53 protein-coding genes (1 of these 53 only partly in view) are annotated in these 54,935 nt (G+C 68.2%); 23 read left to right on the top strand and 30 right to left on the bottom strand.

Annotated elements, in window-relative coordinates:
* From AC3WOB_RS15260 to AC3WOB_RS15245, 4 genes are all read right to left on the bottom strand, one after another.
* Positions 1-3,146, bottom strand: partial view of a tetrathionate reductase subunit A gene (locus AC3WOB_RS15260; protein ID WP_492275483.1) — the 5' portion only. Its footprint begins 55 nt before the window's first position; only the first 3,146 of its 3,201 coding nucleotides appear in the window; its start codon is at positions 3,144-3,146; its stop codon lies beyond the left edge, outside the window.
* Between the two features lie 61 nt (positions 3,147-3,207).
* Positions 3,208-4,242, bottom strand: a complete 1,035-nt coding sequence (gene nrfD, locus AC3WOB_RS15255) for an NrfD/PsrC family molybdoenzyme membrane anchor subunit (RefSeq protein ID WP_492275482.1) — start codon at positions 4,240-4,242, stop codon at positions 3,208-3,210.
* Positions 4,243-4,261: 19 nt separating this feature from the next.
* Positions 4,262-5,032 carry a sulfate reduction electron transfer complex DsrMKJOP subunit DsrO gene (dsrO, locus tag AC3WOB_RS15250; RefSeq protein ID WP_492275481.1) on the bottom strand — a complete coding sequence of 257 codons (771 nt, stop codon included), beginning with the start codon at positions 5,030-5,032 and terminating at the stop codon, positions 4,262-4,264.
* Positions 5,033-5,158: 126 nt separating this feature from the next.
* Positions 5,159-5,698 carry a DNA-deoxyinosine glycosylase gene (locus tag AC3WOB_RS15245; RefSeq protein WP_492275480.1) on the bottom strand — a complete coding sequence of 180 codons (540 nt, stop codon included), beginning with the start codon at positions 5,696-5,698 and terminating at the stop codon, positions 5,159-5,161.
* Positions 5,699-5,854: 156 nt separating this feature from the next.
* Here AC3WOB_RS15245 and AC3WOB_RS15240 point away from each other — a divergent pair, with 156 nt between their 5' ends.
* Positions 5,855-6,718 carry a pirin family protein gene (locus AC3WOB_RS15240; protein ID WP_013393077.1) on the top strand — a complete coding sequence of 288 codons (864 nt, stop codon included), beginning with the start codon at positions 5,855-5,857 and terminating at the stop codon, positions 6,716-6,718.
* Between the two features lie 47 nt (positions 6,719-6,765).
* Here the strand turns inward: AC3WOB_RS15240 and AC3WOB_RS15235 are convergent, their stop codons facing one another.
* Both AC3WOB_RS15235 and AC3WOB_RS15230 read right to left on the bottom strand, forming a co-directional pair.
* Positions 6,766-7,224 (bottom strand): hypothetical protein, encoded by a 459-nt coding sequence (locus tag AC3WOB_RS15235; RefSeq protein WP_492275479.1) that lies wholly within the window; start codon positions 7,222-7,224, stop codon positions 6,766-6,768.
* Complete coding sequence (locus AC3WOB_RS15230; protein WP_013393075.1) at positions 7,214-7,681, bottom strand: MarR family winged helix-turn-helix transcriptional regulator; 468 nt, start codon at positions 7,679-7,681, stop codon at positions 7,214-7,216. Before AC3WOB_RS15230 ends, AC3WOB_RS15235 begins: the two co-directional genes overlap by 11 nt.
* Before the next feature lie 219 nt (positions 7,682-7,900).
* On the opposite strand from AC3WOB_RS15230, the gene AC3WOB_RS15225 reads away from it, so the two are divergent.
* Positions 7,901-8,929 (top strand): AraC family transcriptional regulator, encoded by a 1,029-nt coding sequence (locus AC3WOB_RS15225; RefSeq protein ID WP_492275478.1) that lies wholly within the window; start codon positions 7,901-7,903, stop codon positions 8,927-8,929.
* 12 nt (positions 8,930-8,941) lie between these two features.
* On the opposite strand, the gene AC3WOB_RS15220 is transcribed toward AC3WOB_RS15225, so the two are convergent.
* Complete coding sequence (locus tag AC3WOB_RS15220) at positions 8,942-9,457, bottom strand: hypothetical protein (RefSeq protein ID WP_492275477.1); 516 nt, start codon at positions 9,455-9,457, stop codon at positions 8,942-8,944.
* A 326-nt stretch (positions 9,458-9,783) separates the two neighbouring features.
* On the opposite strand from AC3WOB_RS15220, the gene AC3WOB_RS15215 reads away from it, so the two are divergent.
* The gene (locus tag AC3WOB_RS15215; RefSeq protein WP_492275476.1) at positions 9,784-10,413 is read left to right on the top strand and encodes a hypothetical protein; all 630 of its coding nucleotides are present in this window, start codon (positions 9,784-9,786) and stop codon (positions 10,411-10,413) included.
* A gap of 12 nt (positions 10,414-10,425) precedes the next feature.
* On the opposite strand, the gene AC3WOB_RS15210 is transcribed toward AC3WOB_RS15215, so the two are convergent.
* From AC3WOB_RS15210 to AC3WOB_RS15175, 8 genes are all read right to left on the bottom strand, one after another.
* Positions 10,426-10,743: a hypothetical protein gene (locus tag AC3WOB_RS15210; protein ID WP_492275475.1), complete on the bottom strand. Its 318-nt coding sequence runs from the start codon at positions 10,741-10,743 to the stop codon at positions 10,426-10,428.
* Positions 10,744-10,836: 93 nt separating this feature from the next.
* Entirely contained in the window at positions 10,837-11,733 is an 897-nt protein-coding gene (locus AC3WOB_RS15205; protein WP_207466932.1) for a SphA family protein, read from the bottom strand.
* Complete coding sequence (locus tag AC3WOB_RS15200) at positions 11,730-13,340, bottom strand: phytoene desaturase family protein (protein WP_492275474.1); 1,611 nt, start codon at positions 13,338-13,340, stop codon at positions 11,730-11,732. The genes AC3WOB_RS15205 and AC3WOB_RS15200 overlap by 4 nt, the downstream gene beginning before the upstream one ends.
* 26 nt (positions 13,341-13,366) lie before the next feature.
* Positions 13,367-13,894: a flavin reductase family protein gene (locus AC3WOB_RS15195; protein WP_207466935.1), complete on the bottom strand. Its 528-nt coding sequence runs from the start codon at positions 13,892-13,894 to the stop codon at positions 13,367-13,369.
* A complete protein-coding gene (locus AC3WOB_RS15190; RefSeq protein WP_492275473.1) occupies positions 13,891-15,132 on the bottom strand; it encodes a styrene monooxygenase/indole monooxygenase family protein in 1,242 nt (413 codons plus the stop codon). The genes AC3WOB_RS15195 and AC3WOB_RS15190 overlap by 4 nt, the downstream gene beginning before the upstream one ends.
* A 20-nt stretch (positions 15,133-15,152) precedes the next feature.
* Positions 15,153-15,941 (bottom strand): SDR family oxidoreductase, encoded by a 789-nt coding sequence (locus AC3WOB_RS15185; RefSeq protein WP_492275472.1) that lies wholly within the window; start codon positions 15,939-15,941, stop codon positions 15,153-15,155.
* A gap of 243 nt (positions 15,942-16,184) precedes the next feature.
* The gene (locus AC3WOB_RS15180; protein ID WP_492275471.1) at positions 16,185-16,835 is read right to left on the bottom strand and encodes an imm11 family protein; all 651 of its coding nucleotides are present in this window, start codon (positions 16,833-16,835) and stop codon (positions 16,185-16,187) included.
* A gap of 153 nt (positions 16,836-16,988) precedes the next feature.
* Positions 16,989-17,897: a LysR family transcriptional regulator gene (locus AC3WOB_RS15175; protein ID WP_492275470.1), complete on the bottom strand. Its 909-nt coding sequence runs from the start codon at positions 17,895-17,897 to the stop codon at positions 16,989-16,991.
* A 125-nt stretch (positions 17,898-18,022) separates the two neighbouring features.
* On the opposite strand from AC3WOB_RS15175, the gene AC3WOB_RS15170 reads away from it, so the two are divergent.
* The 3 genes from AC3WOB_RS15170 to AC3WOB_RS15160 are packed head-to-tail and all read left to right on the top strand — an operon-like array spanning position 18,023 to position 20,556.
* Positions 18,023-18,931 (top strand): NAD(P)-dependent oxidoreductase, encoded by a 909-nt coding sequence (locus tag AC3WOB_RS15170; RefSeq protein WP_492275469.1) that lies wholly within the window; start codon positions 18,023-18,025, stop codon positions 18,929-18,931.
* A 43-nt stretch (positions 18,932-18,974) separates the two neighbouring features.
* A complete protein-coding gene (locus tag AC3WOB_RS15165; protein WP_013393062.1) occupies positions 18,975-19,940 on the top strand; it encodes a Bug family tripartite tricarboxylate transporter substrate binding protein in 966 nt (321 codons plus the stop codon).
* 34 nt (positions 19,941-19,974) lie between these two features.
* On the top strand, positions 19,975-20,556 hold the full coding sequence (locus tag AC3WOB_RS15160; protein WP_207466947.1) for an amino acid synthesis family protein: 582 nt from the start codon (positions 19,975-19,977) through the stop codon (positions 20,554-20,556).
* 69 nt (positions 20,557-20,625) lie between these two features.
* Here AC3WOB_RS15160 and AC3WOB_RS15155 read toward each other — a convergent pair whose 3' ends face one another.
* Entirely contained in the window at positions 20,626-21,315 is a 690-nt protein-coding gene (locus AC3WOB_RS15155) for a FadR/GntR family transcriptional regulator (protein ID WP_492275468.1), read from the bottom strand.
* Positions 21,316-21,489: 174 nt separating this feature from the next.
* On the opposite strand from AC3WOB_RS15155, the gene AC3WOB_RS15150 reads away from it, so the two are divergent.
* The 7 genes from AC3WOB_RS15150 (at position 21,490) to AC3WOB_RS15120 (ending at position 28,437) form a co-directional block, all read left to right on the top strand.
* On the top strand, positions 21,490-23,058 hold the full coding sequence (locus AC3WOB_RS15150) for an amidase (RefSeq protein ID WP_492275467.1): 1,569 nt from the start codon (positions 21,490-21,492) through the stop codon (positions 23,056-23,058).
* Between the two features lie 188 nt (positions 23,059-23,246).
* Complete coding sequence (locus AC3WOB_RS15145) at positions 23,247-24,455, top strand: ABC transporter substrate-binding protein (protein WP_013393058.1); 1,209 nt, start codon at positions 23,247-23,249, stop codon at positions 24,453-24,455.
* A gap of 147 nt (positions 24,456-24,602) precedes the next feature.
* On the top strand, positions 24,603-25,493 hold the full coding sequence (locus AC3WOB_RS15140) for a branched-chain amino acid ABC transporter permease (RefSeq protein ID WP_013393057.1): 891 nt from the start codon (positions 24,603-24,605) through the stop codon (positions 25,491-25,493).
* A gap of 2 nt (positions 25,494-25,495) precedes the next feature.
* On the top strand, positions 25,496-26,476 hold the full coding sequence (locus tag AC3WOB_RS15135) for a branched-chain amino acid ABC transporter permease (protein WP_492275466.1): 981 nt from the start codon (positions 25,496-25,498) through the stop codon (positions 26,474-26,476).
* On the top strand, positions 26,476-27,213 hold the full coding sequence (locus AC3WOB_RS15130) for an ABC transporter ATP-binding protein (protein WP_492275465.1): 738 nt from the start codon (positions 26,476-26,478) through the stop codon (positions 27,211-27,213). The genes AC3WOB_RS15135 and AC3WOB_RS15130 overlap by 1 nt, the downstream gene beginning before the upstream one ends.
* A complete protein-coding gene (locus tag AC3WOB_RS15125) occupies positions 27,206-27,940 on the top strand; it encodes an ABC transporter ATP-binding protein (RefSeq protein WP_013393054.1) in 735 nt (244 codons plus the stop codon). Before AC3WOB_RS15130 ends, AC3WOB_RS15125 begins: the two co-directional genes overlap by 8 nt.
* Positions 27,940-28,437, top strand: coding sequence for an ureidoglycolate lyase (locus AC3WOB_RS15120; RefSeq protein WP_492275464.1), 498 nt, complete (start codon positions 27,940-27,942; stop codon positions 28,435-28,437). The genes AC3WOB_RS15125 and AC3WOB_RS15120 overlap by 1 nt, the downstream gene beginning before the upstream one ends.
* A 47-nt stretch (positions 28,438-28,484) precedes the next feature.
* Here the strand turns inward: AC3WOB_RS15120 and AC3WOB_RS15115 are convergent, their stop codons facing one another.
* The 3 genes from AC3WOB_RS15115 to AC3WOB_RS15105 form a co-directional block, all read right to left on the bottom strand.
* Entirely contained in the window at positions 28,485-29,114 is a 630-nt protein-coding gene (locus AC3WOB_RS15115) for a class I SAM-dependent methyltransferase (protein ID WP_492275463.1), read from the bottom strand.
* A 151-nt stretch (positions 29,115-29,265) separates the two neighbouring features.
* Positions 29,266-31,122, bottom strand: a complete 1,857-nt coding sequence (locus AC3WOB_RS15110; protein WP_013393051.1) for a phosphoenolpyruvate carboxykinase (GTP) — start codon at positions 31,120-31,122, stop codon at positions 29,266-29,268.
* A 145-nt stretch (positions 31,123-31,267) separates the two neighbouring features.
* Positions 31,268-32,884: an acyl-CoA synthetase gene (locus tag AC3WOB_RS15105; protein ID WP_492275462.1), complete on the bottom strand. Its 1,617-nt coding sequence runs from the start codon at positions 32,882-32,884 to the stop codon at positions 31,268-31,270.
* A gap of 123 nt (positions 32,885-33,007) precedes the next feature.
* Between AC3WOB_RS15105 and AC3WOB_RS15100 the strand changes: the two genes are divergently transcribed.
* The gene (locus AC3WOB_RS15100; protein ID WP_013393049.1) at positions 33,008-33,733 is read left to right on the top strand and encodes a TetR/AcrR family transcriptional regulator; all 726 of its coding nucleotides are present in this window, start codon (positions 33,008-33,010) and stop codon (positions 33,731-33,733) included.
* Here AC3WOB_RS15100 and AC3WOB_RS15095 read toward each other — a convergent pair.
* Positions 33,697-34,608: an SDR family oxidoreductase gene (locus AC3WOB_RS15095; RefSeq protein ID WP_492275461.1), complete on the bottom strand. Its 912-nt coding sequence runs from the start codon at positions 34,606-34,608 to the stop codon at positions 33,697-33,699. The two genes, AC3WOB_RS15100 and AC3WOB_RS15095, sit on opposite strands and share 37 nt — an antisense overlap.
* Positions 34,609-34,744: 136 nt before the next feature.
* Between AC3WOB_RS15095 and AC3WOB_RS15090 the strand changes: the two genes are divergently transcribed.
* Complete coding sequence (locus AC3WOB_RS15090; RefSeq protein ID WP_492275460.1) at positions 34,745-35,539, top strand: enoyl-CoA hydratase/isomerase family protein; 795 nt, start codon at positions 34,745-34,747, stop codon at positions 35,537-35,539.
* Here AC3WOB_RS15090 and AC3WOB_RS15085 read toward each other — a convergent pair.
* Positions 35,536-36,414, bottom strand: coding sequence for a LysR family transcriptional regulator (locus AC3WOB_RS15085; protein WP_492275459.1), 879 nt, complete (start codon positions 36,412-36,414; stop codon positions 35,536-35,538). The genes AC3WOB_RS15090 and AC3WOB_RS15085 overlap by 4 nt on opposite strands.
* A gap of 119 nt (positions 36,415-36,533) precedes the next feature.
* Here AC3WOB_RS15085 and AC3WOB_RS15080 point away from each other — a divergent pair, with 119 nt between their 5' ends.
* The 4 genes from AC3WOB_RS15080 to AC3WOB_RS15065 all read left to right on the top strand — a co-directional run bounded on the left by AC3WOB_RS15080 (position 36,534) and on the right by AC3WOB_RS15065 (position 40,705).
* Entirely contained in the window at positions 36,534-38,033 is a 1,500-nt protein-coding gene (locus AC3WOB_RS15080) for an MFS transporter (RefSeq protein WP_492275458.1), read from the top strand.
* Between the two features lie 26 nt (positions 38,034-38,059).
* Entirely contained in the window at positions 38,060-39,325 is a 1,266-nt protein-coding gene (gene ertE, locus AC3WOB_RS15075) for an N-carbamyl-l-glutamate amidohydrolase ErtE (RefSeq protein WP_492275457.1), read from the top strand.
* Positions 39,326-39,434: 109 nt separating this feature from the next.
* Positions 39,435-39,770, top strand: coding sequence for a thioredoxin family protein (locus tag AC3WOB_RS15070; protein ID WP_013393043.1), 336 nt, complete (start codon positions 39,435-39,437; stop codon positions 39,768-39,770).
* Between the two features lie 50 nt (positions 39,771-39,820).
* A complete protein-coding gene (locus AC3WOB_RS15065) occupies positions 39,821-40,705 on the top strand; it encodes a DMT family transporter (protein WP_049797916.1) in 885 nt (294 codons plus the stop codon).
* A gap of 11 nt (positions 40,706-40,716) precedes the next feature.
* Here the strand turns inward: AC3WOB_RS15065 and AC3WOB_RS15060 are convergent, their stop codons facing one another.
* Positions 40,717-41,616 carry a DMT family transporter gene (locus tag AC3WOB_RS15060; RefSeq protein WP_013393041.1) on the bottom strand — a complete coding sequence of 300 codons (900 nt, stop codon included), beginning with the start codon at positions 41,614-41,616 and terminating at the stop codon, positions 40,717-40,719.
* Positions 41,607-42,335, bottom strand: a complete 729-nt coding sequence (locus tag AC3WOB_RS15055; protein ID WP_492275456.1) for a GNAT family N-acetyltransferase — start codon at positions 42,333-42,335, stop codon at positions 41,607-41,609. The genes AC3WOB_RS15060 and AC3WOB_RS15055 overlap by 10 nt, the downstream gene beginning before the upstream one ends.
* A gap of 121 nt (positions 42,336-42,456) precedes the next feature.
* Here AC3WOB_RS15055 and pdxR point away from each other — a divergent pair, with 121 nt between their 5' ends.
* Positions 42,457-43,929 carry a MocR-like pyridoxine biosynthesis transcription factor PdxR gene (gene pdxR / locus AC3WOB_RS15050; protein WP_492275455.1) on the top strand — a complete coding sequence of 491 codons (1,473 nt, stop codon included), beginning with the start codon at positions 42,457-42,459 and terminating at the stop codon, positions 43,927-43,929.
* Between the two features lie 595 nt (positions 43,930-44,524).
* Here pdxR and AC3WOB_RS15045 read toward each other — a convergent pair.
* On the bottom strand, positions 44,525-44,821 hold the full coding sequence (locus tag AC3WOB_RS15045; protein ID WP_207471845.1) for a hypothetical protein: 297 nt from the start codon (positions 44,819-44,821) through the stop codon (positions 44,525-44,527).
* A complete protein-coding gene (locus AC3WOB_RS15040; protein ID WP_013393037.1) occupies positions 44,821-45,453 on the bottom strand; it encodes a LysE family translocator in 633 nt (210 codons plus the stop codon). The genes AC3WOB_RS15045 and AC3WOB_RS15040 overlap by 1 nt, the downstream gene beginning before the upstream one ends.
* Before the next feature lie 152 nt (positions 45,454-45,605).
* On the opposite strand from AC3WOB_RS15040, the gene AC3WOB_RS15035 reads away from it, so the two are divergent.
* Positions 45,606-46,421, top strand: a complete 816-nt coding sequence (locus AC3WOB_RS15035) for a DUF72 domain-containing protein (RefSeq protein WP_492275454.1) — start codon at positions 45,606-45,608, stop codon at positions 46,419-46,421.
* Positions 46,422-46,432: 11 nt separating this feature from the next.
* Here AC3WOB_RS15035 and gorA read toward each other — a convergent pair whose 3' ends face one another.
* Entirely contained in the window at positions 46,433-47,791 is a 1,359-nt protein-coding gene (gene gorA, locus AC3WOB_RS15030; protein ID WP_492275453.1) for a glutathione-disulfide reductase, read from the bottom strand.
* A 171-nt stretch (positions 47,792-47,962) separates the two neighbouring features.
* On the opposite strand from gorA, the gene AC3WOB_RS15025 reads away from it, so the two are divergent.
* Positions 47,963-48,586 (top strand): LysE family translocator, encoded by a 624-nt coding sequence (locus tag AC3WOB_RS15025; protein WP_492275452.1) that lies wholly within the window; start codon positions 47,963-47,965, stop codon positions 48,584-48,586.
* A 5-nt stretch (positions 48,587-48,591) separates the two neighbouring features.
* On the opposite strand, the gene aceE is transcribed toward AC3WOB_RS15025, so the two are convergent.
* The 3 genes from aceE to nirK all read right to left on the bottom strand — a co-directional run bounded on the left by aceE (position 48,592) and on the right by nirK (position 52,910).
* Entirely contained in the window at positions 48,592-51,255 is a 2,664-nt protein-coding gene (gene aceE / locus AC3WOB_RS15020; RefSeq protein WP_492275451.1) for a pyruvate dehydrogenase (acetyl-transferring), homodimeric type, read from the bottom strand.
* A 158-nt stretch (positions 51,256-51,413) separates the two neighbouring features.
* A complete protein-coding gene (locus AC3WOB_RS15015; protein ID WP_492275450.1) occupies positions 51,414-51,740 on the bottom strand; it encodes a c-type cytochrome in 327 nt (108 codons plus the stop codon).
* A gap of 87 nt (positions 51,741-51,827) precedes the next feature.
* The gene (gene nirK, locus AC3WOB_RS15010) at positions 51,828-52,910 is read right to left on the bottom strand and encodes a copper-containing nitrite reductase (protein ID WP_013393031.1); all 1,083 of its coding nucleotides are present in this window, start codon (positions 52,908-52,910) and stop codon (positions 51,828-51,830) included.
* Positions 52,911-53,066: 156 nt separating this feature from the next.
* On the opposite strand from nirK, the gene AC3WOB_RS15005 reads away from it, so the two are divergent.
* Positions 53,067-53,903 (top strand): Crp/Fnr family transcriptional regulator, encoded by an 837-nt coding sequence (locus AC3WOB_RS15005; protein WP_492275449.1) that lies wholly within the window; start codon positions 53,067-53,069, stop codon positions 53,901-53,903.
* 22 nt (positions 53,904-53,925) lie between these two features.
* Here the strand turns inward: AC3WOB_RS15005 and AC3WOB_RS15000 are convergent, their stop codons facing one another.
* On the bottom strand, positions 53,926-54,810 hold the full coding sequence (locus tag AC3WOB_RS15000; protein WP_492275448.1) for a formylglycine-generating enzyme family protein: 885 nt from the start codon (positions 54,808-54,810) through the stop codon (positions 53,926-53,928).
* Positions 54,811-54,935 lie beyond the last annotated feature (125 nt).

The raw sequence follows: 54,935 nt of genomic DNA, 5'->3' as shown, positions 1-54,935 counted from the left end.
CAATCGATCCAGACGTTGGCATGCTCGCCCCGCGTGGCGTCGCCAAACCCCAGGTCGTTCAAGTTCACGCCCGCCGCCAGCGCCGGATCGTGCGGCATGGACTTGCCGTCGATGACGTGAGCGCGTGCGCCCAACTCGGTATGGCCGTAGCCGTGCTCGATGCCCACCGCGCCCGGCTGGATGCCGTCGCGCAGCAGCGCCAGTCCGGTCACCGCGCCGCCCGGCGTCACGATGCGCACCGCGTCGCCGTTGCGGATGCCGAGCCGTTCGCCGTCCTGCCGGTTGATCGACACCGGGTTGTGCGGATGCACCTGGCGCAAACGATTCACGCCGATGGACATGGAGCTCATCAGGTTGGACTTGAAGGAGCTGAGCAGGAAGGGCCAGTCCTGCTGCGCGTATTGCGCCCGCATGTCGCGGCCGTCCGCCAGGCGCGTCGGATACCAGGTGGGACAGCCGCTATAGCGCTCGCCCGTCATGGAATGGCGAAAGCCCGCCAGTTCCTCGCTCCAGACCTGCAAGGGCTTGGCGTAGGCGGCGCGCGTCTGCCGCGCTCCGCCTGCTTCCACCCAGGCGTCCTGCATCTTGTCGAAACGCCCGCCGCGGCTCATCAGCATGGCGACCTGGCGCCATTCGCCCGGCTTGAGCTTCTGCTGCAGCAACGCGCCATAGCGGTCCACTCCGGTGAGCGCCATGTCGTCGTCGCTGGCCTCGGACACGGGCTTGCCGGCCGCGAAAGCGATGTTGGCCATGCCGCGCAGGAAGAAGTCCTCGGGCGTGTCCAGCGCGTACTTGGCGCCGTCCTTGTCCGAGATGGCGCCGGCGCCGAAGCCCGGCATGTCCAGCCGCTTGGCGCAGGCGATCAGGAAGGTTTCCAGGCAGACCGGCTCGTCCGTGGCCGTGCGCGCCACCCGCGGCTGCACGGCGGGCCAGCGCACGGTGGAAGCCTTGGCGACCACGTCGGCCCAGGGCGCCGAGACGCCCCAGCTTTCGTACGTGACCGTGTCCGGCACGATGTAGTCGGCCAGCGCGTTGGTCTCGTTGATGAAGGGGTTGATCGACACCGACAGCGGTAGCAGGCCCGGATCCTTCATCTTGTCGATGATGACGCTCTTCAAGCCGGCAATGCCGTAGATCGGGTTGCTCATGTGGTTGAACCAGACCTTGGCGCGGTACGGATAGCCCGCCAGCGCCGACGCCAGCATCTCCGAGCTGAGGCCACCCGTGGCCGGATACCAGGGCGCCGCGGCCGGATAGGCCGGCTGGCCCGCCGCCTTCTTGCGCTTGAACTCGCTGGACTTCTCGTACGGAAAGCGGTTGCGCGACAGGCCCACACCCTTGGGCGTGGCGCGGTTGGCGAAGCCGGCGATGTTGTAGCGCGGTCCCTGCCCATAGGGCGGGAACGGGCCGGCGTCCAGCACCAGGCCGCCTTCGACGTTGAGGTTGCCCACCAGCGTGTTCAGCATGGCAATGGCATAGGCGGTATAGAAGCCCGAGCCGCTCATCGTGCCACCGTGTGCATCGGCCACGGCCCGCTTGCCATAGCTGGTGAAGCGTTCGGCCAACTCTGCGATCTTGGCGGCGGGCACGCCGCTCAGCGCCGCGTATTCGTCCAGCGTCTTGCGGCGCGCTTCCTCGCGCAGCAGCGACAGCGAACTGCGCACGCGCAGGGCTTCGGGCGCCCCGTCCATGCCGGGCGCGGCCACCGTGTCCTCCACGAACAGCGTGGCCGGCGCGGCCGTGGTGTGCGGCGCCAGCGTGCCGTCTTCCAGGCGCACCACATACACGTCTTCCCACTTCTCGCCGGCATCGGCCGGACGCGGCCAACCCAGATCGGCGCCGCGCAGGAAGCTACCCAGGCGCGGATGGCCGGGCTCGGCCACCACCAGATGGGTGGCGTTGGTCCAGGCCGCCTCGCCCGCGGCCTTCATGGCCTCGGGACCGGGTTGGGCCAGCGCGCGGGCGTCGTAGCGTTCCTTATCCAGGATCCAACGGATCAGGCCCATGGCCAGGCCCAGGTCGCCGGCCGGATTGACGGCGACCCACTCATTGCCCGATCCGGCCGAGAGGCTGGACGAAGCCGGCAGCATGGGCGACACGACCACATAAGTGAAACTGGCTTCTTCCGGCCGCACGCGGGCCTCGGCCAATTGGCGGGCCTGGCGCTGGAACGGGTTGCCGGCCTGCGCCGGGGCCGCGCCGATGAACAGGCCGAAGCGGGCATTGTCCCAATCCGGCTTGCCGTGCGGCATGCCCTTCAAGTCGCCCAGCGCGGCGCCCGCGCCCACGCGGAAACTCTGGCCGCAATAGGAACCATGGTTGCTGAAGTTGACCGTGCCGAAGGATTGCCCGGCAAAGCGCTGGATCAGCGGGGTGCGGCCTTCATTGGACGCGTCGGTAAAGAGGAACTGGTTGACCTTGGCGCCGTACTCGGGGTTCTGCGGGTCCAGCGGCGTCTCGCGGTCGAAGATGGCGCGCAGGCCGTCCACCTGGCCTTCGCCGAACAGGTCGCCGCCTTCGCAGACTTCCTGCACCAGCTGTTCGAACGAGATGGTCTGCCACTTGCCCTCGCCGCGCTTGCCCACGCGCTTGAGCGGCTGCAGCACGCGGAAGGGGCTGTTCATCTGTTCCAGCATGGCCGAGCCGCGGGCGCAGGAGGTGGCGCGCCCTTCCAGGCCGTTGTCGCCGCCCAATTGCGCATAGACCTCGCGCACCGGCGCTTCCATGGCGGCCGGCCGGGTCGTGGCCAGCGGATGGTAGGGATTGCCGGCCACGCGCAGGATGCGGTTTTCCTTCGTGTCCACGCGCAGGCGCACGCCGCACTGGGTCCAGCAGCCCAGGCAGCTGGAGGGGCTGACCGTCTGGCCCGGCTGGGCGCTGAGCACGCCGGTCAAGGGATCGATGCGGAATTCCGGCGTCAGCGAATTGCCGCGCACGGCATGCGCCGTGGGCACGCCGGCCGTGCCTTGCGCCAGGCCCTTCACGGCGCGGACCACGGTTTCGCCATAGCCCGCCGCAAAAGCCGCCATGCCGCCGGCGACCACGCCGCCGCGCACCATCAGCTTGCGCCGCGCCTCGTCGCGCGGTTGATCGGCGGCCTCGTCCGGCGGGGCGCCGCGCTTGTCGTCTTCGTATTGCTTGTCCATTGCTTTCATTCCATGTTCTTTCGTCTAGGGCCTGCGCACACACAGGCCCAGGCGGCGGCGCTCAGGCCGCCAGGCCCCGCGTGCGCGCCGGAAACAGTTCCAGGGCATAGGTCACGGCGGCGATCAGCGCCACGCACAGGCCCAGCACGCCCACCATGCCCAGCAGCCCATCGCTGCCCCAGGGCATGTCGTACAGATAGAGACCGGCGCCGTACTTCGGCACGCCCTGCACGCTCATGAAGACCACCCAGCGGAAGATCCACGCCGCGGCCAGCATCGTCAGTGCCAGCGCCGCTGAAGGCAGCGGCGCGGCCAGCGTGCGCGCCGGGCGCTGCAACAGCGCAATCATGCAGAAGCCGGTCGCCACCGCGCCTGCCAGGCTGACGCGCCAGATCGGGAACTCCGCGAACAGGCGCAGCGCGACGTCGAACGAAGGGTCCATGCCCAAGAGGCCCAGCAGCGCCCAGGCGCCGGCACCCAGCGCCATCATCACCACCGCCGTCACGCTCAGGCTGCGCAACAGTTCCACCGGCATGGCCTGCGTGCCGCCGCGCAGCCAGCGGCCCACCAGGAACATGGCCCCGAGCGCGCCCAGCCAGGCGGTCAGCGCGAAGTTCACCGGCAGGAACACCGTGTGCCACAAGGGCCGCGAACGCAGCACCATGACCTCGGCGCCGGTGTAGACCAGGATGGACAGCGCCGACACCGCCAGCGCCATGCCCAGCGCGCGCACCCAGCCGATGCGGCCCCACCACCAGGCAGCGCAGAACAGCAGCGCCAGCGTCACGAACACCGGCAGCAGCAAGGCGCCCAGCCACATCCACGACCAAGGCGTAACATGCGCGTAGAAATGCCAGAAGCGGCCCGGCTGGTGCAGGTCCGCCAGCAAGGACACGGGCGCGGCGATGGCGCTGACCAGCAGCACCGTCACCGCCGCGGGCAGCAACCGCCGCGCCGGCGAGCCAGCGCTGCCGAAGGCCGCAAAGGCGGCGGTCAGCGCGGTGGTGGCGCTGATGCCGATGAGGAAAAAGTACTGCACGGCCCACGGCAGCCAGGCGGCGTCGTAGACCGGCGTCAACAATTCAGAGATCTGCATGCTCATCCCCTTCGATGGCTCAATGGCCGCCAGCCAGCCGCACGCCGGCCTGGCCGTCGACCTGATGGACGAACGCATCGGGCAGGCCGATGTAATAGACGTGGGGATCGGTCTTCATCTCGGGCTTGAGCACCTTGATGTCGGCCTTGTGCTCGACCAGCAGCTGGGAAATGGCGCTGTCGGGATCGTTCAGGTCGCCGATGACGCGCGCGCCGCCCACACAGCTTTCCACGCAGGCCGGCAGCAGCCCCGCTTCCAGGCGGTGCTCGCAGAAGGTGCATTTGTCGGCGGTCTGCGTTTCATGGTTGATGAAGCGGGCGTCGTAGGGACAGGCCTGCACGCAATAGGCGCAGCCCACGCAGCGTTCGTTGTCGACCAGCACGATGCCGTCTTCGCGCTGGAAGGTGGCCTGCACCGGACAGACCGGCACGCAAGGCGGGTTGTCGCAGTGGTTGCACAGGCGCGGCAGCATCACCATGGAGGCCGGGCCGCCAGAGTCGGGCAGGACTTCGTATTGCAGGACGGTGGTGCGGAACTGCCCTATCGGCGGCAGGTTCTCCATCGAACAGCTGACCGTACAGGACTGGCAGCCGATGCACTTGCGCATGTCCACGACCATGCCGTAGCGCTTGCCGGCGATGCCAGGGCGGCGCGGCGGCTGGCCGTTGATGGCGGCGGCCTCGGCGCGGATGGGAATGACGGTGGCCGCGGCCCCCAACCCCAGTAAGCCCTTTAGAAAGCCTCGTTTACCCGGGAGTGGCGGTTCCGGGGGGCTGGCGGGGGTACTCATGGTGCTTCTCCAAGCGTTAATTCCGTTACAGGAATTAACTTATCACCTGGAGTTATATAGAGGCTTGATAAGTATCAAACTGGGGACGGATAAGTACGAAACCGGGCCGGTCTACGGCCCAGTCCGTCAATCCTCGATCTTGAGCGCCCGGCGCCAAGCGGCCAGCTTGTGCTCGAACGAAGCCGCCGCGTGCGCCGGGCTGGTCGACGGCAGGTCCATGTACTCCAGCGGGACGGCCAGCCCGGGCAGCACGTGGCGACGGTACAGCGCCGCGGCCTTGGCGCCATTGAAACAGACCCGGACGATGGCCGGGTGCCGTTCCAGGAATGCGGCGAAATCGTTGGCGACCAGAGTGTCGCCGCGGATGTCGGCGTCCAGGCTGCCGGGTCGTTCGCAGGCTTGCAGCACGTCCCACAGGGCGACGCCTGCGGCTTGCAGGGCATGCAGGCGCTGCGCGTAATCCAGGCCGGGATCGAAGCCGAAGACGCCGGCCGCGATGGGCCAGAAGGCGTTGCGCGGGTGGGCGTAATAGCGGCCCTGCCTGAGCGACGCCACGCCCGGCATGGAACCCAGCACCAGCACGCGCGCGCCGGCCTGCGCCACCGGGGCAAAGCCCTGGACCTGATTCTCTTGGCCCGTCAGGGCTGCGCTCTCTGTATCCACCATTCCCGAAGGATACGCGAGCCCTCGGTTCCCGCCCCAGTGTCCGATGCATGGAACAGTGCTTATCAGCGCGGGGGACTACCGCGCGTGGGCTTGCGCCCTTATCTTCTTAACTATGACGAACGGCCCCGCTGGGGCCGCGCAACAGGAAATACGACCATGAAGAAGATTCTCGGATTGCATGCCAGCCCCCGTCCCCACTGGGTGGGCGACGGCTTCCCGGTGCGCTCCATGTTCTCCTACAACGACAAAGGCAAGAACACCAGCCCGTTCCTGCTGCTGGATTATGCCGGCCCGGCGCAGTTCGAACCGGCCGAGCATCCGCGCGGCGTCGGGCAGCATCCGCACCGCGGCTTTGAAACCGTGACCATCGTCTACAGCGGCGAAGTCGAGCACCGCGATTCCACCGGCAACGGCGGCGTCATCGGTCCCGGCGACGTGCAATGGATGACGGCGGCCTCGGGCATCCTGCACGAGGAATTCCATTCCCACGACTTCACCCGCAATGGCGGAGAACTGGAAATGGTGCAGCTTTGGGTCAACCTGCCCGCCAAGGACAAGATGGCGCCGGCCGGCTACCAGGGCATCCTCAACGCGGACATCCCGACGGTGGAATTGCCGGACGGCGCGGGCACGCTGCGCGTGATCGCAGGCAACTACGCGGGCCACGCGGGGCCGGCGCGCACCTTCACGCCGATGGACGTGTGGGACGTGAAGCTGGCCGCCGGCAAGTCGGCGACCTTCCCCGTCGCCGCGGGCCGCAACAGCATGCTGGTGGTGCTGCGCGGCACGGTGCTGGTCAACGGCGAAACCGTGGCGCGCGACGCGCAGCTGGCGCTGTTCTCGCTGGAAGGCGAGGACATCACCGTCGAAGCCAACAACGACGCGATGTTCCTGGTGTTGAGCGGCGAGCCCATCGACGAGCCGGTGGTCGGCTACGGCCCCTTCGTGATGAACACGCAGGCGGAAATCGTCGAGGCCATCCAGGACTTCAACGCCGGACGCTACGGCAAGATGCACTGAGGCCAAAGGGCCGGCGGGTATCCCGCCTCGCACCGCGAGGCGGGATACTAAGCCAGGACCTGCCCCTGCGGGCGCCGCCGCAAGCGCCCAAGCCTGATGCCGTCGCGGATGTTCAAACCGATCAGCGCCAGGTTGGCGGCGCCCGCCGCCAACTCCAGCGCCTGCACACCGTAAAACACCCCGTCGAACAGCCCTGCCTGCGCCCGCAGCGCCAGGAACAGCGCCGCGGGCACCAGAATCAACAATCCATTGGCCGCGATAAAGGGCATGCGCCTGCGCTTGGCCAGCAGCAACGGATGCCTGCCCTTGCCGCCCATCATGAAGCCGCTGGCGGCGGTAAGCATCATGACCGGCACGAAGCCCAGCAAGGCATAGGCAATGGCCAGCTTGACCTGCGCCACCGCGGAGGTCGCCAGGAACAGTTCGGACACCGCCGTCGATATCCAGAATGCGGCCAGAAACAGCAGCGTCAGCACGGCTGCCGTCGCGTGGATTCTATGTTTCATGATCTTGCTCCGATGGCGCGGGAACGTGCGCGGCCAGCAAGCCGGTCAGCACCCTCCCCGCCGTTTCCAGTTCGGCCGCGCTGAAGCCGCCGGCCAGTTGCCGCGCGCGCTCCTTCCAGCGCGCGTCGATGGCGCCATACACGCGCCGGCCCTCATCGGTCAGCCGGTACAAGGGCGAACGCTTGTGCTGCGGATTGGCGCGGACCTCCACCAAGCGCGCTTCGGACAGCAGATTGAGCTGCTTCTGCGCGCCCTGGCGGGTCACGCCCATGGCGGCCGCAAGCTGCGGCGCGCTCAGGGGCTGGCCCGCCAGCGCCAGGGCGCCCAGCATCTGCCAGCGCGCGCTGGTCAGCGCCTCGGGCGCGACGAAGGCATCGCCCCAGTCGAGCAGCGCGCCGTTCAACTGGAACAAGGTCAGGATCACCCCGGTGAGCCGTTCTTCCTTGGTCGGATTCATGCGTGGTCTCCTTGGCGGTCCGTTATATTGACAACCAGTTTCCATTAATGAAAACCGGTTGTCAACATGAATTTGCCTGGGTTTTCTGCGCTCCGTGGACACCCGCCGCAAAAAGCGGATAGAACTCCCCGTCCCTGGACGGGTTTTCCACCAGTCCGCCCGGTCCGGCGCAGCTTTACTATCAAAGCCTTCAAGACCCCGGCAGTGGAGTCCCCCGCCATGCTCGACACGACGCAGTCCGCCACCAGCACATCTTGGCCGCCGGCCGGGCCGCGGATCGAGTCGGTCCTGGGCCTGCCAGCGCAGCAGCTGTTCGCCTCCGGCGATCTGGACGAGGCCCGCTCCATGGTCGGCCGCGTGATGCGTCCGCACCACCTGGGCGTGGTCGGCGCGCTGCAACGCCTGGACGCGCGCATGCACCACCAGCCGCTGGGCGAAGTCTCGCTGAACCGCCTGCGCTACGGCGCCAACGTCGAGATCCGGCCCGGGCCGCTGGAAGACTTTTTCCTGGTGCAAATGCCGCTATCGGGCTGTGCCCGCATCAGCAGCGGCCCGCAACAAGTGGATTCGACGCCCGATGTCGCCTCGGTCGTCAGCCCGGACGACGACCTGGCCATGCGCTGGGCCGAGGACAACGACCAGTTCATGCTGCGCGTGGGCCGCTCGCTGCTGGAACGCACCCTGGTGGGACATCTGGGCTGTGCGCTGGACCGGCCGCTGCGCTTCCAGTTGGGATTCCGCTGGCGCGAATGCCCCGCCTGGCGCTGCCTGATGAGCTATCTGCTGGACTGCTCCACGCAGCACGCGAACCTGGCCCAGCACAAACTCATCGTGCATCAGATGGAACAGCTGGTCGCCGCCACCCTGCTATCTGCCCAGCCTCACAACTACACCGGCGCGCTGCCGGGCCGCCGCGGCGCGGTGCTGCCGCGCCACGTGCGCAGCGTCCAGGACTATCTGCAGGCGCACGCGCACGAATCCGTCAGCGCCGAACAGCTGGCGCGCATCGCCGGTGTCAGCGTGCGCAGCCTGTACGCGGGATTCAAGGAATTCCTGGGCGTGAGTCCCATGCACTACCTGCGCGACCTGCGCATGGAACGCGCGCACGCCGAGCTGGTCTCGGGTGAAAGCCGCAACATTGCCGGCGTGGCGCTGCGCTGGGGCTTCGCGCACATGGGACGCTTCAGCGCCGGCTACAAGGAACGCTACGGCGTAAGCCCCAGCCAGAGCCTGCGGCGGCGCGGCTGAGGCGGCACCGCTTCAGGGCCTGGCTGGCGCAGCCGGCTTTGCCTTGGCAGAGGAATCCTGCGCCATCACCCCACGCGCAAGCTGATTGATCTTGGGAGCCGCTTTCATGGCGCCGTCCTTGTGCTGCGTCAGGAACTGACGCGCGTAGTACCGCTCGAGTTCGCAGGGATTCGGATTCTTGCCCGTAAAGCCCACGGAAGCGTCTATCAACTTGCCGGCATGCGCCTGCTCGGCAAGAACGCGCTTGCGCATCGCCTGGATTTTCTCCGCCGCGTCCTTGCGCCCTTCCTGGGAGTTCAGGCGCTGGGCGAGCTTGGCGCGCAGCGCAGCCGGGTCTGTCGGCGCGCGGGCCAGGTCCATGCCCAGGCTCGCTTGCGCCAGGGCCATGGCCACCAGCCCTTGCACCTCCGGCCCGTCTGCCGGGTACAGCTTGCAGGCGGCGATGAAACCCATGTGGGCGACGGCCCTGTCACCCAGCCACTCCTGGTCGCTGTCGCTACCCATCGCAAAACCCAACGAATTGCGCATCGGTTCCTGCACTTCAAAGCTGCTGCTCGTGTTCTGCGCCGCGGCGAGTCCGCTGCACAAGAAAAGCGCCAGCGCCGAAATTGTTCTTTTCATCATGTTCCCCGTGAGCGCTCGCCGGCGCGGATATCTCCACGCCGGATGCTATTCCAGCATCAGCCAGAATGGTGAGCGAGGTCCCAAAACGCCCGCGAGAGCAGGCCTACAGTTGCATCCGAACAACGCCTGCTTTCCTCATCCGTTGGCCGCTATGGCATGGAAGGTGGATTTCCACGAAACTCGCGCAACAGGGGGCCGCAGGTCTGGCGCAGCCCAGGGAAGGACACTCGATGAAAACACTACAAAGCAGCCTTCTTCTTTGCGCGTCGTTGTCCATCGGGACGGCAGGCGCTTCGGACGATATCGACATGCAGGCGTTCGAGGCTTCGAGCCAGGCCTTGCGCTCGGCCGATGCGAAGGCCGAAGCCAGGCGCGCAGCCGTCGCCGCGCTTTCACCGCGTCTGCAGAAAATCCCGCTCGGCGAGCGGGCCGGCGCGCACATCGCCGCCGCCGGCGCTTGCGCCATCGACGTTCCCATCGACGACATCAATAAACTGTCATCGCTGGCCGTGGCGGAAGCGGTCCTTGGCAAGCCTCTTGCCCAAGTCCCCTATGAGTCCAAAGCAATTTTGAAAGCGACCACAGACGCAATCCGAACGCCGGAAGCGGTCGCAGCGGCAACCAAGCGCCAGCAGCGACTGCAAAAATTGGCTCAGGCCGAGCGCGACTGGGTTTCCCAAGTACGGGTCGCGGTAAAAAAGATCAATCCCAAAGGCGAACCCAGCGACTGCCGGCATCTGCGTGGACAGATCGACGATCTGCTGGACAATGCGGACCGCGACAACTCCCTCAACAAGGCCGAGCTGGTTCTGTTTGCCGTCCAGGAACTTCAAGGGCAACGCAAGCAGTCCGCCCGCTGAGGCGCCCCTCGCCTAAGGCTGCTCGATCCAAGGCGCCGCCGCCTCGTCCCGGCTCCAGTGCCGCCAGCCGTACCGGTAGGCGTGCTGCAAATAGGGCCCGCGCAGGATCCGAGGCTCGCTGTCGGTGGCCTGTTCCGTGCCGAGCAAGTGCAGAACCTGGGCCCAGTCCGCCAGCCCGCCCCGGGCGCCGCGCAATGCGGCATCCGCGAGCTGTCCGGCCTCTTCGACCGATGCGGCGCGCACCAGGAAGCAGGTATCCGCGCCATCCGGACCGCCGGTGTACGGGTCCTCGGATTCGTTGCCCCAGCGTATCGCTTCGTACAGATTCATGCCCCTGCCCCGTCCAATCGACAGCGGAACGATACCAGCAGACACGCCCCGGAAACTGGCGGCGGACAGGGCCTGCCCGAAGGAACGCCCGACCTAGAACGGAATCCCCAGCTTCACATACAGCTGCGCGCCTTCGGGCCGGTTCTTGACCTTGAAGTCCTGCTGCCACTTCGCCGTGAACAGCCAGCCTTTTTCATTCATGTAGCGTACCGAAGGGCCGAAGCCGAAAGCCCGGGCGCGGCCCGCGGCGCTGTTGGGACCGCTGTCGTCGGTGACCTGCTGGAAGGCGTAGCCGCCCACCCCCAGCACCCAGCCCTTGCCCACGCCCCAGCCCAGCGCGTAGTCGGCGTGCAGCGCCTGGCCCGAACGCGTATCGGTGGCGGAGTTGGTGAAGTTGAAGTCGTACATGACTTTCAGGTCGGCGTTGAAGCCGTCCGGACTGATGCGGCTCAGCGCGAACACCGGCTGCGCGGTCCAGTAGTTCTTGCCCAGGCTGGACGGGTCCTTGCGGTCGTACTCGCCGGTCGGCGCGTACATGTCCAGCCCGACCACGTAGTGCAGGCTTTCGGACGGGTGATAGCCCAGCGCCACGCCCAGCGTCATGTCGCCCAGCCCGGTGCTGCGGTTGCGCTGGCCGGCAGCCTTGGCGGTCACGTCCAGCAGCGGCGCAATGGCGTGGAAGGCCAGCTGTCCGCCCATGACCTGCTGCTGCGTGACCCAGATCAGGCGCGGCGCCAGCACGTTGACGTCGACCTTGAAGCCAGGCACCGGCACGCGCTCGCCGTCGTTGCCGCGCAGCGTGTCGTAGCGCGCCCCGCCGGCATAGACCAGCATGTGCACGCCGGGTGGCGGCAGCGCGCCCGACATGAAGTTCTCCAGGCCGTCCGGGTAGATGCCCAGGCCGCCGCCCTCGGTGGCCTGGGCCCCCGCGCTGGCCAGCGCCAATGCCGTGGCGCTGGCCAGCCGCCGGAGTTTCAGGTGTCCGCTCATGTTCCCCTCCTGCCTATTTGTTGTGCGACGAGATAGCCGGAGCCGCCGCCCAGCCCGGGACCCGGGTGAGTGGCGGCGCCGATATGAAAGAGATTGCGCAGCGGCGTGCGGTGGCCGCGCGCGCCATGGCCGCCAGCAAAGGGCCGCAGCCAGAAGAACTGGTCAGGCGAACACACCCCCGAATAGGGATCGCCCCCGACCAGGTTGCAATTCAGGCCTTCCAGGTCCGCCGGCGAGTAGGCGCGCCGGCCGACGATGCGTCGCGCCAGGCCCGGCATCACGCGCTCCATGCGCGCCTGCACTCGGTCGGCCATCGCCTCGCGCACGGCTTCGTTCCAGCGGCCGTCGGCCGGCGCCGCGATCTCGCCCGCGGCGTCGCCCTTGATCCGCGCCGGTAGTTCCTGCATCTGCACCCACAGGATCCAGCCGCCTGGCGGCGCGCGCGTGGCATCGACCGCGACGGGCTGGCCGATGGCCAGCGTGGGACGCGCCGGCAGCAAGCCATTGTTCGCCTCGGTGACCGAGGCGCAGACCTGCTCCATGCTCTCGGTCAGGTGCACCAGCGGCACATGGCGCAACTCCGGCGTGAGCCAGTCCGGCGGTGCGTCCAGCGCGAAATGGATCTGCATGCCGCCGCGGCCGTAGCGGTAATTGGCGGCGCGTTCGCGCACGGCGGGTGGCGCGTCGGGCAGCAACTGCCCGTACAGCTGACCCGGCGCCACGTTGCAGACCACCGCCTCGGTGGCGCGGTGCTCGCGTCCCGCCGCCACTACGCCCACGGCCCGGCGGCGCCTGCCCTCGCCGCGCGTGACGATGCGTTCGACGTGCGCGCCGGTCTGCAAATGGCCGCCGTGCCGTTCGATGACGGCGGCCAACGCGTCGACCACGCCGCTGCCGCCGCCCTTGACCACCGGCATGCCGCCGGCCACGACCGCGGCGAAGGTCAGCTTGCCGATCAGCGCGGAACAGGCATCGTCCGGACCCAGCCCGGTGTGCAGCACCCAGGGCGCAATCAGGGCGCGCGCGGCGTCCGACTGCAAGGCGCGCTCGGACCAGCGGCGAAAGCTCTCCATCGAATCGGCGGCGAAGGCGGCCAGACCGTCCATGCCGCGCTTGCGCCATTCGCCGAACAGCAGCTTGAGCATGCCGGCGCCGTAGGGGTTCTGGCCCAGCAGGCCGAAGGTCAGCGCGGCGTCCGCGCCGAACAGGCGCTGGGCCATGGCGGCGAAGGCCGCGCCGTCGCCGGGCGCCCAGGCGTCCAGCCGCCGCGCGCTGTCCGCCACGTCCTGCTTGAGCGCCAGGCCCGAACCGTCCGGCAACACCAGCCCGGTGGCGTACTCGCCCTGCATGAATTCCAGTCCGGCCTCGCGCAACGCCGGCTTGAGCGCCGCATAAGCGGGGCTGCCCATGAACAGTGGGTACCAGCAGGACAGCACGTCGTGGCGGTAGCCGGGGAACAGTTCCTCGGTGCGGATGCAGCCGCCCAGCCTGTCGTTGCGTTCCAGCACCAGCACCGACTTGCCGCGCTGCGCCAGCAAGGCCGCGCAGACCAGCGAGTTCATGCCGCTGCCGACGATGATGACCTGCGCCTCGGACTCCAAGGACATGATGCGCTCCGATGAGTAGTAGGCTGCTACGCGGCGGTCAGCGCGGTGAAGCGCCCGGCATGGAACACCAGCGGCGTGGCCGCCACGCTGGCCACCCGCAGCACCCGGCCGAACAGCAGCAGATGGTCGCCCGCGGGGCTTTGCTGGTCGTTGGCGCAGACCAGCGTGGCGACGGCCCCCGCGATGGCGGGCACGCCTTCCGGCACGTCGTGCACCGGCGCGCCCGCGAACTTGTCCGGAACCGAGGAGCTGGCGAAACGCATGGCCAGTTCTTCCTGGCCGCAGGCCAGCACGCTGATGGTGAAGTGGCTGCAATCGCGGAACGCCGCCAGGTTGGGCGAATGGTTCACCAGGCTCCACAGCACCAACGGCGGATCCAGCGACAGCGAGGCAAAGGAATTGATGGTGAGGCCCACCTGGCGGCCGTCCGGACAGCGTGTGGCGACGATGGCCACGCCGGTCGGATAGCTGCCCAGCACGCCGCGCAGGACCTTGGGATGCAGATCGGTGCAGCCCCAGTCCAGGGGCAGGCCCGCTGCGCAGCCTGTCGTCATGCCGCCGCCCGCGCCGGTTGCGCCGCAATGAAGGCTTCGCAGGCCGTGGCGTCGCCCCACCAGGGATACAGCGACGGCGGATGGTTGAAGCCGTTGGCGATGGCGCTGGCGATCGCAGGCGTGTGGTCCGCGGCCTGCAACAGCTTGAGCAGATGCGGCGCCGGCGGCAGCAGCATGGAGTTGGTCCATTCCACCACCGCGCCGCCATAGTCCCAGAAGCGCTCGAAGGTGCGCTGCATCCATTCGGCGGTAAAGGTCGCGTCGCCATGCGCCAGGATCGCGTCCAGGTAGACGGCGCAGGCCTTGGTGGCGTTGTTCGAGCCCTGCCCCGTGATCGGGTCGTTGGTCACCACCGCGTCGCCCAGGCCGAACACCAGCCGGCCCGACGGCAGGGTCAGCACCGGCTTGCGCACCGTGGGCGCGAAACTGCCGGCCAGGATGCCGTTGGCGTCGGTCAGTTCCACCGAGCCGCAACGATCGGCCTCCCAGGGCAGGTAGGTGTGCAGGATATGCAGGCTTTGCGCCAGGTGCTCTTGCGGCGATTTGATGTCGCGCCAGCAATCCATCGGACCGCCGGGCACGCCTTCGAACACCATGATCTCGCACGGGCCGCTGGTGGTCAGCGCCGGGAACACGAAGTACTCGCCCACGCCCGGAATCAGGTTGAAGGCGACCCGCGAATGATCCGGCGCCGGGCGCATGCCGTGCACGTAGGTCAGCGCCAGCGCGCGCTGCGGCCGGTCGAAGCGCGAGCGCAGCGCGTCGCGCTCGAACAGCTTGACCACTTCGCCCTTGCCCGCGGCCAGCAGCACCAGGTCATGCGAGGCCGCCAGCAGTTCCAGCTCGGCCACGCCGCCGTCCTGGATCAGCAGCCTGCCGCCGCGCGCGGCGAACAGTTCCATCCAGGCCGGCATCTTGATGCGCTGGTCCACCGCCTGCGCCGGCCGGTCCAGGCGCGCGACCCAATCGATCAGCTTGTGGCCGGGCCGTTCCGGATGCGGTAGCGCCAGGCCGATGCCGTCCACCGTAGGGCATTCGGCTTCCCACTGGTTCAGGCCCAGGTCGCGCTCGACTTGCAGCGAGGCATCGAACATGCACTGGCTGGACATCACTTTGCCCTGGCGGATATGGTCCGGCTCGCGGTTGGTGACCACGGTCACCTCATAGCCTTTGTCCAGCAGCCCCAGCGCCAGGGGCAAGCCCGCCTGTCCGCCACCCACGATTGCGATTCGACGCATGATTGCTCTCCTTTGTATGTCTAGGCGGCCAGGCGCGGAATCGCGGGCTTGGCCTGTTCGGGACCCATGGCCGAGTAGCCGCCGTCCACCGCGTAATCGGCGCCGGTGACGAAACTGGCATGGTCTGAAAGCAGGAAGGCGACCACCTCGGCCACTTCGGCCGGATCGCCGGCGCGTCCAAGCAGGTGGTAGTCCGCGGCCACGCGGTCGGTCTTGGCGCGGTCGCCCTGCGTCAGCTCATCCATCACGCGCGACCAGGTCCAGCCCGGCGACACGGAGTTGACGCGTATGCCGTCGGCGGCATAGTCCATCGCCATGTTGCGGGTCACTTGCAGCAGCGCCGCCTTGGAAACCGGATACAGCCAGCGCCCGGTCTGCGCCACGCGCGACGAGATACTGGTGAAATTGACGATGGCCCCGCCGCCGGCCGCGACCAGATGGGGATGGACCGCGCGCGCGGCCATCACGGCGCTGACCAGGTTGACGTCCAGCGCGCGCAGCCAGTCGGCACGGCCCGACGCGGCGCCGTCGTCCAGATAGGTGGCCGCCAGATTGACCAGGAAATCGATGCGGCCGAAATGCGCTGCCGCGTCGGCCACGCCGCGCTCCAGCTGCGCGTCGTCCGCAATATCCACCGGCCAGAAGCGCGTGCCGGCCGGATCGGCGGCGGCCACGTGTTCGCCGCCGGCGGCATCGATGTCGAACAGCGCCACGCGCACGCCCTTGGCCCGCAGCGCCGCAACCACGCCCGCGCCGATCAGCGTGGCGCCGCCCGTCACGATGGCCACCTTGTTGTCCAGACCCTTCATCGCATCACCTCACCGTTAGCTGATTGAGTGAGGCGAATACTGGCGCCGCGCGCCGGGGCGGCGATAGCCGGATCCGGCTATCGCTATCCGCTGACTGCGCTTATTCGGGGAAAGACTGATCCATGTCCAGGCGGCGTGGCCGGAAACTGCGGCGCCTGTCCGCTTCGTGCAAGCGCGCGGGCTGCGGGGCGCACAGACGGCCCGATGCCGCCGCGGCGCGGCGAGCCGCCAGACGCGCTGACACTAAATATCGGCTACATCGCGCAGCCGTACGCCGGAGAAGTTGGCCGCACTCAATGCATCAAACATCGCGCGGTCGCAGATGGGAGGTGCTCCCATGCGATCCTGGCGGAAGATATGGGCATCTCCCACGACATCCTGTTTGAACACCAAGCTGGCTCCGCCGACGAGGCTATAAAGCTTCTCGTCCTCGCCGGTCTGATAATTATGGTCGAGCTTGATCCTCACGCGAGAAGAGGCTTCATCCAGGGCATCGAGTCTGCGCAGCACATTGCCTAGGTAGTACTGCGGAGCGGGGCTGCCGTCAGCAAGGCTGAAGTCGCATGCCACAAATGCAAACGCCTCGGCGTCCAACTGCTCAAACAGTTGCTTCAACGGCTCCGACACAATCCATATGCCAGCGAGCTCTTCCAGATCGCGTGGCATTCCGCCCTTCTCCGGTACATGAACCAGGTGGGGACGCTCCGGATACTGATCTGGCATTCCATTAGGGCGCGAGACGACATTCATCCCCGGATCGATCAGCTTCTCTTCGTTGGCGATTTCGATGCCGGGAACCCTGCCGTTTCCCAAGAAGCTGGCGTCGATCAGGAAAAATTCGGCCTTATGAGATGCGGCTTCGGCTGAAACTTCAATGGTGGTCGGTTCGGTCACGGTGGCTTCCATCATGGATGCGGGGGCAGAACGGGAATGCAGTTGAGCCGATGCTAGCGGGGCTTTGGCGCAGCCACAAGTTCCGTCGAAGTGGTCTTCAGCATGCTGATGCTGGGAAATGCTGCCAACCTGCTCCAAAGTTCATGACACGCTCTAGGACCGGCCCGCCTTGCGCGAAGCGCGCGCATGTTCCTTGATCAGGCGCACGAAACGCTGCACCTGGCGGCTGGGGCGGTCGAAGCGCGAACGCACCAGACTCAGCGACAACGGTATCGACTCGCGCAGCGGCCGCGTCACCACGCCGGGCCAGCCCTGCTGCCCGACCGAGAACTCATCGACGATGGCCACGCCCGCGCCCACCCGCACCAGCGCGCAGGCCAGTTCGGCGCGCACGATTTCCACGGCCGGATTCCAGCTGACGCCGGCGCGCTGGAAGGCCGCGGCCACCAGTTGCCCGAACGGGATGTTGCGGTTGTAGAGGATCAGCTTGCACTCGGCCAGTTCGGCCAGGCTCACCGCCCGCCGCGAGGCCAGGGGATGGCCTTGCGGCAGGATGCAGACCATCTCGCCGGTGGCCAACGGCTCCACCACCAGATTGGGATGGTCGATGGGCAGCACGGACACCGCCAACTCCGCCTTGCGCCCCAGCAGTTCGTGCGCCATGTCGGACAGCAGCGTGGTGTGGAACTTGAGCCTGACCTTGGGGTAGAGCTCCAGGTACTGCGCAATCACGGGGGGCACGAAGTTCAGCGCCAGGCTGGGGCTGGAACACAGGGTCAATGCGCCCTCGGGCCGTTCGGCCAGGTCGCGCGCCAGTTCATCGATGCGCAGGGCTTCGTCGAACAACGCCCCCACCTCCTCGAACAGGCGCTGCGCTTCCGGGGTGGGCGTGAGCTTGCCCTTGTCGCGTTCGAAGAGCTGCAGGCCCAGGCTCTGCTCGGTGTGGGCGATGAGGCGGCTGATGGCTGGCTGCGACACGAACAGCAGCTTGGCCGCGCCATTCATGGAACCGGTCAGCATCACCGCCCGGAATACTTCCATCTGCCTGAGCTTGAAACGCATGGCTGATCCGATAATCGTTTGTTATAACCCCTGGCCAACTTAGCATAAGCGCTGCTATCACGCATTCATTAGCATTCCAGATGGCTCCTGGCACGTATCCCAGGGCGATTCGATAAAGGGAATGCATGACACTGACAGTAGGATTCGTGGGCCTGGGCATGATGGGCCTGCCCATGCTGGAAAACCTCGCCGACGGCGAAGAAGTCTTCAACATCCTGGCGTATGACCGCGACCCCGCGCGCCTGGAGCGCCTGGCCGGGCATCCCGCATGGAACCGGACGCTCAAGCCGGCCGCCAGCCTGCAAGCCCTGGCCGCTTGCGACGTGGTCATCACCATGCTGCCCGACAGCGCCATCACCAATGCGGTCATCGAAGGCGAGCACGGACTGGCGGGCGCGATGCGTCCCGGCTCCGTGCTGCTGGACATGGGCTCGTCCAATCCGGCCGAAACGCTGCGGCTGGCGCCGCGCCTGCGCGAGGCGGGCATCACGCTGATCGACGCGCCCGTATCGGGCGCTGTGGCCAAGGCCGCCGCCGGCACGCTGGCCATCATGGTGGGCGCCGACGCGGACGGACTGGAACGCGTGCGTCCGCTGCTCTCGCGCATGGGCGCTTCGCTCATCCACACCGGGGCGGTGGGCTCCGCGCACGCCATGAAGGCGCTGAACAATTATGTCTATGCGGCCGGTCTGCTGGCGGCCAGCGAGGCGCTGCTGATCGCGCAAGGCATGGGCCTGGACCTGGAGGTGTTCACCGACGTGCTCAACGCCTCCAGCGGCCGCAACGTCGCCACCGAAACCAAACTGCGCCAGTTCATCGTGCCCGGCACCTACAACGGCGGCTTCGCCCTGGCCTTGATGGCCAAGGACTTGCGCACCGCCGACGCGCTGCAGGCGCTGGCCGGCGTTCCCGCCACGCAACTGTCGCTGTGCACGGAACTGTGGCAGCGCGCGCTGGCGGACATGCCCGCTGGCGTGGACAACACCGAGATCCACCGCTACCTGGAACGCCTGCAAGCCCGCGCGCCGGCCTGATCCCGCGCCGCCCCAACAATAAAGACATCCACAGGAGACAAGCATGAAACGATCCGCCGCCACGCTCGCGCTGGCGCTGGTGCTGGGCGCGCCGCTGGCGCCCGCCGGCGCCGCGGGCTATCCCGACCACCCCATCCGCATGGTCGTGCCCTTCCCGCCAGGCAGCATCACCGACGTGGTGGCGCGCAGCCTGGGTAAAGCCATGGCCGACGATTTGGGCCAGCCGGTGGTAGTGGAGAACAAGCCTGGCGCCAACGGCATCATCGGCACCCACGACGTGGCCCGCGCCAAGCCTGACGGCTACACCCTGGTAGTGGTGGGCGTGTCCACGGCGGCCAGCGGCGTGAGCCTGTTCAAGGACCTGCCCTACAACCCCGCCACCGACCTCGCGCCCATCGGCGCCGTCGCCGAAACGCCTTACCTGCTGGTGGGTTCGCCGCGCATGCCGGGCACCCAGGTCTCCGATCTGTTCGCCTATGGCGCCCAGCATCCCGGCAAGCTGACCTATGCCTACGGCTCGGGCAGCGCGCAGGTGTTCGGCGCCAAGCTGGCGGCCATGGGCAAGATCAATGTCACGCCGGTGCCCTACCGCGGCGGTCCGCAGGCGCTCACCGACGTCATCGGCGGCACCGTCGACCTGACCTTCACCGACCTGGCCAACGGCCTGCAGCAGGCGCGCGCCGGCAAGGTCAAGACCTACGGCGTCAGCACGCCGGAACGCTTTCCGCTGGCGCCGGACATCCCCACGCTCAACGAAACCGGCGCCCCCGGCTTCGATCTGACCGTGTGGTTCGGCCTGATGGGTCCGGCCGGCCTGCCCGCGCCCGTGGTCGAGCGCCTGTCGCAATCGCTGGGCAAGGCCTTGGCCAATGGCGAACTCAAGCAGACCTATGAACGCCAGGGCCTGACCGTCAAGCAGCAGACCCCGGCCGAATTCGGCGGCTTCGTGCGCGCCGAGATCGACAAATGGGCGGCCATCGTCAAGGAAACCGGCATTCCGCCGCAATGAACGCCCTCTTCAACCGCAACTTGGAATTCACCGCATGTCGCTGATCGATATCCGCAAACGCTGCCTCATCGTCGAGACTACCTACCACGAGAACGGCCCGGCGCCCGAGCGGCCGCTCAAGCTCGCCGCCGCCTGCGCCGTCATCCGCAATCCCTATGCCGGCCGCTACGAACCGGACCTGATGCCCTTCATGGCCGAACTGCGCAGCCTGGGCACCCTGCTGGCGACCGAGTTGGTGGACACGCTGGGCGGCAAGGACCAGATCGAGGTCTACAGCAAGGCCGCCATCGTCGGCCTGGACGGCGAAATGGAGCATGGCGCGGTCTGGCACGAGGCCGGCGGCTGGGCCATGCGCAGCGTGCTGGGCGAGCCCCGCGCCATGGTGCCCGCCGTCAAGGCCGTGGCCGTGGCCGGCTACCGCATGATGGTGCCGGTGCACTACATCCACGCTTCCTACGTGCGCAGCCACTTCAACAGCATCGAGATCGGCATCCAGGACGCGCCGCGCGCCAATGAGATCCTGTTCGCCCTGGTCATGGGCACGGGCGGCCGGGTGCATTCGCGGCTGGGCGGGTTGACCAAGGAAGCCGTGGCGGTGCACGACGGACAACGGTAGCGGCTGCGCCGCTCGATGCGCGCAGAGCACAGGCAGAAGCTCCGGAACCTGTGCCGGCCTGAACAGGCCCTAGGCGCCCGGGATCGTCAGCGCCAGGCCCGCGCGGTCCGCCACATTGCAGATGTGGGCGCGCATGGCGCGGCGCGCGGCCTCGGCCGAACCCGTCGCCAGGGCATCGATGATGGCCGCATGTTCGTATATCGGCTCGCGCACGCGCGCGGGATCGGCGAACGCCACCTGCCGGCTGCCGTCGACCACATCGGCGATGCTCTCGGCCAGGTCCAGCAGCATGGGGCTGCCGGCGATCTCGTACAGGCAGGCGTGAAAAGCGCTGTCGCCTTCCGACATCGCCACCAGGTCGCCGGCGTCGGCAGCCTGTTCCATGTGCGTGATAGTGGCGCGCAGGCGGGCTAGCCCCGCCTGGGTGACCACGCCGGCGGCCAGGCCCGCCGCCAATTCTTCCAGCTGATTACGCACCAGATAGACGTCGCGCAAGGCATAGCGGCCCTGGAAGCGCCAACGGCCATAAGCGCTGCCCAGGCCTTTTTCACCAGGCCGGGCGATGAACACGCCGCGGCCGGCTTCACTGCGCAGCAGCCCCAGCCCTTCCAGCATGGTGATGGCCTCGCGCAGCGAGGCGCGGCTGACGCCTAGTTCCTCGGCCAACTGGCGTTGCCCGGGCAGTTTGCCGGCCTCGGCCCAATCGCGCTGGCGGATACGGGCCTGCAACTGCTGGGCTATGTGTTCGACGGTGTTCATCGCGGAATTCTCAAGGCGTGGGCGCGCGGCGGTCGCCCGGTTTGGCGTTGACAGCCATATACTGCCTGGGCATTATGACATTCAACTGGTCTGACCGGTTAGGATAAAGCCGTACTGCAAAGCGCCCCGGCACGGCCGCGGGCCCCACGCCCCTTCTTGTTCATAGCGCCGCTCATGACCGACCTCTACGACCGATTTGCCCGCGCCGTCGACGCGATGGCCCGACTGGCTGACTACCCCTATTCCGAACGCCGCCAGGCCTGGCTGGACCGGCTGCGCATCAACCTGCCCGAATTGACCGTGCTGGACTCGCTGGCGCCGGAAGCCGAGCTGGGCTACCTGGCGCCGCCTGCCGCGCCAGCCGATAAGCTGCCCGCCGCGCAGGCCGGCCGCGGCGTCGCGGTGTCGCGCCACGCGCGCGGCATCGCCGCCATTGCGCGCGAATGCCGCGACGATCCGGCGCGCGCGGCCGAGGCCGCCAAGGCCGCGCTGGCCGCGGCCCGCCAGCAGGCTGACCTGAACGCCTTCATCAGCCTGTCCGACACGCCGGCACTGGATGGCGCAGCGGCCGCGGCCGCGCGCAAGCTGCGCGAAGGCGCCGCCATGCCGCTGATGGGCGTGCCGATAGCCGTCAAGGATCTGATGCAGGTCGCGGGCTTTCCCCAAACCAACGGCAGCGGCGGCCTGAAGCCGCCGCCGGCGCTGCGCGATGCGCTGGCGGTGGCGCGGCTGCGCGAGGCCGGCGCGCTGGTGGTGGGCACCACCAACCTGCATGAACTGGCCTACGGCATCACCAGCGAAAACCCGCACTACGGCTGGGTCGGCAATCCCCGCGGGGCGGGCTATACCGCGGGCGGCTCCAGCGGCGGCTCGGCCGCGGCGGTGGCTGCCGGCATCGTTCGGCTAGCCATAGGCACGGACACGGCCGGTTCCATCCGCATCCCCGCCGCGTGTTGCGGCGTGGTCGGCTTCAAACCCACCTTCGACGCCATTTCGCGCGAGGGCGCGCAGGCGCTGGGCGCCAGCCTGGACCACCTGGGGCCCATCGCCGCCAGCGTGGCGGACGCCGCCCTGGCCTATTCCATCATGTCGGGCCAGGCGGAACGCACCGTCAGCGCGGGCGCGCTGACCGGTCTGCGCGTGGGCGTGCCGCGTAATTACTTCTACGACCCGCTGGCCGAGGACGTGGCGCAGGCGGTCAACCATGCGCTGGCGCTGATGCAGGCCGACGGCGCCACGCTGGTGCCGCTGGACCTGCCGGGCGTCGAGCACAGCGCGGCGCTGCAATTCGCCACCCTGTGCAGCGAAGCCACCGACATCCACTGGCGCCGGCTGGTCGACCAGCCCGAGACCCTGGGCGACGACGTGCGCGTGCGCCTGGAGATCGGCCAGTTCCTGCCCGCCACCTGGTACACGCGGGCGCAGCGCGGCCGCGCCGCGCTGGCGCAGATGTTCGACCTGGCGATGCAGTCGGTGGACGTGCTGGTCACTCCCACCCTGCGCATCGAGCCGCCGCGCTCGGGCGCGGGCGCAGTCACGATCGCCGGCCGCGAAGTGCCGCTGCACACCGCCGTCACGGGGCTGACCATGCCTTTCAACCTGACCGGCATGCCGGCGCTGACCTTGCCCTGCGGCAGCGGCCGCAACGGCCTGCCGCTGGGACTGCAGATCGCCGGGGCGCGCGGCGCCGACTGGCGCGTGCTGAACACGGCCGCGCGCGTGGAAAACCTGCTGGCGGCCTGACGCCACGGTAATGGCCGGCGCCCTCGCTGGCGCCAGCCATCATGCTGACAAGCTCAAACTGCTGGTAAGCCCTAACTGGTCAGACCGGTACTACAGGATTAAAAAACAGGCAGAATTCCCGCCCGCCGACACCGTTCGCCCGCGCGAATGGCGGCATCGCCGTATCTCCTTTCCAAAAGGAAACCACGATGAAACTGCTCCGCCTTGCCGCAGCCGTATCCGCGGTCGTACTCGCCTCTGCCGCCCATGGCGCCGATCCCGTGGTCATCGGCGTGAGCATCGCGCAATCGCCGCCCGGCTCGGTGGTGCAAGGCACCCAGGTCAAAGACGGCGTGGAGATCATCGCCAAGATGATCAACGACAAGGGCGGCGTGCTGGGCCGGCCGCTGAAGATCATCTACGAAGACAACCAGGGCATCCCGGAAAAGGGCCGCGCGGCGGCCGAAAAACTGATCTCGCGCGACAAGGTCGTGGCGGTGACGGGCGGCCACCAGAGCTCGGTCTGCCTGGCCGAGATCGAAGTCGCGCACCGCTACAAGGTGCCCTACGTCAACACCAATTGCTGGTCCGACGACGTGCGCGCCAAGGGCTATCCGGAAGTCTTCAATCCGGCCAACTACAACACCCGCGTTTCCAGCGCCATGGCCGACACCATCGCCGCGCTGAAGGTCAAGAGCGTGGTCGCCTTCGCCGAGAACACCGACTACGGCATCGGCCAGGCCAAGCTGCTGGGCGAATTCCTCAAGAAGGCCGCGCCGCAAACCCAGTACAAGTACATCGCGCTGGACCGCGCCGGCAAGGACTTCACGCCTGCCGTGCTGCCCCTGCGCGCCAGTCCGCCCGACCTGGTGGTCAACATCATGCTGCCGCCGGCCGCCTACATCCTAATGAACCAGTTGTACGAACAGGGCGTGGCGCCCAGCGCCAAGACCTGGTTCTATGACGGCGCCGGCATCGCCGACTATCCCGACTTCTGGAAGAACGTGAAGGAAGCCGGCAAGTACATGCTGGCCTTCGGCCTGTACCACCCGCAAATGCCCATGCCGCAGATCGGCATGGACGTGGCCGCCACTTACCAGAAGCAGGCCAAGACCGAACCCAACCGCCTGATCTTCCAGGCCGCGGACTCGGTGCTGCTGATCGCCCGCGCGATCGAAGAGGCCAAGTCCACCGACAGCGCCGCCATCATCAAGGCGCTGCAAGGCATGCAGTTCGAAGGCGTGCGCGGCAAGTTCGGCTTCTCGCAGCAGCCGGGCTACACCTACCAGCAATGGGTCGACATTCCCTACGTCACCTATCAGCTGACCGAGGTCGACCAGCCGCTGAGCAAGACCACGCTGATCCAGGCCACCGGGCAGCCGCTGCAGGTCGACAAACTCGTCAAGCCTGCCAAGTAACGGTACCCCCACGCCGCGCCTTCGGCTTGCTGCCCCCCGAGGGGGCGCTTTTTGCCTTGGGGCGGCCCGGCGGCAAAAAGAACCGGATCACCTCCACAGCATGACCGCAACACGCCGGGGCCACGCCCCGGCGCCAGGGAGAATCGAGTGCTGGCATTGGACCTGTTCGTCAACGGCCTGATCATCGGCCTGTACTACGCGCTGATGGCGGTCGGCCTGACCATGATCTTCGGCATCCTGAAGGTCGTGAACTTCGCCCACGGCGAGTTCTACATGATAGGCGCCTACACCTACACCCTGGTGTCGCTGGCCCTGGGCGTACCGCCCTGGCTGGCGCTGCCCATCGCCGCCGCCGCCGGCGCGCTGCTGGGCTGGGCCACGGAACGCTGGCTGATGCGCCCGCTGTACGCGGGTTACGGCTCATGGGGGTTGATGAAGGATGAGTACGCGGTCGTGGTCACCTTCGGCCTGTCGCTGCTGCTGATCAACCTGGTGGACAAGGTCGTGGGCCCCTACCCCATGCGCGGCCCCGCGCTGTCCGACGTGACGCGCATGGCCGTCGGCCCATTCATGATGAGCGGCCAGAAGCTGATCACCGCGGGCCTGTCCATCGTGCTGCTGATCGGGCTGGCGCTGTTCATCAAGCGCTCGCTATGGGGCCGGCAGGTGCAGGCGGTGGCACAGAACCGACTGGGCGCGTCCATCGCCGGCATCGATACGGCGCGCGCCAGCAGCATCATCTTCATGGCCTCCGGCGTGCTGGCGGCGCTGGCCGGCGCGCTGCTGGCGCCGGTCATCAATCCGGCGCCGGACGTGGGCGCGTTCCCGGCCATCAAGTCCTATGTGATCGTGGTGATCGGCGGCATGGGTTCCATTCCCGGCAGCATCGTGGCGGCGCTGGCGCTAGGCGTTCTGGAGAGCTTCGGCGCGGTCTACCTGTCCTATGACTACCGCGACACCTTCGGGCTGGCGCTGTTGATCCTGATCCTGCTGTTCCGGCCCAAGGGCCTGTTCGGCGAACGCGCGCGGGAGGTCTGAACATGGAACCGCTGGCCCATCCCAATCTGCTGCGCAACAAGCTGAGCCAGGAAATGCGGCTGTCGCTGGTGTTCCTGGCGGTGCTGGCGCTATTGCCGCTGGGCGTGTCCTCGCCCTACTGGCTGGGCGTGCTGATCGTCAGCATGTACTTCGCCATGCTGGCCTGCGGCTGGAACCTGCTGGCGGGCTACGCCGGCCAGTTCTCGCTGGCGCCGGCCGCCTTCGCCATGCTGGGCGGCTACACCACCGGCCTCCTGGCCTATCACTGGAAGGTGCCGCTGTGGCTGGGCCTGCCGCTGTCGGCGGTGGTGCCGGGGCTGGTCGGCCTGGTGCTCGGCCGCATCGTGCTGCGGCTGTCGGGCCCCTACCTGGCGCTGACCACGCTGTCCTTCGCCGAGATCGTGCGCCTGGTGATCTACAACTCCATCGACTTCACCCGCGGCGACCAGGGGCTGCACGTGCCGGCGCTGCTGGAAAACCGGGTCGGCAATTACTACCTGTTCCTGGCCGCGCTGGCGGCGGTGACCTTGCTGATCTTCCTGTTGCTGCGGGCGCGTCCTGGACGCTTCCTGCAAGCGATCCGCGACGACGAAATCGGCGCGGCCAGCCGCGGCATAGACGTGGTGCGCTACAAGACGCTGGCCTTCCTGGTCAGCTGCGCCATCTGCGGCTTCGCGGGCGGCCTGTACGGCACCTTCGCGCAGCTGGTCAGCCCGGAACTCGGCATCGTGACGCAGACCGGCATGGTGATCGCCATGGTCGTGATCGGCGGCATGGGCACGCTGGTCGGACCGCTCTTGGGCGCGGTGCTGGTGTACGTCGCATCGGAACTGCTGCGCGACGTGGGCAACATCCAGATGATCGTGTTCGCGCTGCTGGTCATCATCTTCGCGCGCTTCTTCCGTGAAGGGCTGTGGGGCCTGGCGCGCCGCGCCTTCCTGCGCCGTTCCACCGACGCCCGCGCCAGCGCCAAGGGGGCCTGATGGCACTGTTGCAGATTTCCGGAATACAGAAGCGCTTCGGCGGGCTGCTGGCCGTGAACGGCGCGGGCATGGACGTCGCCGACGGCGAACTGCTGGGGCTGATCGGCCCCAACGGTTCCGGCAAGACCACCTTGCTCAACGTGCTGTCCGGCCACCTGGCTGCGGACGCGGGCCAAGTGCGCCTGGACGGCCGCAGCGTGCTGGGCCTGAACCCCACTCAACTGACGCGCCTGGGCGTGCTGCGCATGTTCCAGATGACCCGGGTCTTCAACCGGGTCAGCGCCTACGACAACCTGATCGTGTGCGGGCTGGCCATGGGCCTGGACGAGGCGGCCGCCAGCCGCCGCGCACTGGAGCTGCTGGAAGAACTCAAGCTGATGCACGTCATGCACCTGGACGCCGGCCAGTTGTCGGGCGGGCAAAAGAAGCTGCTGGAGTTCGGCGCCTGCTTCATGGCGCCGCCGCGCATTGCTTTGCTGGACGAGCCCTTCGCCGCCGTGCACCCCGTCATGAAGGAAACCATGTCCGAGTTCATCCGCCGTCGCAACCAGAGCGGCCAGACCTTCATCCTGGTCAGCCACGACATGCCGGTGGTGGTGGACCTGTGCCCGCGCTCGGTGTGCATGAACGCCGGCCGGGTGCTGGCCGACGGCCCGACGCAGCAGGTGCTGCGCGAACCCGCGGTGATCGAGGCCTATCTGGGCGAACAGGGACAAGAGGAGCAGGACCATGCCTGACACGCTGCTCGCCATGGAAGGCGTGACCGCGGGCTATATGGGCGACATCGACGTGCTGCGCAACGTCTCGCTCACGGTGCAGGCCGGCCGCATCAGCGGCCTGATCGGCCTGAACGGCGCGGGCAAGTCCACGCTGATGAAAGCCATCTGCGGCTTCCTGCGGCCCAAGTCCGGCCGCGTCACGCGCGCCGGGCGCGATATCTCGGGCCAGCCGCCGCACCGCATGATCGACGACGGCCTCTGGTACATCCCGCAGGAATCCAGCCTGTTCCCCTACCTGACGGTGGAGGAGAACCTGCGCCTGCCGCTGGAAGGCCGGCGCAAGCGCTACGGCGACGTGCTGGAGCCGCGTTTCACTGAAACGCTGGAGCGCTTTCCGGTGCTGAAGGAAAAGCTCAAGGACCAGGCCGGCAACCTGTCCGGCGGCCAGCAGAAGTCGCTGGAATTCGCCAAGGCCTACATGGTGCAGCCGCAAGTCTGCCTGATCGACGAGCCCAGCATCGGGCTGGCGCCGCGCGTGGCGGCCGAAGTCTTCCAATGGATCCGCGCCTTCGCCGATGCCGGCATGGGCATCCTGCTGGTGGACCACAACGTACGCCGGGTGGTGGCCATGTCCAATCACATCTACGTGCTGAGTCTGGGCGAGATCACCGCGTCCGGCTCGCCCGAGGATTTCGCCGGCGACCTGCACGAGCAGGTGCGCGAATGGCTGGGGATCAACTTCTGATGGCCGCCCGGACTCTCACCGCGCAGCCCCTGTCCGCCGACGCCTTCGCGCCCTACGGCGAGGTCGTCAGCAGCGCGGACCGCGCCGGCCGTTCCATCAACGCCGGCACCTCGCTGCGGGTGGAAATGGGCGAACCCGATCTGCTGGACGCGGGCGGCCGGCCGTCGCTGTCGGTATTCCGCGCGCAAGCGATCGCCCTGCCCTTTGCCGCGCGCCTGCTGGAACGCCACCGTCTGGGCAGCCAGACCTTCCTGCCGCTGGCGGGCACGCCGTATGTGGTGCTGGTGGCGCTGGGCGCGGACGCGCCGGACCCGGCCACCTTGCGCGCCTTCATTGCTGGCGCGGGCGTGGGCATCACGCTGCACCGGGATGTCTGGCATCACCCGCTGATGGCGCTGGCCGACGGCGAATTCGCCGTGCTGGAACGCGCCGGTCCCGCGGTGGATTGTGAGTTGGCGGATCTGCCCAACGCGCCCTGGACGATCCAGGCCGTTTGAGTCCAGGCCAGGCTTTGTCCGCGGTTGCCTTCAGTATCGGCCGGCCGCTAGCCCGCCCGCCGCCAGACGCTGGCCAGCCAGGGCTGCTGCTCGCGCGGCAGGCCCTGCGGCCGGTAGTAGTGTTCAAGTTCCTCGAAGCCCGCCGCCGTCATCAGGGCGCTCCAGCCTTCCAGGTCATGGTAGGCGCCGTAGCGTCCGCGATTCCAGCCTTCCTGGTTGCCGCCACGCGGGTTTGAACTGAACAGCACGCCGCGCGGCTTGAGCGCGCCGTGCAAGGCTTGCAGTACCTGCGGCAGCTCCTGGCCAGGCACATGAAACAAGGCGGCATTGGCGAATATGCCGTCGAAGCGGCCTGGCGGCAGCGCCAGGCGCAGAAAGTCCTGCTGCCAGACCTCGCAGCCGGTCGCCTGCCTCGCCATTTCGACGAAACGCGGCGTGCCATCCAGGCCGACCGCGCGATGGCCCAGCGCGGCGAACGTTTTCAGGTCGCGCCCCGGCCCGCAGCCGAAGTCCAGGATGTCGTAGGGAGGATCGCCTTCGATGTGGCGCAAGAGCGCCGCGATGTTCTGGCTGACGTCGTGGTCCCGGGTGCCGGCCTCGAACGAGTCCGCATTCTCTTGATAATGTGCGACAGTCAGGGAACTGATTTTGGCGAGGTCTTCGGCATCGAGTTTCATGCGGCCATTGTGCCGCAAAAGCGGCATGCAGCCGAAGTCGGAAGCCTGATCTGCCCGGGTGACTGGCACTCGGGCAGATCAGGTTTCCCATGAGGTGTCAGGCACCCGGCGGGCGCCGGTGCCTGACAGCCTTGCAACGCGTCGCCGGCCCTCAGGCCGCCAGCCGCCCTTCGATCTTGGCCTTGGCGGCCGGCAGATCCTCGGGCAGGCCCTGCGCCAACTGGGCGAACAGCTCGTCATGCAGCGCCAGTTCGTCGCGCCAGGCGGCGGCATCCACCGACATGACCTGCTCGAACTTGTCCGGGCTGAATTCCAGGCCGGTCCAGTCGATGTCCTGGTAGCTGGGCGAAATGCCGAACACCTGGTCCACGCCCTTGGACTGGCCGTCGATGCGGCCCAGCATCCAGCGCAGCACGCGCATGTTGTCGCCGAAGCCGGGCCAGACGAACTTGCCGTCCGGACCCTTGCGGAACCAGTTGACGCAGTAGATGCGCGGCAAGGTGGCGCCGGCGGCTTCCAGCTGCTTGCCCAGCTTCAGCCAGTGGCTGAAGTAGTCGCTCATGTTGTAGCCGCAGAACGGCAGCATGGCGAAGGGATCGCGGCGCACCACGCCCTGCTGGCCGGCGGCCGCAGCGGTGGTTTCCGAACCCATGGTGGCGGCCATGTAGACGCCTTCGACCCAGTTGCGGGCTTCGGTGACCAGCGGCACGGTGGTGGAGCGGCGGCCGCCGAAGATGAAGGCGTCGATGACCACGCCTTCGGGGTTTTCCCATTCGGGGTCGATGGACGGGCATTGCGCGGCCGGCGCGGTGAAGCGCGCGTTCGGATGCGCGGCCTTGCGGCCAGTTTCGCGCGCGATGGCGGGTGTCCAGTCCTGGCCCTGCCAGTCGATCAGGTGCGCCGGCGGCGTGTCCGTCATGCCTTCCCACCAGACGTCGCCGTCATCGGTGAGCGCCACGTTGGTGAAGATGACGTTGGCCTTGAGCGTGGCCATGGCGTTGAAGTTGGTCTGCTCGCTGGTGCCCGGGGCCACGCCGAAATAGCCGGCTTCCGGGTTGATGGCGTGCAGGCGGCCGTCCTTGCCCGGCTTGATCCAGGCGATGTCGTCGCCGATGGTGGTGACCTTCCAGCCGTCCATGCCTTGCGGCGGGATCAGCATGGCGAAGTTGGTCTTGCCGCAGGCCGACGGGAACGCCGCGGCCACGTGGTACTTGCGGCCCTTGGGCGAGGTCACGCCCAGGATCAGCATGTGTTCGGCCAGCCAGCCCTGGTCGCGGCCCATGGTGGACGCGATGCGCAGCGCGAAGCACTTCTTGCCCAGCAGCGCGTTGCCGCCGTAGCCCGAGCCGAAGCTCCAGATTTCGCGGGTCTTGGGGAAATGGACGATGTACTTGGTCGGGTTGCACGGCCAGGCCACGTCGGCCTCGCCTGCGGCCAGGGGCTTGCCCACCGAATGCACACAGGGGACGAAGTCGCCGTCGGCGCCCAGCACGTCATACACCTGCTTACCCATGCGCGTCATGATGCGCATGTTCACGGCCACGTAGGGGCTGTCGGACAGTTCCACGCCGATGTGAGCGATGTCCGAACCCAGCGGGCCCATCGAGAACGGCACCACGTACAGCGTACGGCCGCGCATGGCGCCGTCGAACAGGCCGTTGAGCGTGTCGCGCATGGCGGCGGGCTCGGCCCAGTTGTTGGTCGGGCCGGCGTCTTCGGCACGGTCGGAACAAATAAAGGTGCGGTCCTCCACGCGGGCGACGTCGGAAGGATCCGAGCACGCCAGGAAGGAATTAGGCCGCTTGGCGGGGTTCAGCCTGCGCATGGTGCCCGCTTGGACCATCTGCTCGCACAGCCGGTCATATTCTTCCTGGGAACCGTCGCACCACACGACCTGGTCCGGCTTGGCCAGGGCAACAAAGCTGGCGACCCAGTCGATCAGGCCGCGGTGCTTCACGTAGGCAGGCACGTTCAAGGCTGCCAATCCCCCATCCAAAGGCTTATTCATCGGGGTTTATCTCCATACTAGTAAGGCTAATGGTGATACGGCCCCAAATGACATGGGGCCGTAGCAATTTGCGCCATCATACTTGCAGCGGCTGGTTGCCCGTCAACCCATCCTCTTGGACGACATTGTCACCGGTTGAGACGGGTCAGATGTAGCTGCCGTCGCGCAACTCGCGGCGGATGATCTTGCCGGTGGCGGTGGTCGGCAAACTGGTTACAAATCGGATCGCGCGCGGATACTCATGGGCCGCCAGGCGCTTGCGCACATGGGCTTGAAGATCCTTCACCAACGCGTCGTTACCCTCGTAGCCTTCGTTCAGCACCACATAAGCCATCACGATCTCGGTGCGCTGGGCGTCAGGCACGCCCACCACCGCCGCCATGCGCACCGCGGGGTGGCCGATCAGGCAGTCCTCGATCGGGCCAGGGCCGATGCGGTAGCCGGCGCTGGTGATGACGTCGTCGTTGCGGCCGACGAAGCGGATGAAGCCCTCGGCGTCGCGCACGCCCTGGTCGCCGGTCAGCAGATAGTCGCCGGCGAACTTTTCGGCGGTGGCCTCTGGGTTGTTCCAGTACCCCAGGAACATCACCGGGTCCGGCCGCAATACGCCGATATTGCCCTCATCCGCCACTTCGACGCCACTGTCATCCACAATAGCAACGCGGTGGCCCGGCGCCGCGCGGCCAATGGCGCCGATGCAGGGGTCGAACAGCGACGAGCAGGACGACACCAGCATGTTGCATTCGGTCTGGCCGTAGAACTCGTTGATGGTCACGCCCAGCACGCGCCGGCCCCAGTCTATGAGTTCCGCTCCCAGCGACTCGCCGCCGCTGGCGACCGAGCGCAGCGCCAGCGTGCCGGCCCCGGCGGGAAGCTCGGTGCCGCGCATCATCTTCAGCGCGGTCGGCGGCAGGAAGGTGTGGGTCACGCCGTGGCGCGCCATCAGCTCGAAGGCGCTGGCGCCGTCGAATTTCTCGAAGCGGCGCGCCAGCACCGGCACGCCGTGATGCCAGGACGGCAACAACACGTCCAGCAGGCCGCCGATCCAGGCCCAGTCGGCCGGCGTCCACATCAGCGCGGCGTTTTCCGGGAAGAACTCGTGCGACATCTCCACGCCCGGCAGGTGGCCCAGCAACACCCGGTGCGCATGCAGCGCGCCCTTGGGCTTGCCGGTGGTGCCCGAGGTATAGATGATGACGGCCGGGTCGTCGGCCGCGGTCGCCGCCGGCGTGTAATCGTCGGATTCGGCCGCCAGCGCGGCGTGGAACGGCACGGCGTCGTCCGGGCAGTCCGGGTCGATGCAATAGACCACCTTCAGGTCCGGCAGGCTGGCGCGGATCTCGCGCAGCTTGCGGCAGCCTTCGGCGTCGGTCACCAGCGCCGCCGCGCCGCTGTTGGCCAGGCGGTACTGGATCGCGTCCACCCCGAACAGCGTGAACAGCGGCACCGCCACCGCGCCCATCTTGTAGACGGCGATATGGGTCACCGCGGTTTCCGGGGCCTGCGGCAGGTAGACGGCGACGCGGTCGCCGCGCTTGACGCCATGGCGTTCCAGGCTGTGCGCCAGGCGGTTGGACAGCGCCTTGATCTGATCGAACGTGTAGCGCGATTGCGCGCCGTCGCTCTTCTCGTAGATCAGCGCCAGGCGGCCGCTGCCGTCGGCCCATTTGTCGCAGGCGTCGACGCCGATGTTGTAGGCCGCAGGCACCTGCCATTGGAACTGGGACGCAAGCTGCGTGTAGGAATCGGCTCTGGACAGCATGGTTTGTCTCTGATGTTGTTGTCGAACGCGCCGGCGCCAGGCGCCAGCGATGTAACGTCTTGCCTCAAACTTGACCCTGGCTCAATAATAAGCCCCGCCCACCCGCAGCCCCTTCCCCATCGCATGGAAAAAGCCGCCACCGTCCCGATGCGCCGCCCGCCGGCCAGCGCCAAATCCGAACAGCGCATCCGCGACATCCTGCGCGTCGCCCGCCAGGTCTTTTCCGAAGCCGGCTTCCAGGCCGCCACCACCACCGAGATCGCGCAGCGCCTGGGCGTGTCCGAGGCCACGGTGTTCACCTATTTCGGCGGCAAGCGCGAACTCTGCGTGCGGGTGATCAGCGACTGGTACGACGAAATCATCGCCAAGGTCGAGGACAACCTGCCCCACGTGCATGGCGCGCGGGCCCAGCTGCATTACCTGGTACATGCGCACCTGCGCCACCTGCTGGCCGAAGGCACCGGGCTGTGCGCCTTCATCCTGTCCGAGGGACGCGCGCGCAACGACGACTTCGGCGAGGTCTACGCGCAATTGCAGCGCCGCTACACCGCGCCGCTGATGCGCATCCTGGCCCAGGGCCAAGCCGACGGCGACATCCGCCGCGACATGCCGCTGCGGCTGCTGCGCTCGGCGGTCTACGGACCGATGGAGCACGTGCTGTGGGACGCCATCCTGCGTGGCGCGCGGGTGGACGTGGCCGCCACCGCCGACCAGCTGGTCGGCTTTCTGTGGCAGGCGCTGCAGCCGCCCGCGCAGGACGCGCTGGCGCTGGCGCAGTTCCGCGGCGACGTGCGGGATGCCCTGCATCGGCTTCAATCGTCGGAAAACAAGGACGGCGGCTCGTACTGAGGAAAGCCGTTGTAGGCCTCGCCCCGCTCGGCGGGCGCCAGGCTCCAGGAATGGCGGGCGTTGGGCACGCCGCCATCCACCCGGATGACGCTGCCGTTGATGAAGGCCGCGGCCGGCGACAGCAGGAACACCACCGCCGCCGCCAGTTCGGCCTCGGTGCCGAAGCGCTGCAGCGGCACTTTCGTTTTCAATTCGCGCAGCACGGCGCGGTAATCCTCGTCGTAGCTGTCCATGCCGCTGGAGGCGATCCAGCCCGGCGCCACCGCGTTGACGCGCACGCCCGCATGGGCCCATTCGCAGGCGGCGGTTTCGGTCAGGTTCCAGACACCGGCGCGCGCCGCGCCCGAATGCCCCATGCCCGGCATGCCGCCCCAGATGTCGGCCAACATATTGACGATGGCGCCGCCGTGCTGGCGCATGTGCTGGGTATAGACCTCGCGCGACATCAGGAAGGTGCCGTGCAGATTGTTCTGCACCACCGCGTTCCAGCCGTTGTAGCTGATGCGGTCCAGCGGCGCGGGGAACTGCCCGCCCGCGCAATTGAACAGGCCGTCGATGGCGCCGTGCCGCGCCAGCACATCAGAAACAGTGCCGCGCACGCCGGCTTCGTCGCGGATGTCGCAGGCGTGCAGGCTGATGCGGCCGGCGGCCTCGGGGTAGATGCGGGAAATCTCGTCCTGCGCCGCCTGCAGCTTGTCCAGCTTGCGCCCCACCAGCGCCAGGCCGGCGCCCAGCGACGCCAGCTCGTGCGCGGTGCAGCGGCCCAGGCCGCTGCCGCCCCCCGTCACCAGGATGGTCTTGCCCTCGTAGAGGCCCGGCCGGAATACCGACGCGTAGCGCTGGCCGGCGGCCGCGCCGCCTGGGTGCTGGCTCATGTCTCGCTCCATTATTTTTTTGAGGATAACTCAATATTTATCCCGATTCGATGGCTGAGACAGAATTTTCAACCTAGAATCGAGCGCTAGTCCCGTTGCTTTGTTGAGCCTGAATCAAGAAAACTGGAGACCAGGAATGACCACGCCCGCCCCGCTGGACGTCGCCCACGACGGCCCCATCGCCCGCCTGACGCTGAACCGCCCAGACATGCGCAACGCGTTCGACGACACGCTGATCGCCGCCCTGACCAGCGCCGTGCAGGCGGCGGTGGACGATCCGGCCGTGCGCGTGCTGTTGCTGACTGGCGCGGGCAAGGCCTTCTGCGCCGGTGGCGACCTGAACTGGATGCGCAAGATGGCCACGCTGACCGACGCCGAAAACCGCGCCGACGCCGCCAAGCTGGCGCGTATGCTGCACGCGATCTGGTCCTGCCCCAAGCCGGTGGTGGCCTGCGTCAACGGCGACGCCTATGCCGGCGGCATGGGCCTGGTGTCGGCCTGCGACATCGCCATCGCCGCGGACAGCGCACACTTCTGCCTGTCGGAAACCCGGCTGGGGCTGCTACCCGCCACCATCAGCCCCTATGTGCTGCGCGCCATGGGCGAGCGCGCGGCCAACCGTTATTTCCTGACCGCCGAACGCTTCGACGCGGCGACCGCTTTCCGGCTGGGCCTGGTGCACGACATCGCCCCCCTGGCCGAGCTGCCGCAGCGCGCCGAGGCGCTGTGCCTCGCCCTGTGCGACAACGGCCCCGGCGCGGTGCAGGCCAGCAAGCGGCTGGTGCGCGACTTCGCCGGCCAGGAAATCGACGCCGCGCTCATCGCCGACACCGTGGAACGCATTGCGGCCGTGCGCAGCACGGACGAAGCCCGCGAAGGCGTCAGCGCCTTCCTGGAAAAGCGCGAACCCGCCTGGCGCGCGAAGCGCTAGGCGCCCAGCCGTTCGGCCATGAAATCGACGAAGGCCCGCAGCTTGGGCAGCGGATGCCTGCTGTCTGGCCACAGCACGGAAAAACGGCCGTCTGCATCGAGACAGTCGTCCAACACGGTGGCGAGACGGCCTTCGTCCAAGGCCGCCCGCAGCGCGAAATCAGGCAGGTAGGCCAGGCCCAACCCAGCTTGGGCCGCGCCGATCAACGCCTCCACGCTGTTGAAGCTCAGCGCCGCCGGCGCGGGCGCGACAGGGCCGTCGCGGAACTGCCATGGCTGTACCTGACCCGTGCCCGGATAGCGATAGGCCAGCCTGGCATGGCCGTCCAGGTCGCCCGGCGCTCGCGGCCTGCCGCGGGCGGCCAGATAGGCGGGCGCGCCCGCCACCACGAAGCGATAAGGCCGCAGCGGCCGCGCCCGCAAGCGCGAATCGGCGAACTCCCCGCTGCGTATCACCGCATCCAACCCCTCGCCGATGACATCGACGATGCGGTCGTTGAAATCCAGCTCCAGCTCGATCTCCGGATAGCGGCGGGTGAACTCGGGCAGCAGCGGCAGCAGCAGGCGGTAGCCGATGGCCGGCACGCTGACCCGCAGCCGGCCGCGCGGCGCCTCGCGGCCCCGGGTTACCTCGGCCTCGGCCTCATCCAGTTCGTTCACGATGCGCAGGCAGCGCTCCAGGTAGAGCGCGCCCTCCTCGGTCAGGCTGATGCGCCGCGTGCTGCGGTTGAGCAGGCGCACGCCCAGCCTGTCCTCCAGCCGCGCCACGCTCTTGCCCACGGCCGAGGCCGACAGGCCCAGATGCTCGGCGGCCGCGACATAGCTGCCGCGCTGCGCGGCGTGGACGAAGGCGTGTATACCGCTCAGGCTGTCCATTTCCGTTCCATTAAGGAATATTTATCCGCTCATAAAGGATATGGGCGGCATTTTTGTTTCATTGACGCAATTTTATCCTTCATCGACGCCTATCCCGGCTATTCCAACCTGATTCGTCGATGCCTTCCTCTGCCTCTGTTCCCGTTTCCCCGGGCTGGACCGTGCTTGCCGTCTGCACGGCCGCCCTCATCCTGCCCTTGAGCTTTTCCGGCGGCGCCGTCGCCACCCCCGCCATCGGCCGCGACCTGGGCGGAAGCGCCCAGGCGCTCGGCTGGATCACCAACGCCTTCATGCTGAGCTTCGGCAGCCTGCTGATGGCGGCAGGCACGCTGGCCGACGCCTATGGTCGCAAGCGCCTGTTCGTGTCCGGCGTGGCCTTGTTCGTGCTGGTATCGGTTGCGCTGGCGCTCGCACCCACGGTGGCCTGGCTGGACGGCCTGCGCGCGCTGCAAGGCGCGGGCGCCGCCGCGGCCCTGGCCGGCGGCTCGGCGTCCCTGGCCCACGCCTGCCCGGGTCCGGCGCGCACCCGCGCCTTCGGCGTGCTCGGCGCCAGTTTCGGCGCGGGCCTGGCGCTGGGACCGATGCTGGCCGGACTGCTGATCGACAGCGTGGGTTGGCGCTCGGTCTTCCTGTCGAGCGCCGCGGTCGGCGCGCTGGCGCTGGCCGTCGCCCTGCCCCGGATGCAGGAATCGCGGGACCCGCAAGCAGGCCCGCTGGACTGGGCCGGCAGCCTGGCCTTCACCTGCGCGCTGGCGCTATTGACCTGGGGCATCCTGGAAACACCCGCCGCGCGCGGCGCATCGGCGCTGGCCTGGAAACTGCTGGCCGCCGCGGCGCTGTGCCTGCTGGCCTTCGTGGCGATAGAGCGGCGCGTGCGCCGGCCGATGCTGGACCTGGCGCTCCTGCGCTATCCGCGCTTTGTGGGCGTGCAGATGCTGCCCGTGGCCACCTGCTATTGCTATGTGGTGCTGCTGGTGCTGCTGCCGATCCGTTTCATCGGCATCGAGGGGCGCGGCGAAGCCGGCGCGGGACTGGCGATGGCGGCCCTGTCCGCGCCGCTGCTCTTCATGCCGGCGGTGGCCGTCTGGACCACGCGCTGGATGAGCGCGGGCCGCAGTTGCGCGCTGGGCCTGCTTGCCGCCGCCCTGGGCCTGTATTGGCTCAGCCGCATCGGCGTCGCGCAGCCGGCCCAGGCCGCGCTCTGGCCCATGCTGCTGATCGGCGCCGGCACCGGCCTGCCCTGGGGCCTGATGGATGGCCTCTCGATGAGCGTCGCGCCGCCCGAGCGCGCAGGCATGGCCGCCGGCATCTTCAGCACCACCCGCGTGGCCGGAGAAGGCATCGCGCTGGCCAGCGTCAACGCCTTGCTGAGCTTGCTGATCGCCCATCGGCTCGGCGCGGATCCCGGCCCCGCCGCGCAATACCTCGCGGCCGGCGACATGGCGCAGGCCCTGGCCCACCTGCCCGGCGCGGGCCCGGCGCTGCTGCGCCAGGCTTATGACGACGCCTTCCGCCAACTGCTGCACGCGCTGGTCGCGATCACCCTGGCCTGCGCTGCGGTGGTGGCGCTGTTCCTGGATGCGCCGCGCAGCCAGACGCTGCAGACACGCATGCCATAATTCCAGGCGCAATTTCAGGAAGTCTCATGCCACACGCTTTTCCTCCCCTGAACGCCGAGCGCCTCTGGGCCCGCGTCGAAACCCTTTCCCGATACACGCTGCCCGACGTCCCCTGGACGCGCCGCGCGTTCTCGCCGCTGTTCGAAGAAGCCCGCGCCTGGCTGCGCGGCGAATTCGAAGCTGCGGGCCTCTCGACCCGCCTGGACGCCGGCGGCAACCTGGTCGGCACGCTGGCCGGACGCGATCCGGCGCGCCAGCCCATTGCCACCGGCTCGCACTGCGACACCGTCATGGCCGGCGGCCGTTTCGACGGCATCATCGGCGTGCTGGCGGGTATCGAGGTGGCTCACACCCTGCGCGAGCAAGGCGTGCAACTGGAGCACCCTTTCGAGGTCATCGACTTCCTGTCCGAAGAGCCCAGTGACTACGGCATCTCCTGCGTCGGCAGCCGCGCCCTCTGCGGGCAGTTGACGCCCGACATGCTGCAGGCTCGCAACCCCGATGGCGAAACGCTGGCGGCTGGCATTGCCCGCATCGGCGGCGACCCCTCGGCGCTGGGCGCGCCGCTGCGCGGCCCAGGCGGCACTGCCGCCTTCGTCGAACTGCATATCGAACAAGGCCCGGTGCTGGAAAGTCGCGGCCTGCCCATCGGCGTGGTCACCAACATCGTCGGCATCCGCCGCGTACAGATCACCGTCGAAGGCCAGCCCGACCATGCCGGCACCACGCCCATGGACATCCGCCGCGACGCCCTGGTGGGCGCGGCCCGCATCATCGACGCCGCCAATCGCCAGGCCAGCGCCGCCAGCGGCAATCCGCATTACGTGGTCGCCACCGTGGGCCGCCTGTCGATGACGCCCAACGCCGCCAACGCGGTGCCGGGGCGCGTCGAACTGACGCTGGAAATGCGCAGCGACAGCGATGCCGTGCTGGATGCGTTTCCGGAAACCTTGATGGCAGGCGTGGCGGGCGACCTCAAGGCGCTGCGCCTGACCGCCAGCTTCACGCAGCTGAGCCGCGCCCGTCCCACCGACTGCACGCCGCTGGTGATGGACGCGGTGCAAGCCGCCGCGGATCAGTTGGGCTATGCCTCGATGCGCCTGCCCAGCGGCGCGGGCCACGACGCCGTCTACATGGCGCCCACCGGCCCCATCGGCATGATCTTCATTCCCTGCCTGAACGGCCGCAGCCACTGCCCGGAAGAGTGGATCGAGCCCGCGCAGCTGCTGGACGGCACCCGCGTGCTGTACCAGTCCGTGCTGGAACTGGACCGGACGCTGCGCGGCGCTTGAAGCCGGGGCGTCCCCTCCAGGCCCGCGGGTATCTCCCGCCCGCGGACGCCGCGCTGCCATAATGGGCGCCTCGCGCCGCGACCGGCGCCCCTGCGCAGCCCTGCCCCCCATGGAACAGATAGAACTCAACGACAGCACCGCCGACCGCTACCTGCTGGACGCGCCCGGCCTGTCCCTGCTGGTCTTCCACAGCCGCACCTGCGGCACCTGCCGCATCGCCCGCGAACAACTGCCGCAGCTGGAGCTGCCCGTGGAACGCGTGTGCTGGGTCGACGCCGGCGACAACCGCGGCATGGTCGAGCGCTACGAGGTCTTCCACCTGCCCGCCATGTTCGTGACGCGCGACGGCGCCTTCTTCGGCCCGGTCCAATCGACCCTGGCGGAATGGGACCTGCGCCAGCAGATCGGCCTGGCCCTGGACAGCTATCCCGCAGAACTGCCGTGAACGGCCCCAAACCCTTGCGCCAGCCGCTGGACGGACTGGCCACCGGCGCCATGCTGCTGTTGTGCGTCTGCTGGGGCTTCCAGCAGATCGCCATCAAGCTGGTGGCCGCGGACGTCTCGCCCATCATGCAGATCGGGCTGCGCTCGGCCTTCGCGGCGCTGGTGCTGGCGGTGGCCGTGTGGCGGCGCGAAGGCCTGCGCGCCTTCACCGATGGCACGGCGTTGCCCGGCCTGATCGTGGGCCTGCTGTTCGCCGGAGAATTCCTGTTCGTGGCGCAAGGCCTGGTCTACACCACGGCCTCGCACATGTCGGTGTTCCTGTACACCGCGCCCATCTTCGCCGCGCTGGGGCTGCACTGGCTGCTGCCCGAGGAACGCCTGAAGCCGCTGCAGTGGCTGGGCGTGGTCATCGCCTTTTGCGGCATCGCCGTGGCCTTCCTGGGCAAGGGCCAGCCCGCAGGCTCCGCCGCCGCTCCGAACATGCTGCTGGGCGACGCGATGGGACTGCTGGCAGGCCTGTTCTGGGGCGCCACCACGGTGGCGATCCGCAAGACCTCGCTGTCGGAAGCCGCTCCCGCCAAGACGCTGTTCTACCAGATGGCGGTCGCGGCCATCACCCTGCTGGCATTCGCGGCGGCCACCGGCAACGCCGGTTTCCGCTACACCCAGGCCGCAGTGCTCAGCGTCGCCTTCCAGTCGGTGGTCGTGGCCCTGTCCAGCTACCTGGCGTGGTTCTGGCTGCTGCGCCGCTACCTGGCCTCGCGCCTGTCCATCCTGTCGTTCATGACGCCGCTGTTCGGCGTGAGTTTCGGCGTGATCATCCTGGACGAGCCGCTGGACGGCGGCTTCGTGCTGGGCGCCCTGCTGGTGCTGGCCGGCATCACCCTGGTCAGCGGCGCCGAACTGCTGCGCGAGAAGTTGCGGCGCACCCGCTGAGCCGCCCGTGCTTATGGCCTGGTTCGCGGCGCCGGCGCGGCGCCCAGATTCAGCACGATCAGCGCCGCCCCGCCCAGCACCAGGGCAAAGCCCCACCAGTCCAGGGCGGCGGGCCGGTCGCCTACCAGCGCCATCGCGCCCAACACGCCCACCACCGGCACCATCAATGTGGTCAGCGCCGCCACCGTGGCGCTGACGCGCTCGCTCAGCACGAACCAGAGCCAGTACGCGACGGCAGTACCCAAGATGATGTGGAATGACAGCGCCGCCACCACGCGGCCGTTCCAGCCCTGCGTGGGAAACGATTCGCCTGCGATCAGCATGCCGCCCAGGGCGCAGGCCGCGCCCACCGCCAACTGCCAGGCGGTGACGACGATGCGGTCGCCGGCCACCGGCCAGCCCTTCAGGTAGACCGTGCCCGCGGCCCAGCCGAAGGCCGCCACCAGCGGAAACACCAGGCCCTTGGCCGCGGCGGCGTCGTGCTCGCCGAAGACCGCGCGCAGCACCGGCCAGGCCAGGATGGAGACCCCGGCCGCGCCCAGCAGCAAGGCCAGCGCCCGGCGCCGGTCCAGCCGTTCGCCCAGCACCGCCCAGGCCAGCACGGCCGACATCATCGGCATGGTGAAAGTCAGCACCGCCGCGCGCGAAGTGCTGGTGCTGAGCTGCGCCCAGGCCACCAACAGATTGAAGGCCGCGACCGCAAGCAGGCCGCCCACGACGATGCCCCGCCACGACTCGCGCGGCGGCAACAGCGGCACCCGCTTGGCGCGCGCCAGCAGCAACAGCAGCACCGCGCCGCTGCCCAGGCCGAGCAGGCGCAGCGTGAACGGCGGGAAGATCGACAGGATGATCTTCACCGCCGGCCAGTTCAGCCCCCAGAACAGCGCCAGCGCAACCGGGATCAGGCGCACGCGGCGCGCGCCTGTGCCGTCAGTTCGGACAAGCCCTGCCGCTGCCGGCCTTGCGCATCGAAATTGTCCGGGCTCAGCCAGCGCTCATAGGCGGCGCGCAGCGCGGGCCAGTCGCCGTCGACCATGGCGAACCAGGCCGTGTCGCGGCTGCGGCCCTTGTACACCGTGGCCTGGCGAAAGATGCCTTCGAACTCGAAACCCAGGCGGGCAGCCGCCGCGCGCGACGGCGCGTTCAGGCTGTCGCACTTCCATTCGTAGCGGCGGTAGCCCAGCTCGTCGAAGGCGCGGCTCATCAGCAGGAACTGGGCCTCGGTGGCGATGCGGGTGCGCTTGAGCTGGCGCGAAAACGACACGAAGCCGACCTCGATCGCGCCATTGGCCGGATCGATGCGCATCAGCGCCAGCGTGCCGATGGCGCGGCCCGTCTCCAGGTCGATGATGGCGTGGTGCAAGGGGTCGTTGCCGGCCTGCGCCTTCTCGGCGAACTGGCGATAGGCCGCCAGGTCCGCGAAAGGCCCCACCGACATATAGGTCCAGTCGCTGTCGTCCGGCGCCTGGCTGAACGCCTGGTACAGGTCCTCGGCGTGGCGCTCGGCCGATAGCGGCTCCAGCCGGCAATAGCGGCCGACGATGGGAGTCAGGGGTGGACGCGGACGCGCGATCCAGCCCGGCATGTCCGGGCCGATGGGTTGCTGGTAAGCGTTGACGCGGGGTTGCATGCTACGGGGCCTCATCAGGGTTGGAGCGCCGCCGGCTCGGGCGGACGCAATACGCATACCCTCACGATATCGGAATCGTGGCATCATAAAAAGCACCACGATCCCATAATTTAATAGGGCCATGACCACCACCACCGCCCTGCTTTCCAGCCCGCTCACGCGCGGCCCCGGCGCCCTGCCGCGCCAACGCCAGCTGATCCAGCGCCTCAAGCAGGCCATCCTGGCAGGCCAGCTGCCCGCGGGCGGCAAGCTGCCCTCGTCGCGCGCCCTGTCCGAGGACCTGGACATCTCGCGCAACACGGTGCTGATCGCCTACGAACAGCTCACGGCCGAAGGCTATGTGATCGCCGACCGCCAGGGTACGCGGGTAGCCCCCCTGTCGGCCGCCGCGGCCATCGCCGCCAAACGCGCGGCCCCGCCCACCGCGCAGCCTACGCTCACGGCCAAGCGGCTGACGCGCATCGTCTCCACGCGCTACGCGCACGATGGCTCGCTGCCCATGACGCCCGGCACGCCGGCGCTGACGCAATTCCCCATCAACGCCTGGCGCCGCGCGCAGGACCGCGCACTGCAAGCCGCCCCGGCCACCGCCCTGGGCTACGGCCACCCCGTGGGCGAGCCCGCCCTGCGCGAAGCCATCGCCCAGTACCTGCGCGTGTCCCGCGGCGTGCGCTGCGACGCCTCGCGCATCGTCATCACCGAAGGCGCCCAGGGCGCGCTGGCGCTCTGCGTGCAGTTGCTGACCAATCCCGGCGACACCGCCTGGCTCGAAGACCCCGGCTACCGCGGCGCCAAATCCGCCTTCCACGCCGGCGACCTGGACGTGGTGGCCATGCGCGTGGACGCGGACGGCATCGTGATCCCCGAAAGCGCCTGGCAGGAACGTCCGCCCCGCCTTATCCAGACCACGCCCTCGCACCAGTACCCCACCGGCGCGGTGCTGTCCCTGCCGCGCCGCCTGGGCCTGATCGAACGCGCCCGCCAGGCCGGCGCCTGGATCATCGAAGACGACTACGACAGCGAATTCCGCCATCAAGGCGAACCGATAGCCGCGATGCAGGGCCTGGTCGAAGACGCGCCGGTGCTCTACGTGGGCACGTTCAGCAAAACCATGTTCCCGGCGCTGCGCCTGGGTTTCCTGGTGCTGCCCGAAGCCATCGCCGCGCAGGCAATGCCGTCCATCATCGAGATGCTGCGCGGCGGCCACCGACTGGAACAGCTGACCATGGCCGCCTTCATGGAAAACGGCCAGTTCTCGCGCCATCTGGGCCGCATGCGGCGCCTGTACCGCGAACGCCAGGGAGCGCTGCGGGACGCCCTGGCGGCGCATCTGGGGATTGAACACGAGGTGCTGGGCGGACACTCCGGACTGCATCTGACGGTGCAGCTGCCTGCGGCGTATCCCGACCGCGAGATCGTGGAGCAGGCGCGCAAGATCGGCATGAATCCGGGCGCGCTGTCGTCATTCGCGGTGGCGGCGCGGGCGGAAGATAACGGACTGGTGATCGGGTACGGGAATACGGGGGCCGAGCGGTTTCCGGCGTTGGTGCAAAGGTTGCGGAAGGTGGCGTTGGCGGCGCGACAGACTTCGTAGACTGCTCATCGGTGCCGGCCGCAGAACTTCGTAGGTCGCCCAGCGGCGCGGGCGGCGAGGCGGCTCGCGCCCACGATTGCGGTCCGGAGCCTCCGCTCCGGACTGCCCCATCGTCATCCTCGTCCTCGCCTTCGGCGACTCCTACGGATTCCCTCGGGCGCATCGAGGTTGCGAGCCGCCTCGGCGCCCGCGCCGCTGGGCTGCCGCTATCTTGGCTTGTTGCGCTGCTGGAGCCGTGGTCGGGGACGAGTCGTGAGCTGCCCGTATTAATCGGCCGCGCGGCCGGCCGGGAGCGGGCCCCGCAAGACCTTCGCCACACCCCACCGATGGCCAGCACGCCAAGCACACCGCCCGCCCCAGCGCCCGTGAAATTTCAACCACCGGAGCCAGCCGCGGCGTGGGCCTGGGGCGAGCGGGCCGTCGATAAGCCCGAGGGAATCTGAAGGAAAGGCCGCAGGCCTTGACGAAGATGACGACGGGGAAGTCCGGAGCGAAGGCTCCGGACCGCAATCGTTGGCCCGCTCGCCCCAGGCCCACGCCGCGGCTGGCGCCTAAAGTAGAAAAACACCCGCAAACCGCAACACAACAAAACCCATCAATTAATCAACCCGCCCAACACCAACACCGCCAAAAACCCCCAAACCAACGCCCCCAACAAACTCCGCCTCAACAACGCCTTGACCGCCGCCCAAAGCAGCATCAACCCAATAGCCAACACCACCAGATTGAACACCGACGGACTCATCCCCATCGCGCCCGACAGGCCCGCGTAGAAGTCGCCCAGCGCGCTGCCTACGCCGCCCAGCAGCCACTTCAGCCCGGCGACGACGCTGCGCAGCGCCTCGCCCAGCATGCCGCCCAATGACGCGAAGAAGCCGTCCTCGGACTGCATCAGCGGCGGTTGTCCATCAGCATGCGCACCGCCAATCCGGCCAGCACCGTCCCCATCAGCCAGCGCTGCACCACCATCCACAAGGGACGCCCCGCCAGGAACCCGGCGATGGATCCGGCCATGATGGCGATCAGCGCATTGACCGTCAGGCTGATGGCGACCTGGGTCATGCCCAGCGCCAGCGACTGCGTGAACACGCTGCCGCGCTCGGGCTGGATGAACTGCGGCAACAGCGACACGTACATGATCGCGATCTTGGGATTGAGCAAGTTGGTCACCAGCCCCATCGTGAACAGCGTGCGCGGGCTGCTCTTGGGCAGCTCGCGCACCTGGAACGGCGAACGCCCGCCCGGACGCAGCGCCTGCCAGGCCATGTAGAGCAGGTACAGCGCGCCGCCGATGCGCAGCGCGTCGTAGGCGTAGGGCACTGCCATCAGCAGCGCCGTGATGCCGAAGGCCGCGCAGAGCACGTAGAAGATGAAGCCGACCGCCACGCCCCCCAGCGAAATCAGGCCGGCCTGCGCGCCCTGCGAAATGGAACGGGAAACCAGGTAGATCATGTTGGGCCCGGGCGTGAGCACCATGCCCAGGGCAACCAGGGCGAACGTCATCAAATGGGTAAAGTCGGGCATGATGGGCCGGCGCGGGGCCGCGCGGAAAGTGGCAAGGTGAATCCACACCTTAGCGCAAAACTGTATCGGAACAGCGAACTTCCGCAGCGGGGTTTGCGGACAAGTGGCGCCGGCGATACAGTTGTCCGGTTCCCACGCCTGGAGGGCCGGACATGCCGCAAGCGCATCCTCATCCGAAAGACGGCGCCATCCGCATCGGTATCGGCGGCTGGACCTATGCCCCCTGGCGTGGCGTCTTCTACCCCGAAAACCTGCCGCACGCGCGCGAACTGGAATACGCCAGCAGCCAGCTCAGCGCCATCGAGATCAATGGCACCTACTACAGCACCCAGAAGCCGGCCACCTTCGCCAAATGGCGCGATGAAACGCCAGAAGGCTTCGTGTTTTCGCTGAAGGCCTCGCGCTACGCGACCAACCGCCGCGAGTTGGCGGGCGCCAAGGATTCGATCCACCGCTTCGTGCACAGCGGCATCGCCGAGCTAGGCCCCAAGCTGGGCCCCATCGTCTGGCAGTTCGCACCCACCAAGGTCTTTGACGCGGACGATTTCGGCGCCTTCCTCGCGCTGCTGCCGGACCAGGTGGACGGCTTGCCGCTGCGGCACGCGCTGGACGTGCGCCATGCCAGCTTCGCCTGCGAGGAATACCTGGAACTGGCGCGGCGCCACGGCGCGGCCACCGTCTACACCGACAGCGAGGACTACCCGTCCATCGCCGACCGCACGGCCGATTTCGTGTACGCGCGGCTGATGCGCGCCAGCGAGGCCTACAAGGCGGGCTATGCGCCCAAGGCGTTGGACGCCTGGGCGGAGCGCCTGCGCGGCTGGGCGCGCGGGACGCATCCGGCCGACTTGCCACTGGCCGGCGCCCCGTCCAAGAAGGCGCGGCCTGGAGACGTCTTTGCCTTTTTCATCAATGGTGCGAAGGAACGCGCGCCGATGGCGGCGCGCGCCATGATCGAACGCCTGTAGCGCGCCCCGCCTTACTGGGCGACGGGCGTGCGCAGGGTCACGAACTCTTCGGCCGCCGTGGGATGGATGCCGATGGTTTCGTCGAACACCTGCTTGGTCGCGCCGGCCTTCAGCGCAATCGCGATGCCCTGCACGATCTCGCCGGCGTCCGGGCCGACCATGTGCACGCCCAGCACGCGGTCGGTCTTGGCGTCCACGATCAGCTTCATCAGCGTCTTTTCCTGCGACTCGGTCAGGGTCAGCTTCATGGGCCGGAAGCGGCTCTCGAACAGCTTGACCTCGTGGCCGGCGGCGCGCGCTTCTTCCGTCGTCATGCCCACCGTGCCGATGTTGGGCAGGCTGAACACCGCCGTCGGGATCAGCTGGTAGTCGACCTTGCGGTATTCCTCGGGCCGGAACAGGCGCCGCGCCACCGCCATGCCTTCGGCCAGCGCGACCGGCGTCAGCGGCACCCGGCCGATCACGTCGCCGATGGCCAGGATGGAAGGCTCGGCCGTGCGGTACTCGTCGTCCACCTCGATGAAGCCGCCCTTGCCCAGCTTGACCGCGGTGTTCTCCAGCCCCAGGTTGTCCAGCATGGGCCGGCGGCCGGTGGCGTAGAACACGCAGTCGGCCTCGATCACGGAGCCGTCCTTCAGCGTGGCGGCGAGCGTGCCGTCCGCCTGCTTGTCGATGCGGGTCACTTCCGAGTTGAAGCGCAGGTCGATGCGCTTCTTCGTCAGTTCGTCGCGCAGATGCTCGCGCACGCCCTGGTCGAAGCCGCGCAGGAACAGCGGGCCGCGGTAGACCTGGGTGGTCTGCGCGCCCATGCCATTGAAAATGGAGGCGAATTCCACCGCGATATAGCCGCCGCCCACCACCAGCACGCGGCGCGGCAGTTGCTTCAGGAAAAAGGCCTCGTTCGAGGTGGTAGCGTGTTCCTTGCCCGGAATGTCCGGCACCTGGGGCCAGCCGCCGGTCGCCACCAGGATGTTGGCGGTGCTGTAGGACTTGCCGTTGATCTCGACCGTATGGGGATCCACGATGCGAGCATGGCCTTCCAGCAGGGTCACGCCGCTATTGACCAGCAAATTGCGGTAAATGCCGTTAAGACGTTCGATTTCCCGATTCTTGTTCGCGATCAGCGTGGGCCAGTCAAAGCGGGCTTCGCCGGCGTTCCAGCCGAAGCCGCGCGCCTGCTCGAAGTCTTCGCTGTAGTGGGCGCCATAGACCAGCAGCTTCTTGGGCACGCAGCCCACGTTGACGCAGGTGCCGCCCAGGTAGCGGCTTTCCGCCACCGCCACGCGCGCGCCGAAGCCGGCCGCGAAACGCGCCGCACGCACGCCGCCAGAACCCGCGCCGATCACAAACAGATCAAAATCGAATGCCATGGTGTTTCCTTCGCGTCGCCTTGCGGCGCCGCGCTCACTGTCCGGGAAAGCTGTATTTAACACCACCCGGTGTTCGTGCCCGTCCGGGCGCGGTTTGCAGGCGGCTGCGATTGCTATACAGTTTGCCGCAGGCTGGCCGCCGCGCGCAGCCCCACCCCTGGAGCAGATCCCATGTCGCTTGAAACCTGGCTGGCTTTTCTGGGCGCGTCCGCCCTCCTCGTGATGTTGCCCGGGCCCACGATACTCACCGTCATCAGCTACTCCATCGCGCAAGGCCGCCGCGCGCGCCTGCCGCTGGTGCTGGCGGTGGCGCTGGGCGACTCCACCGCCCTGCTGCTGTCGCTGCTGGGCCTGGGCGCCCTGCTGGCGACGTCGGCGTTCTGGTTCACGGTGGTCAAGATCGTGGGCGGCCTGTATCTGCTGTACCTAGGCTTCAAGCTGCTGCGCGCCGGCGTCTCGCCCGCGACCTTGCCGGCCGCGACCGCGTCGGGTTCGCGCTGGAAACTGTTCGCCAACACCTATCTGGTGACGGCGCTGAATCCCAAGGGCATCATCTTCTTCGTGGCCTTCCTGCCGCAGTTCATCGACCCGGCGGGCGACGTGACGCGCCAGCTCTGGATCCTGTCGGCCACCTTCGTCGCCTGCGCCGGCATCAACGCCACTGCCTACGCCATCTTCGCCGGGTCCGCCCGCCGCCTGCTGGCCTCGCCGCGCGCCCAGCGCGGCTTCAACCTGGGCGGCGGCGCCCTGCTGTCCGCCGCCGGGATCTGGGCCTTGCTGGCGCGGCGCGTCTAGCCTGACTAGGGCCGCGCCGCGGACACGGCCTCTGGGTCGATGCCGTAGCGGGCGATGGCGTCCGCCGCGCACTCGTGCGGCATCAGTCCGTCATCCGCCAGCGCTTTCAGGGCCGCCAGCGCGATGTGATGCCGGTCCACCTCGAAATAGGCCCGCAGCGCCGTCCGCGTGTCGGACCGGCCAAAGCCGTCGGTCCCCAGCGTGACGTAGCGGCGGTCCTGCATGAACGGACGTATCTGTTCGGCCACCGTTTTCATGTAGTCGGTGGCGGCCACCACCGGACCCTCGCTGTCCGCCAGCGCCGTTTCCGCGTAGCCTCGGCGCCTGTCCTCCAGCGGATGCAGGCGGCTCCAGCGTTCCGCTTCCTGGCCGTCTCGGCCCAGCTCCGAGTAGCTGGTCACGCTCCAGACGTCGGCCGCCACGCCAAAGTCCTGCCGCAGCAGATCGGCCGCCGCCAGCACTTCGCCCAGGATCGCGCCGCTGCCCAGCAATTGCACCCGCAGCGCGCCGTCGCCGCCTTCGCGCAGGCGGTACAGGCCGCGCAGGATGCCCGCTTCGGCGCCCGGCGGCATGGGCGGATGCGCGGTCTTCTCGTTGAGCAGCGTCAGGTAGTAGAAGACGTCCTCTTCTTCCTGGTACATGCGGCGCATGCCGTCCTGCACGATCACCGCGATTTCATAGGCATAGGCCGGATCGTAGGCCACGCATGAGGGGATGACCGAGGCCAGCACGTGACTGTGGCCGTCGTCATGCTGCAGGCCCTCGCCCTCCAGCGTGGTGCGCCCAGACGTCGCGCCCAGCAGGAAGCCGCGCGCGCGGATGTCGCCCGCCGCCCAGGCCAGGTCGCCCACGCGCTGGAAGCCGAACATGGAATAGAAGATGTAGAACGGGATGGTGGCCACGCCGTGCGTGCTGTGCGCCGTGGCCGCCGCGATCCACGAAGACATCGCGCCCGATTCGTTGATGCCTTCCTGCAGGATCTGGCCGCGGCGGTCTTCGCGGTAGACGCTCAACTGGTCGGCGTCCTGCGGCGTGTACAGCTGCCCCACGTGCGAATAGATGCCCACCTGGCGGAACATGCCGTCCATGCCGAAGGTGCGCGACTCGTCGGGCACGATGGGCACCACGCGCTGGCCGATGCCCGGATCCTTGAGCAGTTGCGCCAGCACCCGCACGAAGGCCATGGTGGTCGAGAACTCGCGGCCGTCGCTACCCTTCAGGTGCGCGGCGAAGGCCTCCAGCGGCGGCGTGGCCAACGGGCCCGGCCCTGCCGGCCGCCGCGGCAAATGGCCGCCGGCGCGCGCGATCGCGGCATCGAAGTAGGCCCGCTCGGCGCTGCCGGGCGCGGGCTTGATGTAGGGGATCTGTTCCAGCAGATCGTCCGGCACCGGAATGGAGAAGCGGTCGCGGAACGCGCGCACGGCCGGATCCGCCATCTTCTTCTGCTGGTGGTTGGTGTTAGCCGCCTCGCCCGCCGCGCCCATGCCATAGCCCTTGACGGTCTTGGCCAGGATGACGGTGGGCTGGCCGCGGTGGGCCAGCGCCGTGGCGTAGGCGGCATAGACCTTGGCCGGATCGTGCCCGCCGCGGTTGAGCGCGCCGATTTCTTCGTCGCTCAGGTGCGCCACGCGCTCCAGCAGCACCGGATCGGCGCCGAAGAAATGTTCGCGCACATAGGCGCCGCCGCGCGCCTTGAACACCTGGTACTCGCCGTCCACGCACTGCATCATGCGCCGGCGCAGGCGGCCGTCATGGTCCTGGGCCAGCAGCGCGTCCCAGCCCGCGCCCCAGATCACCTTGATGACGTTCCAGCCGGCGCCGCGGTACACGCTTTCCAGTTCCTGGATGATCTTGGCATTGCCGCGCACCGGGCCGTCCAGGCGCTGCAGATTGCAGTTCACCACGAAGATCAGGTTGTCCAGCTTTTCGCGGCCGGCCATCGCCACCGCCGCCAGGGTCTCGGGCTGGTCCTGTTCGCCGTCGCCCAGGAAGCCCCATACCTTGCGGCCCTGCGCGGGTATCAGTTCGCGGTCTTCCAGATAGCGCATGTAGCGCGCCTGGTAGGCGGCCATCAGCGGCCCCAGGCCCATCGACACCGTGGGGAACTGCCAGAACCCCGGCATGGTGCGCGGATGCGGATAGGACGCAAGCCCACCACCGGCCGTCTCGCGCCGGAAGCGGTCGAGCTCGGCCTCGGAGATGCGGCCCTCCAGGTAGGCGCGCGCATAGATGCCCGGCGCGGAGTGCCCCTGGATGTACAGCATGTCGCCCAGGAAGTCCGGTCTGGCGGCGCGGAAGAAATGGCGAAAGCCCGTTTCGTACAGCGTGGTGGCCGAGGCATAGGTGGCGATGTGCCCGCCCACGCCCGAGGTCTTGCCCGCGCGCAGCACCATGGCCATGGCATTCCAGCGCAGATAGGCGTCCAGCCGCAGCTCGATGCCCATGTCGCCCGGAAACAGCCCCTGCTCCGCCGGCCGGATGGTGTTCACGTAGGGCGTGGCGTTCGGCGCGGCGTAGCCGCCGTGGCCGGCGCGGTCCTGGCCGATCAGCTGGTCCAGCAGATAGTGGGTGCGCGGCCGGCCTTCGTGGGCCAGCACGGCCTGCATGGCCTCCAGCCATTCCTGGGTTTCCTGCGGATCGGCGTCGGTCGGTTCTATCGGGGTATCCATGGCGTCCTCCTGGTGGCGCGAAGGCGGCGTCCCGATGTACGGGCGCCGTCATTTCGCATCGTGAATTGCAATTGCATCATGTGCAATTGCAATCGTATGGAGGAATCTTGATAATTGCAAGTGCAACTATCTGCCATCGATGGCCCCGGACCTGCCCGCTAGCGGGACGCGGCCATCATGAATTCCACCGCGGCCCTGAGCGTGGACTCGTCCGCGGACGAACCGCCGCGCGGCGGCATTGCGCCCTTGCCCTTGAGCACGGTCGCCAGCAGCGCATCCGTGCCCTGCGCGATAAAGGGCGACCAGGCCTGCTTGTCGCCCAGCCTGGGCGCATTGGCGACCCCGCTGGCGTGGCACACCACACAGGCGGACTTGTAGAGTTTTTCGCCGGCCGGGTTGATGGCGGCCAGTGTCTCCGCGCCCGCTTGCGGGACGGGCAGGCCGGCCAGCGCGGCGGCGAACGCGATTCGATAAAACTTGGACATGGCAAGGCTCCGGAAGGGAAAAGCGTGATGGCGACGCGGACGGATGCGGGAAAGGCTGGACGCGCAAAGCGCGCCCAGCTGCTGCGCTCAGCGCGGGATCGGACCCGGCGCCTTGATCTGCTTCATCAGGTCGTCATTCCACTTGCCCTCGACCTTGATATGCCCGGCCGCGCCCAGCTCGAAAGCCTCGATCAGGTTGTGGTTCAGGTAGGCGTACACGCCGGGCTGCTTGAAGGTGTAGAGCGCCGCCCCCGCCGAGCCGCCACGGATGAACCAGGTTTCCAGGTCCTTCTGCGGCGGGTTGGCGAACTTGCCTGTCTCCCAGACCCAGTCGCCATGGCCGCCGATCAGGTGCGGGCGCGTGTCGCGGTTGGCCTGCGAATGGATCAGCAGCACCGTCTCGCCGACCTTGGCGGTGAGCGCATTCGCGCCCGTCAACGCGCCGACCTTGCCGTTGAAGACGATGTGCGACGGCGTCAGCGTGCGCATCACTGCCACCGTGTCGCCATAGCTTTCGGCCAGTGTCGGGTAGTCCTTGTACTTGCCGTTCGCGTCCTTGGGGATGTACAGGTCGAACTCGCCTATCGTGTAGGCGCGGTCGTAGCGCAGCGGCTTGCCCTGCGGGTCCTTCAGGCCGTCGCGCGGCAGCACCATCAGCGTGCCGCTCATGCCGGCGACCACGTGCCACGGCACCATGCCTTCCGGCGCACAGTGGTAGACGAAGGTGCCGCTGCGATCCGCCTTGAAGCGCAGCGTGGCCTGCTCGCCCGGGTTGACGTTGGTGAGCTTGGCCCCGCCCAGCGCGCCGGTGGCCGCATGGAAATCCACGTTGTGCGGCATGGCGTTGGTGGCCGGGTTGACCAGGGTCAGCTCGACATAGTCGCCCTCGTGCACCACCAGGGTAGGACCGGGCATGGACCCGTTGAACGTCATGGCCTGCAAGGTCGTGCCCTTGTCGTCGATGACCATCTTCTTCTCTTCGATGGTCATCGTGAACTCGATCACCTTGGGGCCCGAGCGCGCCACCTGCTCATGCGGGTGGACCATGGGCGGGGCGACCAGCGCGACCTTGGCGCGTTCCAGCTGATCGGCGTTCTGGGCGGCTGCCGGGCCGCCCGCCATCGTTGCGATCAATGCCATGGCAAGCAAGGTGGGGCGCAAAGCGTTCATGTGCAACTCCTCTTCCGGTTTCTGCTAAGCCGAGTCTGTCGGCAGCTCCATTGAAGGCCCGGCACCACTTGGCTTCTTTGCTGTAGCGCAAACTTCGGACCAGCCTGGAGGCCAGCTCGCATTGCCGCAGCGCAGCGACGGTGTCACCATCGGGACATGGACCCTCCACACGTATCCGAGCGGCCCCCCGCGTCGTCGCCGCTGTGCCACGCCCTGCTCCGCAACCTGGATCTGTTCAAGCCGCTGTCCGATGCGCAGCTGGACACGGCGCTACGTGGCGCGACGCCTTGCCGCCTGCAGGCCGGCGCATTCGCATACCGTCAGGGTGCGCCCGCCGCGCACTTCTTCGTGCTGCTGCACGGTTGCCTGAAAGTGGCGCAGCTGACGCCGGAAGGCGAACAGGTGGTGGTGCGCTACGTCAATCCCGGCGACATGTTCGGACTGGCTTGCGCCATGCGGCAGCCGTGCTATCCCGCCACGGTCCAGGCCGTGCAGGAAAGCGTCTGCCTGGCGTGGCCGGCCACGGTCTGGGAACGTTTCACCGCCAGCCATCCCCAGCTGGGCGCGGCCGCGCTGCAAACCATGGGGCAGCGCCTGCAGGACGCCCATGTCCGCATCCAGGAACTGTCCACCGATGAAGTCGAACAACGGGTCGCGCGCGCCATCCTGAGGCTGGTGCAGCAGTCCGGCCAACCGATGCAGGACGGCATCGGCATCGGCTTTCCCATCACCCGGCAAGACATCGCCGAAATGACGGGCACCACCCTGCACACGGTCAGCCGGCTGCTCAGCGACTGGAAGCAGCGCGGCATCGTCTCGGCCGGCCGCAAGCGCGTGGTACTGCGCTCGCCCGCCGCGCTGGCGCGGCTGGGCGAACATGCCGGACCCGCCGTGGACTGTTCGGCCTGCCTGTCCTGTCGCCACGGGTCGCCGGCCGCGGACGACGCGGCGGAACCGTCGGCCGCCCAGGCGCTGCTGGAGGCCGGCGCGTAGCGGCCGCCGGCGTGGACGGACGCTAGCTCGATTCCAGCACCAGCCGCAAGCCCAGGTTCGCGGGCGGCACGCCCACCGAACACGCCCCGCCCTTCGGGTCGCGGATGAAGTCGGGCAGATAGGCGATGTGCCTGCCGGCGGCGACGCGTATGCCGCAGTTGCGGCTTTCCCGCGCGTCCGTGCCGTTTGCGCCGTTTGCGGGCGCATCATCCCGCAGCGCGTCCAGCACGTGCCGCGCGTGGCAATCGTCGGTCCAATCCCACACGCTGCCCGCCATGTCCATCAAGCCTGCGCGGTTGCTGCCGAAGGCCCCGAAGATCCGCACCGTGTCGTCGCCCTGCGCGCCGCGGCGGCTCTGCTGCTCGTATTCCGCCAGCCAGCGCTGCGCGGGATCGGCGCCGTCGGGCAACGCCGGCAAGGCGTCCTCGCGATAGGCCTCGCCCGCGGCATAGATCCACTCCGCATAGCTGGGCAGGCGGAAGCGCTGCCCGGTGCGCGCGGACAGCCAGGCGGCATAGGCCGAGGCGTCGGTCCAGCTGATCCCCACCGCCGGCAGGTCAGGCGCGACCGCCTGCCGCTGCGCGGGGTCCGGCGGCTTGCATCCGCCAGCGCGCACGCAAGCCGCGTACTCCGCCTGGCTGACCTGCCGCGTCATGATGGCCAGGCCTTCCGGGTAGCGCGCGATGCGCGGCGCGGGCGTGGCGGGATAGCCGTTGCGCAGCGCCTCGCCCGGCGGCACATAGCTCACCTGGCCGGGCGGCAGGCGCGTGATTTCCGGCAATGCAAAACGGGCCCCGTCCTGGGGCCCGCAAGCGGTCAACAGCAATGCAACGATGACGGTCGGCAGGATACGCATGCGGCGGTGCTCCGGAATGCCCGCGCCGGTCGGGTGCGGGCTGGCTTCCATTGGACCTGCTGCCGTGACCGGCCTCTTTGCGCTGGCGCAAGGAGGCCGGCGCCTGCCAGGCCACCCCGGGGGGGGGGTCGCGTGCGCCCGCGGGGAGGGGTTTTCGCCCAACGCCCCCCTTGGGT

The sequence above is a fragment of the Achromobacter sp. FW305-C-30-7 genome (assembly GCF_058783105.1).
The sequence above is the reverse complement of the archived record's forward strand: the minus strand, read 5'-3'. Positions and strand labels throughout refer to the sequence as shown.

Bases quoted from the DNA above. Each gene is read 5' to 3' on its own strand.
- nrfD (WP_492275482.1), bottom strand. From the start codon at position 4,242: ATGCAGATCTCTGAATTGTTGACGCCGGTCTACGACGCCGCCTGGCTG.
- dsrO (WP_492275481.1), bottom strand. From the start codon at position 5,032: ATGAGTACCCCCGCCAGCCCCCCGGAACCGCCACTCCCGGGTAAACGA.
- AC3WOB_RS15245 (WP_492275480.1), bottom strand. From the start codon at position 5,698: ATGGTGGATACAGAGAGCGCAGCCCTGACGGGCCAAGAGAATCAGGTC.
- AC3WOB_RS15240 (WP_013393077.1), top strand. From the start codon at position 5,855: ATGAAGAAGATTCTCGGATTGCATGCCAGCCCCCGTCCCCACTGGGTG.
- AC3WOB_RS15235 (WP_492275479.1), bottom strand. From the start codon at position 7,224: ATGAAACATAGAATCCACGCGACGGCAGCCGTGCTGACGCTGCTGTTT.
- AC3WOB_RS15230 (WP_013393075.1), bottom strand. From the start codon at position 7,681: ATGAATCCGACCAAGGAAGAACGGCTCACCGGGGTGATCCTGACCTTG.
- AC3WOB_RS15225 (WP_492275478.1), top strand. From the start codon at position 7,901: ATGCTCGACACGACGCAGTCCGCCACCAGCACATCTTGGCCGCCGGCC.
- AC3WOB_RS15220 (WP_492275477.1), bottom strand. From the start codon at position 9,457: ATGCGCAATTCGTTGGGTTTTGCGATGGGTAGCGACAGCGACCAGGAG.
- AC3WOB_RS15215 (WP_492275476.1), top strand. From the start codon at position 9,784: ATGAAAACACTACAAAGCAGCCTTCTTCTTTGCGCGTCGTTGTCCATC.
- AC3WOB_RS15210 (WP_492275475.1), bottom strand. From the start codon at position 10,743: ATGAATCTGTACGAAGCGATACGCTGGGGCAACGAATCCGAGGACCCG.
- AC3WOB_RS15205 (WP_207466932.1), bottom strand. From the start codon at position 11,733: ATGAGCGGACACCTGAAACTCCGGCGGCTGGCCAGCGCCACGGCATTG.
- AC3WOB_RS15200 (WP_492275474.1), bottom strand. From the start codon at position 13,340: ATGTCCTTGGAGTCCGAGGCGCAGGTCATCATCGTCGGCAGCGGCATG.
- AC3WOB_RS15195 (WP_207466935.1), bottom strand. From the start codon at position 13,894: ATGACGACAGGCTGCGCAGCGGGCCTGCCCCTGGACTGGGGCTGCACC.
- AC3WOB_RS15190 (WP_492275473.1), bottom strand. From the start codon at position 15,132: ATGCGTCGAATCGCAATCGTGGGTGGCGGACAGGCGGGCTTGCCCCTG.
- AC3WOB_RS15185 (WP_492275472.1), bottom strand. From the start codon at position 15,941: ATGAAGGGTCTGGACAACAAGGTGGCCATCGTGACGGGCGGCGCCACG.
- AC3WOB_RS15175 (WP_492275470.1), bottom strand. From the start codon at position 17,897: ATGCGTTTCAAGCTCAGGCAGATGGAAGTATTCCGGGCGGTGATGCTG.
- AC3WOB_RS15170 (WP_492275469.1), top strand. From the start codon at position 18,023: ATGACACTGACAGTAGGATTCGTGGGCCTGGGCATGATGGGCCTGCCC.
- AC3WOB_RS15165 (WP_013393062.1), top strand. From the start codon at position 18,975: ATGAAACGATCCGCCGCCACGCTCGCGCTGGCGCTGGTGCTGGGCGCG.
- AC3WOB_RS15160 (WP_207466947.1), top strand. From the start codon at position 19,975: ATGTCGCTGATCGATATCCGCAAACGCTGCCTCATCGTCGAGACTACC.
- AC3WOB_RS15155 (WP_492275468.1), bottom strand. From the start codon at position 21,315: ATGAACACCGTCGAACACATAGCCCAGCAGTTGCAGGCCCGTATCCGC.
- AC3WOB_RS15150 (WP_492275467.1), top strand. From the start codon at position 21,490: ATGACCGACCTCTACGACCGATTTGCCCGCGCCGTCGACGCGATGGCC.
- AC3WOB_RS15145 (WP_013393058.1), top strand. From the start codon at position 23,247: ATGAAACTGCTCCGCCTTGCCGCAGCCGTATCCGCGGTCGTACTCGCC.
- AC3WOB_RS15135 (WP_492275466.1), top strand. From the start codon at position 25,496: ATGGAACCGCTGGCCCATCCCAATCTGCTGCGCAACAAGCTGAGCCAG.
- AC3WOB_RS15130 (WP_492275465.1), top strand. From the start codon at position 26,476: ATGGCACTGTTGCAGATTTCCGGAATACAGAAGCGCTTCGGCGGGCTG.
- AC3WOB_RS15125 (WP_013393054.1), top strand. From the start codon at position 27,206: ATGCCTGACACGCTGCTCGCCATGGAAGGCGTGACCGCGGGCTATATG.
- AC3WOB_RS15120 (WP_492275464.1), top strand. From the start codon at position 27,940: ATGGCCGCCCGGACTCTCACCGCGCAGCCCCTGTCCGCCGACGCCTTC.
- AC3WOB_RS15115 (WP_492275463.1), bottom strand. From the start codon at position 29,114: ATGAAACTCGATGCCGAAGACCTCGCCAAAATCAGTTCCCTGACTGTC.
- AC3WOB_RS15110 (WP_013393051.1), bottom strand. From the start codon at position 31,122: ATGAATAAGCCTTTGGATGGGGGATTGGCAGCCTTGAACGTGCCTGCC.
- AC3WOB_RS15105 (WP_492275462.1), bottom strand. From the start codon at position 32,884: ATGCTGTCCAGAGCCGATTCCTACACGCAGCTTGCGTCCCAGTTCCAA.
- AC3WOB_RS15100 (WP_013393049.1), top strand. From the start codon at position 33,008: ATGGAAAAAGCCGCCACCGTCCCGATGCGCCGCCCGCCGGCCAGCGCC.
- AC3WOB_RS15095 (WP_492275461.1), bottom strand. From the start codon at position 34,608: ATGAGCCAGCACCCAGGCGGCGCGGCCGCCGGCCAGCGCTACGCGTCG.
- AC3WOB_RS15090 (WP_492275460.1), top strand. From the start codon at position 34,745: ATGACCACGCCCGCCCCGCTGGACGTCGCCCACGACGGCCCCATCGCC.
- AC3WOB_RS15085 (WP_492275459.1), bottom strand. From the start codon at position 36,414: ATGGACAGCCTGAGCGGTATACACGCCTTCGTCCACGCCGCGCAGCGC.
- AC3WOB_RS15080 (WP_492275458.1), top strand. From the start codon at position 36,534: ATGCCTTCCTCTGCCTCTGTTCCCGTTTCCCCGGGCTGGACCGTGCTT.
- ertE (WP_492275457.1), top strand. From the start codon at position 38,060: ATGCCACACGCTTTTCCTCCCCTGAACGCCGAGCGCCTCTGGGCCCGC.
- AC3WOB_RS15070 (WP_013393043.1), top strand. From the start codon at position 39,435: ATGGAACAGATAGAACTCAACGACAGCACCGCCGACCGCTACCTGCTG.
- AC3WOB_RS15065 (WP_049797916.1), top strand. From the start codon at position 39,821: ATGCTGCTGTTGTGCGTCTGCTGGGGCTTCCAGCAGATCGCCATCAAG.
- AC3WOB_RS15055 (WP_492275456.1), bottom strand. From the start codon at position 42,335: ATGCAACCCCGCGTCAACGCTTACCAGCAACCCATCGGCCCGGACATG.
- pdxR (WP_492275455.1), top strand. From the start codon at position 42,457: ATGACCACCACCACCGCCCTGCTTTCCAGCCCGCTCACGCGCGGCCCC.
- AC3WOB_RS15045 (WP_207471845.1), bottom strand. From the start codon at position 44,821: ATGCAGTCCGAGGACGGCTTCTTCGCGTCATTGGGCGGCATGCTGGGC.
- AC3WOB_RS15040 (WP_013393037.1), bottom strand. From the start codon at position 45,453: ATGCCCGACTTTACCCATTTGATGACGTTCGCCCTGGTTGCCCTGGGC.
- AC3WOB_RS15035 (WP_492275454.1), top strand. From the start codon at position 45,606: ATGCCGCAAGCGCATCCTCATCCGAAAGACGGCGCCATCCGCATCGGT.
- gorA (WP_492275453.1), bottom strand. From the start codon at position 47,791: ATGGCATTCGATTTTGATCTGTTTGTGATCGGCGCGGGTTCTGGCGGC.
- AC3WOB_RS15025 (WP_492275452.1), top strand. From the start codon at position 47,963: ATGTCGCTTGAAACCTGGCTGGCTTTTCTGGGCGCGTCCGCCCTCCTC.
- aceE (WP_492275451.1), bottom strand. From the start codon at position 51,255: ATGGATACCCCGATAGAACCGACCGACGCCGATCCGCAGGAAACCCAG.
- AC3WOB_RS15015 (WP_492275450.1), bottom strand. From the start codon at position 51,740: ATGTCCAAGTTTTATCGAATCGCGTTCGCCGCCGCGCTGGCCGGCCTG.
- nirK (WP_013393031.1), bottom strand. From the start codon at position 52,910: ATGAACGCTTTGCGCCCCACCTTGCTTGCCATGGCATTGATCGCAACG.
- AC3WOB_RS15005 (WP_492275449.1), top strand. From the start codon at position 53,067: ATGGACCCTCCACACGTATCCGAGCGGCCCCCCGCGTCGTCGCCGCTG.
- AC3WOB_RS15000 (WP_492275448.1), bottom strand. From the start codon at position 54,810: ATGGAAGCCAGCCCGCACCCGACCGGCGCGGGCATTCCGGAGCACCGC.